The organism is Acinetobacter sp. Res13-Abat-PEC15-P4-01 (assembly GCF_015676285.1).
GTDB lineage: Bacteria > Pseudomonadota > Gammaproteobacteria > Pseudomonadales > Moraxellaceae > Acinetobacter > Acinetobacter nematophilus.
Window position 1 is genome coordinate 1 of the sequence record NZ_JADAIN010000046.1, and the last position, 57,671, is coordinate 57,671.

General features: G+C 38.6%; 47 protein-coding genes, 3 pseudogenes and 1 riboswitch (1 of these 51 running past the window's edge). Of the genes and pseudogenes, 32 read left to right on the top strand and 18 right to left on the bottom strand.

What is annotated here, in order from left to right; genetic code table 11:
• Window positions 1–22: 22 nt before the first annotated feature.
• From IMO47_RS19900 to sbmA, 6 genes and pseudogenes are all read left to right on the top strand, one after another.
• A pseudogene (locus IMO47_RS19900) lies at window positions 23–2,437 on the top strand (type I secretion C-terminal target domain-containing protein); the annotation flags it as partial.
• A gap of 195 nt (window positions 2,438–2,632) precedes the next feature.
• A complete protein-coding gene (locus IMO47_RS15970; protein ID WP_196077050.1) occupies window positions 2,633–4,147 on the top strand; it encodes a TolC family protein in 1,515 nt (504 codons plus the stop codon).
• The gene (locus IMO47_RS15975; RefSeq protein ID WP_196077051.1) at window positions 4,144–6,273 is read left to right on the top strand and encodes a type I secretion system permease/ATPase; all 2,130 of its coding nucleotides are present in this window, start codon (window positions 4,144–4,146) and stop codon (window positions 6,271–6,273) included. The genes IMO47_RS15970 and IMO47_RS15975 overlap by 4 nt, the downstream gene beginning before the upstream one ends.
• On the top strand, window positions 6,270–7,460 hold the full coding sequence (locus IMO47_RS15980) for an HlyD family type I secretion periplasmic adaptor subunit (RefSeq protein ID WP_196077052.1): 1,191 nt from the start codon (window positions 6,270–6,272) through the stop codon (window positions 7,458–7,460). The genes IMO47_RS15975 and IMO47_RS15980 overlap by 4 nt, the downstream gene beginning before the upstream one ends.
• Before the next feature lie 443 nt (window positions 7,461–7,903).
• A complete protein-coding gene (locus IMO47_RS15985; RefSeq protein ID WP_196077455.1) occupies window positions 7,904–8,713 on the top strand; it encodes a hypothetical protein in 810 nt (269 codons plus the stop codon).
• 76 nt (window positions 8,714–8,789) lie between these two features.
• Window positions 8,790–9,983: a peptide antibiotic transporter SbmA gene (sbmA, locus tag IMO47_RS15990; protein ID WP_196077456.1), complete on the top strand. Its 1,194-nt coding sequence runs from the start codon at window positions 8,790–8,792 to the stop codon at window positions 9,981–9,983.
• Between the two features lie 238 nt (window positions 9,984–10,221).
• On the opposite strand, the gene IMO47_RS15995 is transcribed toward sbmA, so the two are convergent.
• The 4 genes and pseudogenes from IMO47_RS15995 to IMO47_RS16010 form a co-directional block, all read right to left on the bottom strand.
• Window positions 10,222–10,920 carry a DUF1826 domain-containing protein gene (locus IMO47_RS15995; RefSeq protein ID WP_196077457.1) on the bottom strand — a complete coding sequence of 233 codons (699 nt, stop codon included), beginning with the start codon at window positions 10,918–10,920 and terminating at the stop codon, window positions 10,222–10,224.
• Window positions 10,921–11,191: 271 nt separating this feature from the next.
• Window positions 11,192–11,593 (bottom strand): annotated as a pseudogene (locus IMO47_RS16000) (twin-arginine translocase subunit TatC); the annotation flags it as partial.
• Between the two features lie 71 nt (window positions 11,594–11,664).
• The gene (locus tag IMO47_RS16005) at window positions 11,665–12,504 is read right to left on the bottom strand and encodes a phytanoyl-CoA dioxygenase family protein (RefSeq protein WP_196077458.1); all 840 of its coding nucleotides are present in this window, start codon (window positions 12,502–12,504) and stop codon (window positions 11,665–11,667) included.
• A 70-nt stretch (window positions 12,505–12,574) separates the two neighbouring features.
• The gene (locus tag IMO47_RS16010; protein WP_196077459.1) at window positions 12,575–13,162 is read right to left on the bottom strand and encodes a TetR/AcrR family transcriptional regulator; all 588 of its coding nucleotides are present in this window, start codon (window positions 13,160–13,162) and stop codon (window positions 12,575–12,577) included.
• A 368-nt stretch (window positions 13,163–13,530) separates the two neighbouring features.
• Between IMO47_RS16010 and IMO47_RS19755 the strand changes: the two genes are divergently transcribed.
• Genes IMO47_RS19755 through IMO47_RS19765 form a run of 3 tightly spaced genes read left to right on the top strand, consistent with a single transcriptional unit; the run spans window position 13,531 to window position 15,208 of the window.
• Complete coding sequence (locus IMO47_RS19755) at window positions 13,531–13,749, top strand: hypothetical protein (RefSeq protein ID WP_227552387.1); 219 nt, start codon at window positions 13,531–13,533, stop codon at window positions 13,747–13,749.
• 12 nt (window positions 13,750–13,761) lie between these two features.
• A complete protein-coding gene (locus IMO47_RS19760; RefSeq protein WP_227552386.1) occupies window positions 13,762–14,364 on the top strand; it encodes a hypothetical protein in 603 nt (200 codons plus the stop codon).
• A 1-nt stretch (window position 14,365) separates the two neighbouring features.
• Window positions 14,366–15,208, top strand: coding sequence for a M43 family zinc metalloprotease (locus tag IMO47_RS19765; RefSeq protein WP_227552385.1), 843 nt, complete (start codon window positions 14,366–14,368; stop codon window positions 15,206–15,208).
• Window positions 15,209–15,259: 51 nt separating this feature from the next.
• Here the strand turns inward: IMO47_RS19765 and IMO47_RS16020 are convergent, their stop codons facing one another.
• Window positions 15,260–16,618, bottom strand: a complete 1,359-nt coding sequence (locus IMO47_RS16020) for an amino acid permease (protein ID WP_196077460.1) — start codon at window positions 16,616–16,618, stop codon at window positions 15,260–15,262.
• A gap of 369 nt (window positions 16,619–16,987) precedes the next feature.
• Here IMO47_RS16020 and IMO47_RS16025 point away from each other — a divergent pair, with 369 nt between their 5' ends.
• Window positions 16,988–17,443, top strand: coding sequence for an acetyltransferase (locus IMO47_RS16025; RefSeq protein WP_196077461.1), 456 nt, complete (start codon window positions 16,988–16,990; stop codon window positions 17,441–17,443).
• Window positions 17,444–17,505: 62 nt separating this feature from the next.
• Here the strand turns inward: IMO47_RS16025 and IMO47_RS16030 are convergent, their stop codons facing one another.
• The 3 genes from IMO47_RS16030 to IMO47_RS16040 all read right to left on the bottom strand — a co-directional run bounded on the left by IMO47_RS16030 (window position 17,506) and on the right by IMO47_RS16040 (window position 20,282).
• Complete coding sequence (locus IMO47_RS16030; protein ID WP_196077462.1) at window positions 17,506–18,096, bottom strand: helix-turn-helix domain-containing protein; 591 nt, start codon at window positions 18,094–18,096, stop codon at window positions 17,506–17,508.
• Between the two features lie 164 nt (window positions 18,097–18,260).
• Window positions 18,261–19,055, bottom strand: a complete 795-nt coding sequence (locus IMO47_RS16035; RefSeq protein WP_196077463.1) for an APH(3') family aminoglycoside O-phosphotransferase — start codon at window positions 19,053–19,055, stop codon at window positions 18,261–18,263.
• Between the two features lie 312 nt (window positions 19,056–19,367).
• Window positions 19,368–20,282: an acetoacetate decarboxylase family protein gene (locus IMO47_RS16040; RefSeq protein ID WP_196077464.1), complete on the bottom strand. Its 915-nt coding sequence runs from the start codon at window positions 20,280–20,282 to the stop codon at window positions 19,368–19,370.
• Between the two features lie 429 nt (window positions 20,283–20,711).
• Between IMO47_RS16040 and IMO47_RS16045 the strand changes: the two genes are divergently transcribed.
• From IMO47_RS16045 to IMO47_RS16070, 6 genes are all read left to right on the top strand, one after another.
• Window positions 20,712–21,545, top strand: a complete 834-nt coding sequence (locus tag IMO47_RS16045; protein WP_196077465.1) for an alpha/beta hydrolase — start codon at window positions 20,712–20,714, stop codon at window positions 21,543–21,545.
• 618 nt (window positions 21,546–22,163) lie between these two features.
• The gene (locus IMO47_RS16050; RefSeq protein WP_009584595.1) at window positions 22,164–22,703 is read left to right on the top strand and encodes a fimbrial protein; all 540 of its coding nucleotides are present in this window, start codon (window positions 22,164–22,166) and stop codon (window positions 22,701–22,703) included.
• A gap of 78 nt (window positions 22,704–22,781) precedes the next feature.
• Window positions 22,782–23,513, top strand: coding sequence for a fimbria/pilus periplasmic chaperone (locus tag IMO47_RS16055; RefSeq protein WP_196077451.1), 732 nt, complete (start codon window positions 22,782–22,784; stop codon window positions 23,511–23,513).
• A gap of 138 nt (window positions 23,514–23,651) precedes the next feature.
• Window positions 23,652–26,225 (top strand): fimbria/pilus outer membrane usher protein, encoded by a 2,574-nt coding sequence (locus IMO47_RS16060; protein ID WP_196077452.1) that lies wholly within the window; start codon window positions 23,652–23,654, stop codon window positions 26,223–26,225.
• A complete protein-coding gene (locus IMO47_RS16065) occupies window positions 26,222–27,232 on the top strand; it encodes a fimbrial protein (protein WP_196077453.1) in 1,011 nt (336 codons plus the stop codon). The genes IMO47_RS16060 and IMO47_RS16065 overlap by 4 nt, the downstream gene beginning before the upstream one ends.
• A gap of 116 nt (window positions 27,233–27,348) precedes the next feature.
• The gene (locus IMO47_RS16070) at window positions 27,349–27,654 is read left to right on the top strand and encodes a hypothetical protein (RefSeq protein WP_196077454.1); all 306 of its coding nucleotides are present in this window, start codon (window positions 27,349–27,351) and stop codon (window positions 27,652–27,654) included.
• 131 nt (window positions 27,655–27,785) lie between these two features.
• Here the strand turns inward: IMO47_RS16070 and IMO47_RS16075 are convergent, their stop codons facing one another.
• Window positions 27,786–28,706: a LysR family transcriptional regulator gene (locus tag IMO47_RS16075; protein ID WP_196076236.1), complete on the bottom strand. Its 921-nt coding sequence runs from the start codon at window positions 28,704–28,706 to the stop codon at window positions 27,786–27,788.
• A 96-nt stretch (window positions 28,707–28,802) separates the two neighbouring features.
• On the opposite strand from IMO47_RS16075, the gene IMO47_RS16080 reads away from it, so the two are divergent.
• From IMO47_RS16080 to IMO47_RS16090, 3 genes are all read left to right on the top strand, one after another.
• The gene (locus IMO47_RS16080; protein WP_196076237.1) at window positions 28,803–30,185 is read left to right on the top strand and encodes an aspartate aminotransferase family protein; all 1,383 of its coding nucleotides are present in this window, start codon (window positions 28,803–28,805) and stop codon (window positions 30,183–30,185) included.
• A gap of 93 nt (window positions 30,186–30,278) precedes the next feature.
• On the top strand, window positions 30,279–31,802 hold the full coding sequence (locus IMO47_RS16085) for a CoA-acylating methylmalonate-semialdehyde dehydrogenase (protein ID WP_227552321.1): 1,524 nt from the start codon (window positions 30,279–30,281) through the stop codon (window positions 31,800–31,802).
• 161 nt (window positions 31,803–31,963) lie between these two features.
• Window positions 31,964–33,355, top strand: a complete 1,392-nt coding sequence (locus IMO47_RS16090) for an amino acid permease (protein ID WP_196076239.1) — start codon at window positions 31,964–31,966, stop codon at window positions 33,353–33,355.
• 169 nt (window positions 33,356–33,524) lie between these two features.
• Here IMO47_RS16090 and IMO47_RS16095 read toward each other — a convergent pair whose 3' ends face one another.
• Entirely contained in the window at window positions 33,525–33,863 is a 339-nt protein-coding gene (locus IMO47_RS16095; RefSeq protein ID WP_196076240.1) for a DUF6616 family protein, read from the bottom strand.
• Window positions 33,864–33,923: 60 nt separating this feature from the next.
• Entirely contained in the window at window positions 33,924–34,418 is a 495-nt protein-coding gene (locus IMO47_RS16100; protein WP_196076241.1) for a MarR family transcriptional regulator, read from the bottom strand.
• A 587-nt stretch (window positions 34,419–35,005) separates the two neighbouring features.
• Here IMO47_RS16100 and IMO47_RS16105 point away from each other — a divergent pair.
• The 4 genes and pseudogenes from IMO47_RS16105 to IMO47_RS16120 all read left to right on the top strand — a co-directional run bounded on the left by IMO47_RS16105 (window position 35,006) and on the right by IMO47_RS16120 (window position 40,537).
• The gene (locus IMO47_RS16105) at window positions 35,006–37,108 is read left to right on the top strand and encodes a TonB-dependent siderophore receptor (protein ID WP_196076242.1); all 2,103 of its coding nucleotides are present in this window, start codon (window positions 35,006–35,008) and stop codon (window positions 37,106–37,108) included.
• A 344-nt stretch (window positions 37,109–37,452) separates the two neighbouring features.
• A pseudogene (locus IMO47_RS16110) lies at window positions 37,453–37,656 on the top strand (molybdenum ABC transporter ATP-binding protein); the annotation flags it as partial.
• Between the two features lie 319 nt (window positions 37,657–37,975).
• On the top strand, window positions 37,976–38,974 hold the full coding sequence (locus IMO47_RS16115) for a carboxymuconolactone decarboxylase family protein (protein WP_196076243.1): 999 nt from the start codon (window positions 37,976–37,978) through the stop codon (window positions 38,972–38,974).
• A 174-nt stretch (window positions 38,975–39,148) separates the two neighbouring features.
• Window positions 39,149–40,537 carry a methylenetetrahydrofolate reductase C-terminal domain-containing protein gene (locus IMO47_RS16120; RefSeq protein ID WP_196076244.1) on the top strand — a complete coding sequence of 463 codons (1,389 nt, stop codon included), beginning with the start codon at window positions 39,149–39,151 and terminating at the stop codon, window positions 40,535–40,537.
• Between the two features lie 6 nt (window positions 40,538–40,543).
• On the opposite strand, the gene IMO47_RS16125 is transcribed toward IMO47_RS16120, so the two are convergent.
• Entirely contained in the window at window positions 40,544–41,206 is a 663-nt protein-coding gene (locus IMO47_RS16125) for an epoxyqueuosine reductase QueH (RefSeq protein ID WP_196076245.1), read from the bottom strand.
• Between the two features lie 331 nt (window positions 41,207–41,537).
• On the opposite strand from IMO47_RS16125, the gene IMO47_RS16130 reads away from it, so the two are divergent.
• The 4 genes from IMO47_RS16130 to uca all read left to right on the top strand — a co-directional run bounded on the left by IMO47_RS16130 (window position 41,538) and on the right by uca (window position 48,207).
• Window positions 41,538–42,452 carry a LysR family transcriptional regulator gene (locus IMO47_RS16130; RefSeq protein ID WP_004828965.1) on the top strand — a complete coding sequence of 305 codons (915 nt, stop codon included), beginning with the start codon at window positions 41,538–41,540 and terminating at the stop codon, window positions 42,450–42,452.
• Window positions 42,453–43,028: 576 nt separating this feature from the next.
• Window positions 43,029–43,131, top strand: a riboswitch (guanidine-I (ykkC/yxkD leader).
• Window positions 43,132–43,161: 30 nt separating this feature from the next.
• Entirely contained in the window at window positions 43,162–43,917 is a 756-nt protein-coding gene (locus IMO47_RS16135) for an urea amidolyase associated protein UAAP1 (protein WP_196076246.1), read from the top strand.
• A 13-nt stretch (window positions 43,918–43,930) separates the two neighbouring features.
• Window positions 43,931–44,599 carry an urea amidolyase associated protein UAAP2 gene (locus tag IMO47_RS16140; RefSeq protein WP_196076247.1) on the top strand — a complete coding sequence of 223 codons (669 nt, stop codon included), beginning with the start codon at window positions 43,931–43,933 and terminating at the stop codon, window positions 44,597–44,599.
• A gap of 2 nt (window positions 44,600–44,601) precedes the next feature.
• Complete coding sequence (gene uca, locus IMO47_RS16145) at window positions 44,602–48,207, top strand: urea carboxylase (protein ID WP_196076248.1); 3,606 nt, start codon at window positions 44,602–44,604, stop codon at window positions 48,205–48,207.
• A 62-nt stretch (window positions 48,208–48,269) separates the two neighbouring features.
• On the opposite strand, the gene IMO47_RS16150 is transcribed toward uca, so the two are convergent.
• Window positions 48,270–48,806, bottom strand: a complete 537-nt coding sequence (locus IMO47_RS16150) for an NAD(P)H-dependent oxidoreductase (RefSeq protein WP_196076249.1) — start codon at window positions 48,804–48,806, stop codon at window positions 48,270–48,272.
• A 95-nt stretch (window positions 48,807–48,901) separates the two neighbouring features.
• Here IMO47_RS16150 and IMO47_RS16155 point away from each other — a divergent pair, with 95 nt between their 5' ends.
• The 5 genes from IMO47_RS16155 to IMO47_RS16170 all read left to right on the top strand — a co-directional run bounded on the left by IMO47_RS16155 (window position 48,902) and on the right by IMO47_RS16170 (window position 52,930).
• A complete protein-coding gene (locus IMO47_RS16155; RefSeq protein ID WP_196076250.1) occupies window positions 48,902–49,255 on the top strand; it encodes a helix-turn-helix domain-containing protein in 354 nt (117 codons plus the stop codon).
• Between the two features lie 267 nt (window positions 49,256–49,522).
• Entirely contained in the window at window positions 49,523–49,648 is a 126-nt protein-coding gene (locus IMO47_RS19905; RefSeq protein WP_265092644.1) for a hypothetical protein, read from the top strand.
• A 4-nt stretch (window positions 49,649–49,652) separates the two neighbouring features.
• Window positions 49,653–50,087 carry a transcriptional regulator gene (locus IMO47_RS16160; RefSeq protein ID WP_196076251.1) on the top strand — a complete coding sequence of 145 codons (435 nt, stop codon included), beginning with the start codon at window positions 49,653–49,655 and terminating at the stop codon, window positions 50,085–50,087.
• Between the two features lie 9 nt (window positions 50,088–50,096).
• Entirely contained in the window at window positions 50,097–51,911 is a 1,815-nt protein-coding gene (atzF, locus tag IMO47_RS16165; protein ID WP_196076252.1) for an allophanate hydrolase, read from the top strand.
• The gene (locus IMO47_RS16170; RefSeq protein WP_196076253.1) at window positions 51,908–52,930 is read left to right on the top strand and encodes an ABC transporter substrate-binding protein; all 1,023 of its coding nucleotides are present in this window, start codon (window positions 51,908–51,910) and stop codon (window positions 52,928–52,930) included. The genes atzF and IMO47_RS16170 overlap by 4 nt, the downstream gene beginning before the upstream one ends.
• 776 nt (window positions 52,931–53,706) lie before the next feature.
• Here IMO47_RS16170 and IMO47_RS16175 read toward each other — a convergent pair.
• The 5 genes from IMO47_RS16175 to IMO47_RS16195 form a co-directional block, all read right to left on the bottom strand.
• Window positions 53,707–54,048 carry a multidrug efflux SMR transporter gene (locus IMO47_RS16175; protein ID WP_196076261.1) on the bottom strand — a complete coding sequence of 114 codons (342 nt, stop codon included), beginning with the start codon at window positions 54,046–54,048 and terminating at the stop codon, window positions 53,707–53,709.
• 7 nt (window positions 54,049–54,055) lie between these two features.
• Window positions 54,056–54,943, bottom strand: a complete 888-nt coding sequence (locus IMO47_RS16180; protein WP_196076254.1) for a hypothetical protein — start codon at window positions 54,941–54,943, stop codon at window positions 54,056–54,058.
• Window positions 54,940–55,944 (bottom strand): isopenicillin N synthase family oxygenase, encoded by a 1,005-nt coding sequence (locus tag IMO47_RS16185; protein WP_196076255.1) that lies wholly within the window; start codon window positions 55,942–55,944, stop codon window positions 54,940–54,942. Before IMO47_RS16185 ends, IMO47_RS16180 begins: the two co-directional genes overlap by 4 nt.
• Window positions 55,945–56,021: 77 nt before the next feature.
• A complete protein-coding gene (locus tag IMO47_RS16190) occupies window positions 56,022–56,903 on the bottom strand; it encodes an ABC transporter ATP-binding protein (RefSeq protein WP_196076256.1) in 882 nt (293 codons plus the stop codon).
• Window positions 56,903–57,671 carry the 3' portion of an ABC transporter permease gene (locus IMO47_RS16195; RefSeq protein ID WP_196076257.1) on the bottom strand. Its footprint extends 176 nt past the window's final position, so the window shows 769 of its 945 coding nt (coding positions 177–945); its start codon lies beyond the right edge, outside the window; it ends in the stop codon at window positions 56,903–56,905. Before IMO47_RS16195 ends, IMO47_RS16190 begins: the two co-directional genes overlap by 1 nt.

Here is a 57,671-nt window from a genome sequence, read left to right on the forward strand (position 1 = left end):
TCTGGTTAAGACAGATCATGACAATGATCCAAACACACCGGACCAAGGTGGTTTAGACCGTGTAGACGGATCAATTACCGTAGACGTGGATAACGCCGGCAATATCAGCGGTGGAACGACGGATGTTGCACCGGGCAGTGAAGTTACGTTAACCATTACCGGTCAGGACCAGTCAGGCAATCCGATCGAACGAGAAGTTACGGCAACGGTTCAGCCGGATGGTCGCTATACAGCAGAAGTACCGGCAGACTTTGCAGATGGTGAATTAACGGTTAAAGCAGAAACAGTAGACCGTAACGGAACACCGGTAGAAGCAGAAGACAGTCTGGTTAAGACAGATCATGACAATGATCCAAACACACCGGACCAAGGTGGTTTAGACCGTGTAGACGGATCAATTACCGTAGACGTGGATAACGCCGGTAATATCACAGGTGGAACCACGGATGTTGCACCGGGCAGTGAAGTTACGTTAACCATTACCGGTCAGGACCAGTCAGGCAATCCGATCGAACGAGAAGTTACGGCAACGGTTCAGCCGGATGGTCGCTATACAGCAGAAGTACCGGCAGACTTTGCGGATGGTGAATTAACGGTTAAAGCAGAAACAGTAGACCGTAACGGAACACCGGTAGAAGCAGAAGACAGTCTGGTTAAGACAGATCATGACAATGATCCAAACACTCCAGACCAAGGTGGTTTAGACCGCGAAGCAGGTTCAATAACAGTTGATATTAATGACGCAGATAGCACCAAAATTACTGGTTCAACAGAAGATGTAGCGCCAAACAGTAAAGTCACTTTAGAAATTACTAGTATTGATGAAAATGGTGAAACATTAACATTTACTGAAGAAGTATTTACGAATGCTGATGGTGAATATAGTTACACTTTAACTACTGCACAAGGAAATGCTACTGAGGTTACTGCAAAAGTTCAAGATCGTAATGGTACTGAGCTTCAAGATAATGATCAGTTAGAGGCTGTAATTAAAGCAGAGCCAACAGCAGATGTTAATAATGGTGATAATAATGTAGTTGGTTCCTCTGGTAATGATGTGCTTGCCGGGGATACTGGAGGTTTAAAGACCAACTTTGTTGCTGGGCAAGATTATAATGTTTCTGTTGTATTAGATTTGTCTGGCAGTATGCTGTGGGCAATGAATGGTACAAGTAATCCACCTGCTGGCGAATCACGACTTGCAATTGCTATCAAGGGGCTTAAAGCATTTATCCAACAGATGACCGATCATGATGGTGTAATTAATTTACAAATTGCATCATTCTCAGCAAATGGTAGTGTTGGAAATGGTTATAACCAAGTCTTCTTAAATGTAAGTAGTGACAATATAAATCAAATATTCACTTATCTTGATAACTTACAGGCGGGTGGTGGTACTTATCCAGAACAAGGATTTAATAAAGCCGTAGATTGGTTTGATGATATCTCTACTGCTGATTTTGAAAATCAGACCTATTATCTTACAGATGGAGAACCGAACAGTTCTCAATCAACTTTGGACAATGCATTTGCTCCATTAGCAGAGCACAGTAAAGTGTTTGCAGTAGGTGTGAGTAGTTCAATTAGCGATAGTACGGTTTCTCGTTATGACAATACTGATGTTAATGGAAATAAACTTTCAGGTGATTGGAGTGGCTCTAATCATGGTGAAGCAAAAGCGATTGCTGATGCTGATAAGTTAATTGCATATCTCATTGGTGGTTCTGAGAACTTTATACCAGCAGATGTTGGTAATGATACTGTCAAAGGTGGTGCTGGTGATGATGTCTTGTTTGGTGATGCGATAAATACGGATCACTTGACATGGACTGGATATGATCCTCTTCAGTATCCTAAATATTCGGGTTATTCAAAATTAATTGCCTATTTAAAAGCTGAAGTTACAAATGGATCTGAACCTACGCAACAGGAAATATATGATTTTGTTAAAGAAAATTTCCAAAAATTTGTAGATGCAGATGCCTCGGATAGTGCAACAAAAGGTGGTAATGACACGATTTATGGTGGTTCCGGTAATGACATCATCATTGCAGGGGCAGGAGATGATCGAATCTATGGTGGTTCAGGAGATGACATTATTTCTACTGGTCGTGGTGCTGATACTATTGTGTATGATGTGTTAAATGCTGCTGATGACATGGGGGGCAATGGAACTGATACATGGGTAGATTATGCAGTTAATGACAAAATTGAGTTTGGTGCAGATTTCTTCGAAGGTCTACTCGCGGATAAGTCGAATATTTCCGAATACATTAAAGTTGAAGATGTAAACGGCAAAGCAGTACTGAAAGTCGATCGTGATGGTGATGCTGGAAATGGTGGTACAACCCATGATTGGGCTGACTTATTAATTATTGAAGGTAAGACTGCATCGGAACTGCAGGATTTAATTAATAACCAAATCATTATCGGCTAATCCTTTATAAAGAGCGTTATGTCATACATAGCGCTCTTTTCATTGGTTTTAAATTTGAACTTATTTTTAGTTAATTTTAGACAAAGATAGATTTAAATTTGCAATGAAAATGGCTGTTATTACAGCACTCATTTAATGCGATGACACAGCATTTAAAAAACTCCCACGGTATGAATTCTCCAAGATACTTAAATCATGATTTTTATAAAAGCAAAGAGATGGCTTGCGCTGTTTCTTCCATTGTGTGCACTAGAAACGACTATTTATGCGGCAAAACCAAAAAATTATTTAGACTCAGCAAAAGAAAACATTGAACAATTCTTTTCTTCACGAACTACTGATTTGAATCAAGTGAGCCTTGAGGAACTAAGCAGATTCTTATGGAGAGAACAGGCAGCTCCAGATAGTTTAGCTGTTATCAAATCTAGTGGTGTTCAACCACAATTTAATGGGATGACAAAAAACAATATTAATCCTGAACCTGAGCTAACACTTTTTGATGCGATTCATCAAGCACTGCAGCGCCGACCTGAAATCAGGCAGAGTATTGCTAGTATTGCAGGTCAAGGTGCAAATATTGATGCTGCCAAGGCACAATATTTTCCTCAAATTTCAGGTGGTATGAGTACAGCGGATTTAACAACAGGTGAAAGGGGAAGACAACTTTACAGTTTATCAGCGACACAAGTGGTATATGATTTTGGAAAAATCAAAAGTGATATAAATATAGAAAAAGCGAAGTTACTACAAGAGCAAGCCAATACATTAGATAGCATTGATGATATTGCATATCAAACAGCAAATGCGATGATCAATATTAACCGTTATCAAGAAATCGTTCATATAGCTAATCAACAAATCAAAGGGATTGCCCGAATTGCAGAAATTGCTAATTTACGTGCTAATGCGGGTATTAGTAGTCAGGCAGATCCGATTCAGGCAAAGTCAAATTTAGAAGCTGCCCAATCCAATTTACTCATCCAAGAAACACAATTAAAACAATATCAGCAAAAGTTAAAAATGCTACTAGGTTATGACGTCTCTAACATGAAGATGCATATTCCAGAGACTATTATTCGTAATTCTGGTTTATACAAGGACCCAGACTTTACTCAAATTCCTAAGATGATTGCAGCTCAAGCATCAGTACAAGTGGCTAAACTACAAAAAGAGCAAACAAAACTGACTGCTTATCCAACAATTAATATTAAAGGTAGTTTAAATCAGGGTGTGAATGGGAAAAATCCTAATAATAATGAAGATGATGGTTTTTATAGCTCTGTAATGCTGGAAGCCAATAGTAACTTTTTTCAAGGGGGCGCAAATCGATCAAAAATCCGTTCTGCAAATTATGCAGAAGAAGCAGCAAAAGCTGCGGTAAATACAGTTTATTTGGATGTCTTGGATCAAATAGAACTCATCCGTGTACAGGTCGAAAATAAGCAAAAGCAAATGGATGTTCTGGCTTTAAGTAAAGAAACCACTGCACGTACAAAAGAGTTGTATCAAGAACAATATAAATTGGGTTCGCGCACAGTGGTTGATTTACTCAATTCGGAACAGGCCATTCATATTGCTGCACAGGAAATCGAAAATGCGAGGTACGATATCTATTCGGGTTTAATTCAGTATATCTATGTTACGGGTGGTTCTAGGGAGCTTTATCAACTAAATAACACATCTATACAGGGATTAGAAATTCAGCCATGAATAAAACTCTCAATTATCAGCCATGGCTTACCGCCATTTTAGCGATTGCAAAACATTATCGAATCGAATCATCTGAAGAACGTGTACGACTGCATTTAGATTGGAATCAGAATCAATCGATAGAAGATATTTTAAGTGTTATTTGTCGTCAAATAGGATTAAGCATAAAAAAAATTGACGTTACTGATGATGTTTTGAATTCTTGGCGTTTACCCTTACTTTTAGAAATGCAAGATGGACAAGTGGGGATACTCGATAAACTGGATATAAATGGCAATGCAAATATCCAGTTTAGTGGTGACCACGGTTTGGCACAATTACTTAATGTAGAACTCGTCAAAGAAAATGTGAGCAATGCTTTTATTTTAAGACCTGAAAAATCCATTCAAGATATCCGTGTTGATGAATATATTAAACCCTATGAACAGAACTGGTTTTGGGCGATTGTACTGAAGGATTGGAAGCGCTATTTAGATGTGATGTTTGCTTCATTAATGGCCAATATACTTGCATTGGCGACAATTTTATTTTCAATGAACGTTTATGATCGAGTCATTCCAGCACAGTCTGTTCCAACTTTATGGGTCTTAGCTGGTGGTGTACTACTTGCTGCAATATTTGAATTTTGTTTAAGAGTTGCCCGTATTTATTTATCCGACATCATTGGAAAACGTGCAGATCTAAAAATTTCAGATAAGGTGTTTGGTCATGCATTACGAATTAAAAATAAAGAGCGATCCAAATCGACAGGTACATTTATTTCCCAAATACGCGAGTTGGAGGGCGTACGTGAATTAGTAACTTCTACGACTATTTCAGCAATTGCTGATCTGCCTTTTTTCTTTTTATTTTTGGTAATTTTTTGGCTCATTGGTGGGCAGCTTTTTTGGGTAATGGTTTTAGTTGTGCCATTGATGCTTATTCCTGGCTTTTTGATACAGAAACCGTTGGCAAAATTAGCAGCAGAAGGAATGCGTGAAGGTGCTATTCGCAATGCAACGCTTGTGGAAGCTGTTCAAGGCATTGAGGATATTAAGCTACTGCGTGCAGAGTCACGCTTTCAGAATCAATGGAATCACATGAATGAAGCTGCTGCTGACATTTCTATGCAACAGCGTAAGTTGGTTGGGATTGTTGGCGCTTGGACACAGAAAGTCCAGGGTTTGACATTTGCAATAGTGGTACTGGTTGGGTGCTTTGCTGTAATGAAAGGGGAAATGACCACAGGTGCGCTTGTCGCGTGTTCAATTTTATCATCACGCATGCTAGGACCAATTGCACAGATTTCAGGAGTTCTAGGTCGTTTTCAGCAAGCTAAAGTTGCAAAGACGAGCTTAGATCAGCTTATGAAAAAACCTGTTGACCAAGCGCCGAATACACATTTAATTCACAGACCAGCTTTGAATGGACATTATGAACTTAATAATACGGTCTTTAAATATAGCGAAGATAATGCAAAACCTACACTGATTATCTCAGAACTGGAAATCAAGTCTGGTGAAAAAATTGCAATTCTAGGGCGTAATGGTGCAGGTAAATCTACGCTATTACAGCTGTTATCAGGAATGCAGGAGCCTGTTCAAGGGAAAATCAAATTAGATGGGGTCGACTTGAGGTTGATTGATCCTATGGATGTACGTCGAGACATGGGCTTACTCAATCAAAATGCACATTTATTTTTTGGCTCTGTACGTGAAAATTTAACATTAGGCTCACCTTTAGCGACTGACCAAGAGCTTTTAAATGTGCTGAAGCTCACAGGAGCATTAAGCTTTGTACTCGATAAGAAAGAAGGTTTAGATCACCAAATTCTAGAAGGCGGGATAGGTTTTTCTGGTGGTCAGCGTCAGGCTTTACTTTTGTCACGATTATTACTTCGCCAACCCAATATTTTATTACTTGATGAACCTACAGCTGCCATAGATGACGTTTCTGAAAAACAGCTGATTGAGAACCTTAAAGGCTGGTTAGTACATAAAACTTTGGTCATTGCCACACATCGCCGGGCAGTGTTGGAACTGGTGGACCGTATCATTGTGATCCATGATGGAAAAATTGTTATGGATGGTCCAAAGGAACAAGTATTAGCTAATACCGTCTCTAATGGAGTACGTAGCGCATCATGATGAGAAAATCTACAAAAATGCAAGAGACTGTAAAGGTGAAACAACTAGAACCAGCTTTACCAAGAGCTAGCTTATTTATTTTGATTATTTGTGTTGGTCTTCTGGCTTTATTGATCTGGGCATGGCTTTTTAAACTTGAAGAAGTCTCAACTGGAGTGGGTAAAGTGATTCCATCTTCTAAAGAGCAAGTTATTCAGTCACTTGAAGGGGGAATTTTAACGAAGCTTTATGTGCATGAAGGCGAAATTATCCAAAAAGATCAAATACTGGCCCAGCTTGATCCGACTCGTTTTGCATCCAATGTGGGTGAATCAGCATCTTTACTTCTTGCGTCTCAAGCAACAGCCGCGCGATTACGCGCCGAAGTAAATGGGACTGCTTTAGTCTTTCCAAGTGAATTATCAAAAGAACATCGTTTAGTTGAGGAAGAAACCGCTCTGTATTACTCGCGGCGATCTAATTTGGAAGAATCCTTGGCTGGATTAAAGCAGGCACTTACTTTAGTGGAACAAGAACTAAAAATGACAGAACCTTTAGTTGCAAAAGGTGCAGCAAGTGAAGTCGAAGTTTTAAGGCTTCAACGTCAGGCGACGGATTTGCGTAATCAGATGAGTGACGTGAGGAATCAATATTCAGTGAAAGCGCGTGAAGAACTGGCAAAAGCGAATACAGACATTGAAACTCAATCTCAGGTCGTAAAAGGGAAGTCGGATGCATTGAGTCGAACCCTATTTAAATCACCGGTGAGAGGGATCGTAAAAGAGATTGATGTCATGACTATTGGTGGAGTGATTTCTCAAAATGGCAAATTAATGACGATTGTTCCACTCGATGAAAAACTTTTGGTTGAAGCACGTATTTCACCAAGAGATATTGCCTTTATTCATCCTGGACAAGAAGCGCTCGTAAAAATTACTGCATATGACTATTCTATCTATGGGGGATTGAAAGGAAAAGTTTCCATTATTTCACCAGATACCTTGAAAGATGAGGTTAAGCAGGATCAATTTTATTATCGAGTTTATATACGGACTGATTCAGACAAATTGGTCAATAAAGAAGGGAAAAAATTTAGTATTACTCCAGGTATGGTTGCCACAGTGGATATAAAAACTGGTGAAAAAACAGTTATTGATTATTTGATTAAACCATTTAATAAAGCACGAGAGGCTTTAAGAGAAAGATAATATAAATTAAAAAAGTGTTAGTTCTATTTCTATCTAGCACTTTTTTATTAAAGTATAAAAATAATGATCATTAAAAATGTTTTGATTTTTTTAAAAATAGATAAATATTACTAATTTTAAAATGAGTATTAAAAATGAGAGATATATTGTTTTAATTTGAATATCATTAAGAAAAAAAGCTTTGGGCTAATGATTGGTTTTTTGATATATTTAAAGATTTAATAATATTGCTAATATTTTTTTAAATAATAAATTTAGACCGCATTCGTATATATTTATTTAATATAAGCATATAATATTTTTTCAATTAAGTTTTTCGCTATTGTTTATTTAATTTTTCTTATTAATTATTAATGTATTGTATTTTAAAAATTCTGCTAAAATAAAAAGGCTAGGCAACCTATCCAGCTATTATCTTTAGCTAGAATTATATGGAGTTTATTATGTTGCATTTTCATGGAAAGTTATGTTTGATATTAGTGAGCACTTTAATACTTTCAAGTTGTAAAGATGAAAATGGAAACTATAGTGTAGGTGTGAGTTTGGGCGGAACTGGAAATGGAGGAATTTCTGTTGGTTCAGGAAATCCTATACCTGGACCACAACCTGAAGTCAAACCTGATCGCATGGAAGATGATGTAGAATTAGCAGTAGCCTATCCTAATCCCATTACCCAAAATTGTCATGATATTGAAAGAAGAATAAGGTTTGTCAGTCATTATTCACCATATGTTCCATTGCAGAATGGAGATAGACAAGACTTATTTGGCATAAATAGTAAGTCACTCCCACCAATTAGGTTTAAGTTGGAAGTAACTATTAAAAATAATTCAGATTCAAAATATTATGAATATATCGATAGCTGTAAAGCTGCATTTCAATTAGTCGGTTCAAAAACAGAAAAAATAAATTCTACTGACTATTGTTTAAATGATGAAAGTGTTAATGAGTATCAACCCAATGAGTCACGAAAGTTTTATTATACATTTAACTTACCTAATATTTTACAGAATTGGACAGTAAGTTATAATGCTCAATATTCAAAGAAATTTTATGGCTCAGCTTTTGAGGAAGATAACTTAATTGAGCGTACTCAGTGTGATCCGTTAAGCATTCAATTAATATTAGATGAATATGTTTCTTCAAGAAGTGATGCACCTCAAGCACCCAATAAAAATAATGATACAAATAGTGATGATTCAGATTCTTCAAGTGTACCTCCTATTTTTGGTGGATTTGACTTGGGAGAGTAACTGATGGCATCGATAGATAGATTTTTCAATCACTTTGGGGTTTTATTTATATTTAATAAAAAGGTTTTTTATATTTATGTTTAAATCTTTTTTCCCTAATCCAAGATTATTTTTTGGCTCATTGATTTTTTGGATATGTATCAACTTTTTATTGTGGAATGCTGGAGGGGATTCTTTTGGGGAGTATATTGGATTACCAATTGGATATGCAACTGCTGAGTTGCCGATAAATGTCACACGATTTTGGTCTTTTCAGTTTCTATGGTTTTATTTATGGTTTGCTATTTCAACTATATTGTTTGCCTCTTTTTGGAAATGGAAAGCTAATCATATTTGGCAAAATTGGTCAATTTTAGGATCAGCATTTATACTTTTTAATGTATGGTTTAGTGTACAGGTTAGTGTTCTTATTAATGCTTGGTATGGTCCTTTTTGGGACTTAATTCAAACTATGCTGAGTAATGGAAAAGGAGATATATATGAACTGTATGAAAGAATCTTTATTCTATTATCTATTACAATGCTTGCGGTTACAGTTGCAGTTCTTAATTCCTTCTTTGTAAGTCATTATATTTTTCGATGGCGTACAGCGATTAATTTCTATTATATTTCGTACTGGGCAAAATTACGTCGAGTTGAGGGAGCCGCTCAACGTGTTCAAGAAGATATTATGCGTTTTACGATAGCATTAGAGACTTTGGGTGTTGGACTAATCAAAGCAATTATAATTTTATTAGCTTTTTTACCGATTTTAGTACAGCTTTCTGAAAAAGTAAGCGTTCTACCAATCGTTGGTGAAATCAAATACTCGTTGGTTTGGGCAGCCATAGGATGGGCGCTTTTTGGGACAATGTTATTAATCGTTGCAGGAGTTAAACTTCCAGGTTTAGAATTCAATAATCAAAAAGTTGAAGCAGCATACCGTAAAGAATTAGTATATGGTGAAGATTATTTGGAAAGAGCTAAACCTCAAGATTTGCATGTTTTTTTTAATGAAATACGAAAAAACTATTTTCGAATGTATTTAAATTATGTTTACTTTCATATGGCAATTCATTGGTATGCGCAGCTAGATATTTTGTTCTCTTTAGTTATTTTATTTCCATCAATTGTTGCAGGTGTGATTACTTTGGGTGTACTCAATCAGATTAGTCATGTTTTTGATAAGGTACGAGAATCATTTCAATACTTAATAAATTCATGGAAAATTGTTATTGAAATTATATCAATATATAAAAGGTTAAGTTTGTTTGAGTCTATTATTGATTGAAAATTAGGAGGTAAATCTGATATTTGAACGGACTCAAGGAATAAAATTTTTGCGGAAGTCACTTTCTAATCATCTAGTTTATTTATCTATCTTTGTATCTAATTCATTCTTAAACTAATGAAATTATGCTTATTAGGATAGCATCCAGGCAAAATGGGGAAGGTCTTTAATTTTGAGGCTTTGTTGTAAAGATTTAGCAGATAAAATATCAGTTTGAATTTGATCCAACACTTCACACCTAACAGATCAGCAACAAACGATACTCCCCATCACTTTCAACAGGTGCTCGATGTACACAAGGCAACACTTGCTGTGTTGGGTGATCCACTGCCAAACGCCAGAGATGACCTAAGCCTAAGTTGATTGGTACGGCATTGGCTTTAGGCTGATAGTGCAAATCAAAAAAACAGTCTTTTAAAAAGTTTTCAAATTCCGCTGCTGACCCATCATTAAGTTTTTTAAGTTTTTCTCGAATTTCTGGAACATGTATTTTCTGTTCAGCCTGAGCGTTCGGTAAAATATCACTAGACGCACCATGATAGGTACATAAAAAAGTATCCGTTTCAATCGGCGAGCGGTCAACATGGAAGGAATACACATCAGTCGAAATGAAATCTAATTCCTCATCACGTTCGTAATATTGAATAAGGTTGAGCGTAGGTGATGCGCCAAGCAGAGTTAATTGTTCTATGTCATTTAAGATGGTTTTTCTTGCAAGTTTACCTTGCTCAGTGAGTTCTAAAGCAAGAAGTTCTTCCTGTGAAATTTCAGTAATATTTTGTTTGGATATAAGCTTGGACACAATCTCTTTAAAATCACCAGCTAAATTTCTGTGCCAACAGATTGCATTAGTATCCCCTTGAAAATTTGTATTGATCAGCTCTTCAAAACTGGAAGTGAGCTGAATTTGGATGCTGTCTAAAAATGAATGGGTCATATGGATGGATCGTAACAGGCAACAAGATTGAAGGCTCACTACCTAGTTGAACAGAGGTTAAAGTAAAGTCTGAAAGATGTAAAAGCGATCAAAATGATTCAGTTATCGGTGATGAGCATTTTAAAGCCAGCTTTGGAAATACGGTTAAAAGCAAATGCTTCATCATATTCACTATCAAGTATCACTTTTCTGGCACAAATGCTGAATATCTTTACATGCCCATTTTAATCTATTTCAGTGCGATCATATAGTCTGCAGCATACATAATCATTTATTCCTTTTTGCGCTTTTCAAGAAATCGACCAGCCAGTAAGCCGATTTCAAATAAAAACCACATTGGTACCGCCAACATAATCATCGAAATTGCATCTGGCGGCGTGACAAACATCGCAATAAAAAAACAGCCCACAATGATAAAACGACGCTTCTCGATTAAATTTTGGGTATTGACCACACCGATAAGGATCAGCAATAAAGTGATAATAGGGATCTCAAAAGTCAAACCAAATACTAAAAATAGCTTTAAGCAGAATGTGAGATAGCTATTGATGTCGGTCATAGGGGCTACTGTTTCAGGAGAAACAATGATAAAGAAATGCAGAATTGACGGTAAAACCAAAAAGTATGCAAAGGCGATACCTAAATAAAATAGAACAATGCTACCCACCAACAGTTGAGTTTAAGCATATGTTTCATTCAACAAGTTACACATGCTTAAAATCATTGTCTCAGGTATTTTTGTCGTCATTGTTCAAGTGTTCGAAGTGGATGCATACCATTGACCATCCCCATAAAAGGTGGATAGATCGAATAACCAACCAAGGCTTGAAGCTCAGGTGAAAGCAACTTTACAGTTTCTTTAGACAGTTCCAACAGATAGTTTTCCTGTTGCCGAACATATGCTTCACAGTACTGATGTGTAACTGCAAAACGTGAGGCTTTGGAATGATTTTCACCACCACCGTGCCAGGTTGTTCCAAGAAAGAAGACTACGGAGCCTGCAGGCATGATGGCAGGGATCGCTTCTGTGCTTTGAGCAATGCGATCACTTCCCCAAAGATGGCTTTCAGGAATAATGACTGTGGCGCCATTGTCCTCTGTAAAATCATCAATTGCCCAAATACTTGCTGCACCAAGCGGCTGCCGTGGACGGGGTAGGCGATAGAATGCATCATCATAATGTAAATGTTGGGCGACTTCTTCGGGTAGGATATTGATCATTTGGCTCTGTGAAAGCAAAAAACCAGGTTCAAATAATCGATCCATAAGTCCAAGAATACGGGGATGCACTGCAAGTTGATCAGTCATTCTGGTCTTGGAAAGCACATTATAAACACGTTGGGTTTGATGTCCTTCAAATGAGTTCCGTCCAGTTTGATTCAGTAAGGCGAGACCTTCTTGTTTAATTTTGCTGCAAATTTCCTTGGGAATTAAATGATTGATAATGACGTAACCATCACGCATCAATGTTTCAAAATCTCGCTCAATTTCTGATGTGTTTCTCTCTGAGCCAGATTGCAATTGTCGATGTGTTTTTGCATGATCTTGTTGATTATATTTGTGGATATCTAACTTTTCAGACATATAACGCTCCCTATTAAAAGATCGGCTGGATAGACAATCAATATGCTAATCTTGTGATGTATTGATTCATCTAAGGTTGCTGGAGTTGCAGGGTGTTGCTAATCAATTGCCAAAGCTGATGTAGTAATTCAGTATTGGATGGTCTTTCTTTCGCGAGAATGGCTTGATCTATAGCCAGGTGAAGACCTCCCATCAGCATCGCTACAGTTGTTTTGGGGTCGAGGGCTGAACTGATTAATCCCAATTTTTGTCCTTGAGCGATATTGCGTGCACCTTGTTCTATTAAGGCGTCTATATGGGCACGCTCGATGTCAAGCACTTCAGGCTCACGCGCCAAACGACCTGCAATCAGTGGTGCCAAAGGGTGCTGATAGAAATAATCTATAATTGCTTTAGTACGTGCTTTTTCTCTTTCGCGCCATTCAAGATTTGCAGGGATTCCATCCCCTAGAGCAATTTCTCTTAATGGTTCATAGAATTGATCGACAACTGCTGCAATTAAACCTGTTTTTGAACCAAAGTGGTGATAGGTAAGTCCAGCTGAGGTATTTGCTCTTTTCGCAATCGCACTGATTTCCACATGTCCATTATTTGCAATCAACTCTTGTTCTGCGGCTGTAAGGAGTCTTTTGTAGGTTTGTATTTTTTTATCACTCATTTTTGATTACCTAGAAATTTGAATTGAATTGAATTGAATTCAATTTAATTTAATCTCAAGCAAGGATCAAGCATTTCTCTTTGTTTTTTGAATTACATTTTTGCAATAAACTTGATGATATTTGATCTAGAAAAATAATAAGCTGCTATGAAAGAATTGTTGTCAATTATGTGATGTATTTCTAATTGATCATAATTGGGTGTTGAATGGTGACCATTATTTGAAATGTTGAAATGAAAATTTTCTTTCTAAGTAATTGAAACTAAAAATATGTTGATTGTCTGTCAATCAAGAAAACTTAATTAAAAATCACAACAATAAGATTTTTAAATCTAAAAAACTTCTCATTAAAAATTAAGGATTAATTCATGAGTAAAATTGGAACCGGCCCACAAATAGGGACTTTAAGCGCGGATTGTATAAGAAAATTTACGGTTCACTTTAGACGTCCATATGAAATTGGTCGACCTTCAGACCGTTATCATGGAGAGTTCGGGTTTGATTGGGTGCGTGATGAATATATCTATCCTTTGCTTAATATTGAAGGGAAAAAAGATACGGTTATAACCATTCCAAACCACAGCTAGCTTTATCGAGTTATGTATAGTAATACGGAGGATACTTCTCATCTTAAAGATAATTTTTCGTATTTTCCATCTTGGCTTTATTTTTTTTCTTCAAACTATAAAGGAATATATGGCAGTGAGGAAATAAATAAAGATGGTGTATGTTTAGATATAGAAATTCATCAGCAATTTACTGACAAAAATGACCAGGGAATGATTGATGAAAAAGAACCTCTTACAGATAATGGAACCATTCTAAAGTTTCAGGCTTCGAGTCAGTTCATCACACTATCAACATTTAATAATAACCAAAATGCTCAGACAGTATTTGAAAATAAAAATAGTATTGAATATAAACCCTTATGTGAACCTTTAAGTAGCTTCATCAACACAAAACGAGAATTTAAACAGCTGGATGCTCGTGAAGACATAACAATAGTTAATGGTAAAACTGTTAAAAAAATTGTAGAAGTCAATAAATATACTTATAAAAAAAATAATGCAATTACAATTCGTTGTTCGGGTGAAGTATTAAAAAAAAACGAATACATTAAAGTTACCGCATCACGAAACGGATGTTCGGATAAAGAGATTGGGGTTATATATTGGTCAAAATTCTGCGATCAGCGTCATTAGTATGGTTGAAGTTGATGTTAAAGTTAAAGGAGAAATTTTAGAAAAACCCAAAAACTATGAGTGGGAACTTAAAAACAGATATTTTAATCAATCCCTGATGGTATTTAAGGTTGTGAAAAGAGAACTTTTTGATTTAGATTTATTGTCAAAAACAGATCCAGAAGTCCGAAGTTTTGTAAAAAAATGGTGGGAAGATGAGTTAAAGACCAAATATGAAATCCAATACTTAGAAAATGTAACTGGTGAAAATGAAATCAAGGAAAATAATTTAAAAAGGAAAAAAAAGTTTAATCTAACTGAGGCTATTTATTCAGAATTTATAAGAGAGTTAAAAGAACTCTATTGGCGTAAAATGTGGGCAGAATTACGATCGCCATATGGTGATTTAGAAAGAAGAACATTTATTTTTTTCACACCAATTCGTATAAGAGCTGTACCACCTGAAAATCGAAATGATAACTGGGGTGGAATATCAGGAAGTGCAAGTTTTAAAGCTTATCCAAGCCTAAACTCCTTTAAAGGTGAACTTTCTAGTCAATATGAGTTTGATAATGCTATTGTTTTCTTAAAAGATGGTGTTGAACAAGGCTTTTTGGAAACGTATGCGCATGAGCTTGGTCATGCATTAGGATTATCGCATATTTTTGAATATGGGGAATTATTTGAATCGTATCAGGGATATACGGATAATTTAATGGATTATGACTATACCACAAGTAATACTGTATCTAAGTTTAAAAATAGAGTGAATATATTATCTAAATATCAAATTGATAATATTCGTGTTAATCAACGTATTACAGGTATATTATGGATTTGGGTCGGAAAAGAGTCTAATTATTGAACTGTAAGAAAACACAAACAGGCTTATTTTTCCTCATAAGCCTGTTTTAAATTAGTTTGATTTATTCCAAGTCATTATTTTGAATAATCCAAACATCAAGCAAATCCAGATTGGAATTAAAATGACGGATTCTTTAAAGCCTTGTGTCCACATGATATATAAAATCATCACAATAAAAGACAAAACCAGATAATTACTGAAAGGGGAAAATAACGCAGGGAATTTAGCCTCAGTGCTTGTGATTTGAGCAGCTCTTTTAAATTTTAAATGAGTAAAGCTAATGATTGCCCAATTTAAAACCAATGCGGCAACAGCCATATACATCAGATGGCTCAAAGCTTGTTCTGGTATAAAATAGTTCAGTAACACACAACCGAAAATAAGAATAGAAGAAAATACCACCGCGGGCATTGGTACGCCTTGTTGCGTTACTTTGCTAAAGATCTTAGGTGCATTACCTTGAACAGCAAGTCCATGGAGCATACGGCTATTTGCATACATACCACTGTTATAAACAGAAAGTGCAGCAGTCAAAATAATAAAATTGAGAAGATGGGCTGCCCATTCAATACCAAGCTGACTAAAAATCATCACAAACGGACTTTTATCCAAACCGCCCAAATCAAGTTGATTCCATGGAATCAAAGACATAATGATCGCAAGCGAGGCAATATAAAAAACGAGAATGCGAAAGATCACTTGATTGATGGCTTTAGGGATACTTTTCTCTGGATTTTCTGCTTCCGCCGCAGTCATGCCAATCAACTCAATGCCACCGAAAGCAAACATCAAAAAAGCAAGCATGTAGAACAACCCAGAGAATCCGTGCGGGAAAAACCCGCCGTGTTGCCATAGATTGCTGAAACTTGCTGTTGAGTCCGAGCCTGCTGTAAGCAATAAGTATAATCCAAACACAATCATTGAAATGACGGCAGTCACTTTGATAATCGCTAGCCAAAATTCTGACTCGCCATAAATTTTTACATTACCAAGGTTTAGGCATGTCACCACGACAAAGAAAAATAAAGTTGAGACCCAAGCAGGGATATGAGGCCACCAATAGTGAACATATTTGGCAATTGCTGTCAGCTCAGTCATCGCCACTAAAATATAGACCACCCAATAATTCCAGCCTGATAAAAAGCCGGGAAAGTTTCCCCAATATTTTTGTGAAAAATAACTGAAAGAACCTGCAACAGGCTCTTCGACGATCATTTCACCCATTTGACGCATAATTAAAAATGCAATCAAACCCACAATGGCATAACCCAAAATAATTGAAGGACCAGCAGATTGGATGGCTTGTGCTGAACCTAGAAAAAGACCTGTGCCAACAGCACCACCCATCGCGATCAATTGGATATGCCGGTTTTTAAGTCCACGTTTTAATTGGGGAGAGGAATGGTTCAAAATAGGACGCGCTGATTCAAAAAGAGCTATTGTAATCGAATGGTTATCGATCGCCTAGTTTGAAATCATGATCAAGAGGTCGAAAATCTAAGCGCTAAAAAAATAAAGAGTAAATATTGTTATTCGATGATCCCTGTTATCAAGAAGCTGCTCAATTTGACAAGTTATAGGTAAATGAGTGAATCAAAATGATTTAAAGCTATATAGCACCAAAAATCTGTTTTCTGAAGCTAATGGTTCAGATGAAGTCGATCATGGTACTTGAGCATTTACTATTGTGATATTTTATTCACTATAGTAAATTAAAGACATGCCTTTATAGGTAAGAACATATTTCATTGCACTGTATTTGATGAGAAAGAAGTTAAAATGTTAAAAATTCGCATGTCACGTCCCGACGAAACCAGTCAAGTGATTGCAATCTGGCAAAGTTCAGTTGATGCAACACATCATTTCTTGTCTGTACAAGATCGTCATGATATTGAGAAAGAAGTGGTTGGTTTTTTTTCTGAAACACCAGTCTGGCTTGCTGTAGATTCAAATGACCATGCTTTAGGATTTATGTTTTTGCATGATGGTCATATGGAAGCATTGTTTATTGATGCCAAGGCACGTGGGCAAGGTGTTGGTAAGTTATTGTTATCACATGCTTTAAAGATGTTTCCACATTTAACCATTGATGTGAATGAACAAAATCAACAAGCTATTGGCTTCTATCAATATATGGGATGTCAGGTTATTGGACGATCTGAGCGAGATGGCCAAGGTCGAGAGTACCCGTTATTGCACTTAAACATAAGTTCAAAAGTCCTTGAGGGCTTTTGAGTTTTTTCGATGTAGCTTGCTGAAATAAAATAATGCAGGCTGAGATCAATACAAGTAAAAGTCTAAGTTTTTTTCTGGCTAAATGTTGCCACATAAATACATGGCATCTTTTCATCAGGATTCTGTAGATGACAGTCGACAGGTGTGGTTAATGCAATACAATCCCCTGTATCCAAGTGAAATGCTTGTGTATCAATTTGAAGATCAAGCTGACCACTTAAAATCCACAACGTTTGACCACTCAGATGTTCATAAGCTTGAGCAGGAATAGACAATTTTCCCTGTGGTGGAATTTCAATTTTAATTATCTCTGGATCTGCACCCGCAGGCGAAATTGACCAACGTGTAATACCAAGTTGATGATCTGTCCAAAACTGTTGTAAATGCTTTTTTGAAAGCAGCACATGATGATTTTGGCTCTGTTCAACTTCTGCAAAAAGTTTAGATAAGGTAATACCCAAAGCACCCACTAAGCGGCTGAGTATGTTGGCACTTGGACTGGACGTACCACGTTCAACTTTGCTGATCATAGCTTGACTAACGCCAGAATGCAGTGCAAGTTCAGCAACAGTCCAGCCTTTATTTTTACGTTGTTGAAGCAATAAGCGAGCAATCTCAGTATCCACGATCTGATTATTAGCTTTCTCAACCATCATATAACCTTTATAACTAAGCTTGCAGAATATGCATGAGCAACTTGATTTCTGCTTTCACTAAAACAATATGTAAATAGCTGACTCATCATAGATGATTGGCGTGTCATTCTGAAAGGATATGAGTGAAAAAAAATGATCACTCACGCATTGTCATATAGGATTTAGAATAACTCATCCAATAAGATGTAATAATGAATTTTGTCATAGTCAGGTGTTATCTCCAGTTCATCAAACAACATCTCAGGATCAAAACCGGGATAAGCAATACCCGAATAAACTCCAGAGAAATTGTGCTTTAAGCTTCGATAACAAAGTGCAATATCTTGATAGCGGTCAGCAATTCCACTTCGACCCAAATCAATAAAAGCACTGATGCGATTTTGATTGATAAAAATATTGGGTAGGCAAAAATCACCATGTGAAAAAACCAGATCTTCGTTTGGTCGGTGATCCTTTAACCATGATAAAAGTGCCTCTGGAGATTCAAATCCTGAATCTCCATAAGTACCTTGTTCTGCATCTTCCGTATTATATGTTTTATTGCGAACATTTTGTTCTGCAATCATTAGCTTATGGTTTAAGCAAAAGTTGTACGGGCAGTTTTGTATAGGCACGTTCCATAACAACTTTAACCCTTGAGCAAGTATTTTTACCAATTGATCAGGTCGATTTAACCAATAATCTGAGCAAGCGAATTCACCTTTTGCACGGCTCATCAGTAAATAGTTATATTCTGTTTCTTGAATAGATTGTAAAATTTGAGGGACAGGAAGTTTGTCAGCTAACCAGTCTAACATTGTATGTTCGTGATTAGATTCATCTCGATGCGCTTCAACTTTTAAGACCATGTCTTCATAGAGTAGAATATTGGCATTCGACAATCCCACTTCATCAATAACAGCTTGTTTTTGTTTTAAAATATCTTGAATGGCTTGAGGTAGTTTTTCATATTCCATCCGAATACTTTCTCCAATTTAAGTTTTTACTTTGAGTAAATTAAACCCTCACCCGCATTGGATTAAGCTGTAAATGTTTATCGGGTTATGGTTTACATGCGAACTTGGATTATTTTAACTGCTGAGTATTTTGACACAATACTTTGATTTTTTTGATGTTAGCTTCAATAATCCGTTGAGAGATAAGTTCTTCTCAATGATAAATGCACAATAACGCGAAAACATAAGAATGCAAAAGGATTTTGAATTCCTATGTCCGTATGGTGAAAAAGATCAATGTTCTTTTTAAATCATAAACATTTAAATCACTTTTTAATCCAGTCCTTTCACTTTTACAGGGGTGGGTAAATACAGTACCACCTGCGCATCTTCAACGACATCTAGGCGCAGGATAGTGGACGCGTTTAATTCATCCAATAACTGGCTCAATGGTCCACCATGTCGAATGAGTTTGACTCGTTTAGGAAAAAGTTTCTGAGCAAATCTAACCGGATTCGAGAGCACTAGAGTTTGATGCCATTGTTGGTCCACTCGGTGCAACATGGTGGTTTTAGTTATTTTAGATTCAGATTTTACTTGCCTTAATCGCGGTGTATTGGCGCTTAAGCTGAGATCGGTTTGACCTGTAATAGTTGTGAGATCTGCATTGACTGTAGCAGCATTGATGTTGACATTGATTTGAGTGAGCCATTTAGGCAGTTGATAGCCATATACTCCTCGGATACGTGCAATTTCTGTATCTACAGGAAGTGCAAGAACATGTGCGTAGAAATGTCGTTGTCGCATTGATCGGAATAACTCTATTACAGGTGAGCCTTCTGCTTTAGGCGGACGTACAACAATTGCGACTGAAACCTCGTTATAAGGATCATTATCACAGACATCATAATGAAAAAATGTCAGTGCCACCAAACCATAGCCAGGAAATGCCTGTAGTGGCTCTAGGGGGACGGGAAGTTTCTGTTTAAGCTGTTGGAATGGTGCTAACATCAGCACTTGTACATGCGCAGACCGATAATAAAAGTTTGGTGCCCAGACCAAGCCTACCCTAGATGCTATTTGTGTTTTAGGAATTTTACGAAAAAAATCAATATTTCCCACGGCAGGGTCTTTGGCGACTTGATTCAAATCGGGATTCATTCTAAAGCGATCATAATACCCGCCTAAAGGTACTTTAACCTTGTATTGTCCAAATTCAACTTCAGTCAACTGCTTATCGGTATTCATCTTCGTTCACCTTTATGGGGTAGCATGGCTAAGCAAAATCAGCAGAATCGCTTAGGGACTTGATGCAATAACTATAAGTTTGAAGTGGACTTTAAGGTCAAGCTGAGAAATTAAAAGAAATAAGCCCTTTTGAAAGCTGTTGTAGAAAAGCATGTTTAGGGTTTGTAACGTGGCAAAGAGGCCTGAAGCCAAATTTTTAAAATAAATTAAAGGAGATCAATGACCAAGCTGAAAACTGACATCTTATGATCATTTTTTTAATTTACATTTTTGCTATCAGGCAATAACTAAAAGTGTTGACCCTGAAGTTAACTTTAATCTTAGTATTAATCAAGCAATCCAAAGGATTGCCAAGAAATGTTAGCGGTAGTCATTGATTAGAACACAGACCAACATTTGAAATATAAATCTCAAACAGGAGAATTAAGCATGGCATACGTTACAACTGAAGAGGGTGTGGAAATTTTCTATAAAGACTGGGGGCCAAAAGATGCTCAAGTGCTATTTTTTCATCATGGTTGGCCACTGAGCTCTGATGACTGGGATACACAATTATTATTCTTTTTAAATGAAGGTTTTCGTGTCGTTGCGCATGATCGACGTGGTCATGGGCGATCAAGTCAGGTCTGGGATGGGCATGACATGGACCATTATGCTGATGATGTTGCAGCAGTGGTCGAGCATTTGGGAATCAAAAATGTCGTACATATTGGGCATTCAACCGGTGGTGGTGAAGTTGCACATTACATAGCACGACACGGGGAGAAAAATGTTGCGAAAGCTGTACTGGTGAGTGCTGTACCACCCTTGATGTTAAAAACAGAAAATAACCCAAATGGTTTGGCAAAAGAAGTTTTTGACGATTTACAAAATCAGTTATTCAAGAATCGGGCTCAATTCTATTACGATTTACCCGCAGGTCCGTTCTATGGATTTAATCGACCAGATGCAAAACCATCAGAAGCTGTGATTTTGAATTGGTGGCGACAGGGTATGATGGGAGGTGCTAAAGCGCATTATGATGGAATCGTAGCTTTTTCCCAAACCGACTTTACTGAAGATCTTAAAAAAATTTCAGTGCCAGTTTTGGTCATGCATGGTGATGATGATCAAATTGTACCCTATGAAAATTCAGGCGTACTTTCTGCCAAATTGGTTCAAAATGGAATATTAAAAACCTATAAAGGTTATTCTCACGGCATGTTGACGATTAACGCTGATGTGATCAATCCAGATCTTTTAGCCTTTATTCGTGCTCACTGAAACAACATGAAAATAAAATAGAGGCAGTGATGTCTCTATTTTTTGCCCAGATATAAAGTGAAAACAATAAATCATATCTAAAATTTACTTTAAGTAGTTGAAAATAAAATTTTTTATTTGTATTGCCGGCTGATTTTTCAGAAAATTATTTAATATATTAAATTGTAATAAGAGAATACCCCAATATCTGTTGCCACTGGTGCCTTCGAACTATAGTGAAATAGGCGTATTGATGTCGATTTTGTTTATTTATTGTTCTTTTGGAAAATTTATACATTTGTTCAAAACTCATATTTTTTTATTAAATTAATCAATAATTTATTAAAATTATTGATTTGAATACTAAAAATTCAACCAAAACTGGACATGTCTTGAATTATGTATATTTACAACTCAGTTACAAAAAAGCAATAAATTAATTAAAACTAAAATATCAATTTAAGATTTGTTTAAGATATTAAAAAATATAGAAAAAAATTTAATTCTCGAAATGATATTAAATTATATACAATCGTATCTCTTTCTTTAAAAAGTGTGACATTGTTTACATTTTTGTCTGGGTGTGCATAATACACATCGACCAACACTAATCATTTTTGTTTGTATAGGACACTTGGTATGAAAAAGATTTTTTTAGCGGCATCAGTTGCAGTTTTAGGGGTTTCTAGTGCTTTTGCAGCAGATGGTACAATTACAATTAACGGTTTAGTTACTGATAAAACTTGTGACATCGTTACTCCACAAGGTAAAGACTTTACAGTAAGCCTTCCAACTGTATCTAAGCAAACACTTGCTAAAACAGGTGATGTTGCTGGTCGTACTCCATTCACTATCAACCTGGCAAACTGTTCAGAAGGTAAAGTTGCGACTTACTTCGAACCAGGTTCAACTGTTGACTTTGGTACTGGTCGTTTAAACAACCAAAACGCAACTGCGAATGGTGCTAAAAACGTTCAAGTTCAACTTTTAGGTTCAAACAACCAGTTTATTCCAGTACTTGCTGCTGGTGCTTCTGGTGCGCAAACAAACTCTCAATGGGTAGACGTTGCGGATAAAGGTTCAGCTGATCTTAACTATTATGCTGAATACTATGCAACTGATGCTTCTGCTGCTGGTAAAGTTACAACTTCAGTTCAATATACTATTATCTATCAATAATTTTTATTGAATTGTGCAGAGCTAAAGTGGGTCAGCCCACTTAGCTCTTTTACTTTATTTTAGGTAGAGATAATCGTTATGTTCTTGAATCATTCCTTTTTTAAAAAAGGTTTACTTGCACTTTTAATTCCGTTTGGTGCAGCAAATGCTGAAATCATTATTCATGGTACACGTGTGATTTATCCATCTGATTCGCGTGAAATTACCTTACAAGTGAGTAATAACGGAAATAATCCTGCATTGGTTCAAGCATGGATTGATGAGGGGGACGCTAAATCTACACCTGATCAATCAAAAGCACCTTTTATGATTGCACCGCCAATTTCACGTGTGGAAGCAAAAAAAGGGCAGTCTTTACGTATTAGCAGTATGCCTAAAGCAAATGAGTTAAGTAAAACTCAAGAAACGCTGTTTTGGTTGAATATTTTGGATATTCCACCAAAGCCTTCCGCAAAAGATCAGAATGTTGTACCTGAGAATTTTTTACAACTTGCGATTCGTTCACGAATTAAGTTTTTCTATCGTCCAAGCGGAATCAAAGAAGATGCTGCCTTAGCCCCTGAAAAGTTGCAATGGAGCAGTAATGGTACACAGTTAACAATTAAAAACCCGACGCCATTTCACATTACTTTGACTTCGATCATGCAGGATCAGTCAGGTAAACGTGTTGACTTGCTTGCTGAAGGTTTAATGTTGAAACCATTTTCTGATGGAACTGTGAACTTAAAAGGTTCAAATGTCGCAAAAATGACTTTTACCACAATCAATGATTATGGTGGTCGTGTAGAGCGCAATATTAAATTGCCATAAGTTGGCAAGTCTTTAAATTTCACTTTGATGCGTCTTTTAAAGCACCTTTGAATAATGATGAAACACCTTTAATCATTCCATTTAACTGAGAGTAAGCGAATTAAAAACCTATTCATTTGTCAATAGGCAGACTTCTTTATGCAAAAAAATGAACAAAGCTATAAGTGGATCAAGCGACATATTCGTTATTATGTGGCTTGTGGCGTGATTACACTTAGCATTCCAGCTCTAGTTAATGCAACTGAAACTGACTTAGACGGGACAGAACAGTCTCCGACTGCTACTGAAGCAGAATTTGATTCGGCTTTTTTAATTGGTGACGCTAAAAAGATTGATGTGAATCGTTTTAAATACGGTAATCCTGTTTTACCTGGCGATTACAATGTCGATATTTATGTCAATGGAAATTGGTTTGGTAAGCACCGTATGGTGTTTAAAGCCACTGAAAATAATCAAAATGCCTATACCTGCTTTAACTCAAGCCAACTTTTAGAATATGGCGTTAAAGCAGAAGTATTAAAAAAAGGTCAAAGCACCTATCCAGCAGGATGTCAGAAAATTGAACAGTGGGTAGAAGATTCATTTTATGAGTTTGATACATCACGTTTACGTGTCGATATTTCTATTCCGCAAGTAGCGATGCAAAAAAATGCCCAAGGCTATGTTGATCCAAGTGTTTGGGATCGTGGTATTAATGCTGCATTTCTTTCTTATAATGCCAGCGCATACAAAACTTTTAATAAATTGCAGGGCGGTGAAGAAACCACCAATGCTTTTACTTCTGTAACAGCTGGGGCAAATTTAGCGGGTTGGCAATTTCGACACAATGGTCAATGGCAGTGGCAAGATCGAACAACCGTTGATCATACCTCTAAATCAAGCTACGATGCGATCAGTACCTACGTTCAACGGGCGTTCCCTCAATACCGGGGCGTATTGACCCTAGGTGAAAGCTTCACCGATGGTGAAATATTTGACTCATTCGGCTATCGCGGTGTCGATTTCTCCAGTGATGACCGTATGCTACCAAATAGCATGATCGGTTATGCACCACGTATTCGCGGCAATGCAAAAACCAATGCCAAAGTCGAAGTACGTCAACAAGGTCAACTTATTTATCAGACCACTGTTGCACCAGGTAGTTTCGAGATCAATGACTTGTATCCTACAGGTTTTGGTGGCGAGCTTGAGGTTTCCATTTTAGAAGCCAATGGTGAAATTCAGCGTTATTCGATTCCGTATGCCTCTGTGGTACAAATGCTACGTCCAGGTATGAGTCGTTATTCTGTTTCAATGGGTCAGTTCCGTGATAAAGATATCGACCTTGATCCATTTATTGTACAGGGTAAATATCAACGCGGGGTCAACAACTCAATTACAGCATATGGTGGGGTACAGTTCTCTGAAGACTATTCCGCTGTGACATTGGGGAGTGCGTTTGCTACACCGATTGGTGCAGTCGCACTTGATGTGACACATTCTCAAGCTGATTTTGAGCGCCGTAAAAGTGAAAGTGGGCAAAGTTTCCGAATCAGCTATAGTAAATTGATTACGCCTACGGATACCAATTTAACTTTGGCAGCATATCGTTACTCTACAGAAAACTTCTATAAATTACGTGATGCAATCTTAGTCCAGGATTTGGACAAAAAAGGCATAAGTTCTGCGCATGTCGGTAAACAGCGAAGCGAATTCCAGATTACACTGAACCAAGGGCTTCCAGAAGGTTGGGGGAACATGTACGTGACAGGTTCATGGGTAGATTATTGGAATCGTCAAGAAACTACACGTCAGTATCAGATCGGTTATAGCAATAGCTATCGTGGTTTGACCTATGGTTTGTCAGCAATTAATCGTAATATAGAAAATAAAGCGACCAAAGTGACCAATAATGATACAGAGTACATGCTGACTTTATCATTACCGTTAACATTTAAGAAAAGCTCGGCGAACTTAAACTCCATCATGACCCAAGATAACGCGACAGTGGGTGTGAGTGGTGTCGTAGGCGATCGTTTTAACTATGGTACATCTGTGTCGACACGTTACGGCGATAATCCAAGTGCAAATCTTAATGCACAGTATCGTACCAACTACGCGACGGTAGGTGGTTCGTATAGTGTTGCCGATGGTTATGAACAAGCGATGCTGACTGCTCGCGGTAATATTGTTGCACATCCTCAAGGCGTATTGTTTGGACCTGACCAGGGACAAACCATGGTCTTGGTCTATGCACCAGAAGCAGCTGGCGCAAAAGTCAACAATGCAACGGGTTTAAGCATCAATAAATCGGGTTATGCGGTTATTCCGTATGTTACGCCATATCGTTTAAATGATATTACGCTTGATCCTCAGGGTATGTCAGCAGATGTTGAGTTAGATGGTTCTAGTCAGCGAATTGCGCCATATGCCGGTTCTATCTCTCAAGTCAGTTTTGTGACCAAACTGGGTAAGGCAATTTATATCCACAGTATGAAAGAAAATGGTGACACTCTACCTTTTGCAGCAGAAGTGTTTGATACAAAAGGTGAAAATGTCGGTATGGTTGCGCAGGGCAGTATGGTTTACTTGAGAACCAATACAACAGCAGATACTGTAACAGTTAAATGGGGCGAAAATGCCAATGAGCAATGTCGCATTCAGTATGATGTTTCAGCGCAAGCAGCAGACAAAAAGCAAAACATGATCATGGCGGAAGGTGTGTGTCAATGAACTATAAAGTTTTAAATCCTATTCTTTTGCTTTTAGCAGGAGCGGTCAGTCCCGTGGCTTATGCTGCATGTATACCCGATCGAGGGTTTTCAACTGTAGATGTCAGCATGGCAGTAGGACGTGTGGTTGTTCGACCAAGTGATGCTGTTGGCAAAGTTTTGAAAAGAGCATCCTTTCCAATCAAACCCAATGGTTCAACATACAGTTGCGGCATTTCTGGTACGCTTGAGGCGATCCATACTCAAAATTATTCACTGAGTCCTATTGGTAATTCTGTTTTTAATACCAACATTGATGGTATCGGTATCCGTTTATATCGAGAAGCGCCTTCAGCACCGGGTTTTGCGGATTATTATCCTTATCGTCGCAGTGCATCGGGTAGACGTGTTTTGGCTGAAGGATTTTTTATTGTTGAAATTGTGAAAACTGGAACCACTACTGGCTCGGGCGCACTTGTTCCAGGTACATATAGTAGCTATCGTTCAGCGGATCGCCCAAATCCACCATGGCTAACCAGTACAGTTTATGGAAATGCGATTACCATAGCCTCTTCTTCATGTGAAATATTAGGCAATATCAATAAAACGGTAAACCTTCCAACTGTCAATAAAGCCGATTTTAAAGGTGTAGGCTCGGTACAAGGCGAACAAGCATTTGATCTCAATATCTTATGTAATGGCGGTAAGAATCCGACTGGCTATGAAGAGACCAATAAAATTAGCCTAAGCTTTGATTATGATGCTGTGAGCAGTAGCATGCAGAATGTACTCGCCAATACCAACTCAACTGGAACAAGTGCTTCAGGAGTGGGGGTACAATTGCAGTCACAATATAAAAATGCCAATCGTGTGATTGCTAAAAATGACAAACTCGAACTGGGTACTTTAAAGTCAAATGACAATATACAATACAATGTTCCAATGACTGCACGTTACTATCAAACGGCAACGAAAGTGACGCCTGGAAAAGTCCGAGCTATGGCAACCGTCACAATTGAATATGATTAATTGAAGTAAATCATATTTTGCTTCAATTATTTTTTTATTTATCCACTGGATAATCTTGTATTAATAATAAGGTTATGTAATTAATTAACTACACCATTTCTTTAAAGGGGATTGAGATGGAGTTAATTAAAAAATTAGCCTTTTTATTAATAACATTCAGTATATCGATTTTAAGTTTAAATGCATCAGCTGAGGAGATTATGTTTTACGGGGATATTGTAGAATTTACCTGTGAGAAAGATTCAAATAATTCAAATTGTAAAATGATTGATAACACTGTGGAAGCGATTAAAAATAAAGCAAACGTTGATAGTCTTAGCTTTAACAGCTTGATTGAAAAAAAAGGCAATAGCATGGTTCACCTCAATATAGAAGATTTAGAAAGTCATCTGCATAAAATATTGGTTGTAGATTATTACTAAATAGAAATAATGTTAATTGCATCACGTTTATTTTATATTTATATTGTTTTTTAGCTTTAAATACAGTTTGATTTTTAATCAGATTATATTTAAAGCTTTTTTGTTTTTTAATATTCGCGTTAAAATAAACATCATTGAATAGGTGGTACTGTTCTTTTTAAAATATCCATAAAAGTTTTTAAAATAATATTATAATTTTTTCCTTTGTGTGTAATCAGGCATATAGGTGTACTATAGTGCATAACATTTTGCATAATGGGTTTCATAAAGCCATCTACGACCCATTTTCTTGCATAATGATCAGGTAAAAATCCGATAAATTTACCAGTCAGAATAAGAAAGGCGATTCCTTCTCGGTCACTTGCTGTAGCTGAACAGTTTAATAATTGATGTAACTTCATTGCTTCAGGGCTGATGGCGTAGTTTGGAAGTACTGTATTCCATTGTTTGAGATCTTTTGGGTTGATTTTACCTTGGTGTTCGAATAAAGGGTGGTTTTCTCCGCAATATAAAAATGAATTTTCCTGATATAAATGAAAATAATCCAATCCTGAGAGTGGACTCACTAAAGGAATGGCACCTGCGTGTAAACGATTATCTAGAACACGACATTCGATATCAGACAATGTACTCATACTGATATTGATCACCACTTCAGAATTTTCTTCAGCAAGCTGCGCTAAAGATTTGGTGATATAAGCACTTTGCATGGTGACCAGATTGTTAATGATGCCAATGTTAAATTCACCTTTTAACTGATTGTGCATTTGATTGATTTTGGCGCGAAAGTCTTCAATCGAGGCAGTCAACATTTCAATATACTGTAAAACCTCACGCCCTTCATCGGTGAGTGCAAAGCCCGCTCGTCCTCGTTGGCAAAGCCGAATACCTAAACGATTTTCAAGATCACTCATATGTAAACTAATCGCAGATCGGCTAATGCCCAGAATACTTTCGGCAGCAGTAAAGCTGTGACAGTCACATACTGTTTTAAAAATTTTAAGCAACTTTATATCAAAATCAGTTACTTGGTTTAATTTCTTAGGTTTCATTTAGTTTTGCTTTTTTATATCTAAACTCAAGATAATTTGAATTTATCAAAACTATATCGCTTTGTACACTCAAGACATAACCCTAAAACAAGAAGAGTGATTATGTTTGATATAGATACTTTAACTGACCGTGACTATGCAGCGGAAGCAAGTCAATCCAATACACAGATGAATTTAAACTATCAAGCTTACTGGATGCCGTTTTCTGCAAATCGTAATTTTCATCAAGACCCCCGTTTGGTCGTTGGTGCACAAGGATCGTATTTAATTGACAGTCACGGGCGTGAAATTTATGACTCATTGTCAGGTTTATGGACCTGCGGTGCAGGGCATACCAGAACTGAAATTCAACAGGCAGTCAGTCAGCAGTTGGCAAAACTGGATTATTCACCCGCGTTCCAGTTTGGTCATCCTTTGGCTTTTCAGTTGGCTGAAAAAATTATCCAGCACATGCCGGAAAAACTGCAACATGTTTTCTTTACTGATTCAGGCTCAGAGTCGGCAGATACCGCAATCAAAATGGCACGTGCATATTGGCGAATTCAAGGTAAGCCAAGTAAAACCAAATTGATTGGTCGAGCACGTGGTTATCATGGCGTAAACGTAGCCGGTACCAGTTTAGGTGGAATTGGCGGCAACCGAAAAATGTTTGGGCAATTGATGGATGTTGACCATTTGCCCCACACTTTACAAACCCATTTAAGTTTTACCAAAGGCTGCGCAGAAACTGGGGGCGTTGAGCTGGCAGATGAAATGCTCAAGCTGATTGAATTACATGATGCTTCCAATATCGCAGCAGTCATTGTAGAACCTGTGTCTGGCTCGGCAGGTTGCATTGTGCCGCCGACAGGATATTTACAACGCCTAAGAGAGATCTGTGATCAACACGATATTTTACTGATTTTCGATGAAGTTATCACAGGTTTTGGACGTATGGGAAAATGGACTGCATCTGAATATTTTGGAGTAAGCCCAGATATATTGACTTTTGCTAAACAAGTCACCAATGGCGCAATTCCTTTAGGTGGTGTGGTGGCGAGCCGTGAAATCTACGATGCCTTTATGCAGCAGGATCTACCAGATCATGCAGTTGAATTTACTCACGGTTATACCTACTCCGCTCATCCAGTGGCATGTGCAGCAGCATTAGCAACATTGGATGTACTTGAAAATGAAAATTTAATTACTCAGTCTGCGCATTTAGCGCCAAGTTTTGAAAAACTTATTCATGAGTTAAAAGGCGCACCTCACATTGTTGATATTCGTAATTGTGGATTGATCGGTGCCTTGCAATTAGCCCCTCGGGATGGCGATGCGACAATTCGTGGTTTTGAAACAGGAATGCGATTGTGGAAAGCAGGTTTTTATGTGCGTTTTGGCGGCGATACCATCCAGTTTGGACCGATGTTTAACAGTACCGAAGCACAGCTATCTCGATTAATGAACGCCGTGGGAGACACCCTTTACCAGGTGCAATAAGTTTTGCAGGCTAGATAAAGCCAATGGGAAAATGATGATCGACAAGGAACAGTAATGAATAATTTAGAAGATTTTAGTCAGTCAATACCAGATATGGGCAGTATACAGAGTGCAGAAACAGTCGATGTTATAGGACACTTTATTCAGGGTGGCTTGATGACCAAGACGAATAAAAAGCAAGCTGTGTACCATCCAGCAACAGGCAAAGTGAATAAATACGTTGCGATTGCTGATGCTGCACTGGTTAATCATGTTGTTGAAATTGCGCAGCAAGCATTCCCTGCATGGCGTGATACACCCGTGATTAAGCGTGCCCGAGTAATGTTTAAGTTCAAACAATTACTTGAGGAAAATGCAGAAAAACTCTGTGAATTGATTGGGCAGGAACATGGCAAAATTTGTCATGATGCCAAAGGTGAATTACAGCGCGGTATTGAAAATGTTGAATACGCCTGTGGAGCACCAGAATTTTTAAAAGGTGAATTTTCAAAAAATGTCGGACCTGATATTGATTCATGGAGTGAATTTCAACCCTTAGGCGTGGTTGCAGGCGTTACCCCATTTAATTTCCCGGCAATGGTGCCATTGTGGATGTTTCCCATGGCTATTGTATGTGGCAACTGCTTCATTCTCAAACCTTCGGAAAAGACGCCATCAGCTGCATTATATTTGGCTGAATTGTTGAAAAAAGCGGGTTTACCTGATGGAGTATTCAACGTCGTCAACGGCGATAAAGAAGCCGTTGATGCTTTGCTTTATCACCCCAAAGTTCAAGCCATGAGTTTTGTGGGTTCTACCCCTATCGCAGAGTATATTTATCGTACTGCAACCTCAACAGGCAAACGTTGCCAGGCTTTAGGTGGTGCAAAGAATCACGCCATTATCATGCCGGATGCCGATATCGATAATGTTGTCAATTCCTTGTTGGGTGCTGCATTTGGTTCATCTGGTGAACGCTGCATGGCGTTGTCAGTCGCGGTTGCCATTGGAGATGAGGTTGCTGATCTGGTCATTGAAAAACTCAAGCATGAAATGCAGCAATTAAAGTTTGGTCACTATGCCGATGAGCAAAATGACTTTGGACCGCTCATTACACAAGCACATAAAGAGAAAGTAGAAGCTTTTATCCAAAGTGCTGAACAACAAGGTGCTAAAATTGTAGTGGATGGACGCAATGCTCAGCCTACAGGCTATGAACAAGGCTTTTATGTTGGTCCAACTTTAATTGATCAAGTCTCATCCGAGATGATCAGTTATCAACAAGAAATTTTTGGTCCTGTTTTACAGGTGATTCGCGTAGCAACCATGCAAGAGGCGATGCAATTGATTAATGACCATGAGTATGGAAACGGTACCTGTATCTATACGCGTGATGGTGAAGCTGCACGTTATTTTACCAGCCATGTTCAAGTCGGCATGGTGGGTGTAAATGTACCGTTGCCTGTACCGGTCGCCTATCATAGTTTTGGTGGTTGGAAGCGTTCACTGTTTGGTGACTTGTATGCTTATGGTCCAGACGGTGTCCGTTTTTATACGCGTCGCAAGACCATTACCCAACGATGGCCTTCCGCACAGATCCGTGAGGCCAAACAATTTGCCATGCCAACTTTAAATTAGCGTTGTGATCCAGAGAGAAAATCCTTGGTTTTCTCTCTTTATTTTTAATAGGAATTTAAAAATGTAATTCACACTTTGTTAAGCGCATGATCATTCAAGGCGTTGCGATAAAGCACAGTTTTGAAATGGTATCTGGTGCTGATTATTTTAAGGAATAAAATATGAATAGTGCAAAAACAACAAAATTAGGTGAAGGACTTTCCAACCGACATATCACGATGATTAGTATCGGTGGCGTGATTGGCGCAGGTTTATTTGTTGGTTCTTCTGCTGCAATTGCAAAGGCAGGTCCTGCTGCTGTACTTGCTTATATGATTACCAGCGTGATCGTATTTTTGGTGATGCGCATGCTCGGTGAAATGGCTGTAGCCCAACCTGATACAGGCTCATTTTCAACGTATGCACGTAAAGCCATTGGTCCTTGGGCAGGGTTTACCGTTGGCTGGTTGTATTGGTGGTTTTGGGTCTTAGTCATCCCAATTGAAGCAATTGCAGGGGCTGAAATTTTACATGCTTGGTTTCCACAAGTGTCCAGTGCCATCTATGCTTTTGCATTTATTATCTTACTGAGTTTTGCCAACTTCTTTAGCACTAAAAGTTTTGGAGAGTTTGAGTTCTGGTTTGCATTAATTAAAGTGATTGCAATCTTATTGTTTATTGTGATTGGTGCAGCAGCAGTATTCGGACTTTGGCCTTTGGCACGTGATGTCAGTGGTATAGGCAATTTATTTTCCAATGGTGGATTTATGCCCCATGGCATGGGTGGTGTGCTGTCTGCTATTTTAATCTCAGCATTTTCATTTTTTGGGATTGAAATTCTTTCAATTGCAGCAGCCGAGTCAAAAAATCCACAGGAAAAAATCAAACGCGCGACCAACTTAGTCCTCTATCGTATTATTCTATTCTTTGTTGTTTCGATATTTCTTGCTGTCGCTTTAGTCGATTGGCGTTCACCAGATTTACAAAAGCTGGGAACATTCCAGTATGTGTTGGTCAGTCTAAATGTTCCTCAAACCAAGCTGATTATGGATATTGTAGTATTTATTGCGGTTGCAAGTTGTATGAATGCCGCGGTCTATACATCTTCACGCATGCTGTTTGCTTTGGGGGCACGCAAAGAAGCCCCCACATTGGTCACCAGAATTAATGGTTCAGGTGTTCCTACGATTGCAGTCTTTGCTTCGACCTTTATCGGCTTGATCTGTTGTGCAGTCAATTACATGTTCCCTGGACAAGTTTTTGGATTCTTGCTTTCCACTACGGGTTCTATTGCCTTGGTAGTTTACTTGGTGATTGCAGTTTCGCAATTGCGATCACGATACCAATTGGAGAAAAAGGGTACCCAAATTAGTTTTAAAATGTGGATGTTCCCTTGGCTGACTTGGTTTGTGATTGCCGTTATCATGAGTGTGCTGTCTTATATGTTTTTATCACCACAGTACAGTTATGAAACAACCTTGTCCTTGGGTGTGACATCTGTGGTGGTCATTTGCGGTCTACTGGTGACCCGTAAGAACAAAACAACCAAAAGAGTAGCCGTACATGTAGATTAAAGGCTTGTCTACAGTAGGTTAAAAATCAATTATTGATAGAGTCATTTTTTCAAATCGTTATAATTTATCCACTTTGAAGTTTAGATTCTAAGGCAGATGAAGTGGATAAATTTTATCTAAACATATTGTATTCTGCTCAAGCGCTCATGCAAATATGGTTCGACTTCACTCAACCATTGACCAAAGCTTGGAGATGTTGAGGAAAATTTCCTTCAGCGCCAGCAGCATTCAAGTGATCAAAATATTGATACCAACCACTGGCACGAATCCCATCAAGGAGCGCTTCACGCGCCTTGGGATCGGAAAAGCGCCAAATTCCCAAATATTGATGTGGCGTACTTTGATCGATCGGAGAAACGGTTTCTGTCAGGGTCAAAACTTCAATGCCCATACTTGACAAGTTTCCTAGAGCGTCGCCAACTTTGCTTAGATATTCCATTCGTTGTTCATTTGGTAGTGCCTGCCAAGTAACATTGGGGGTATATAATTCAACAAGATAGTGATACATATTGTCTTCCTTTCCAGGTGGTTTTTAATTTTTAGCTATGTTTTATACGCTTGAAATGCTTTAAGTTTGTTGGTGAATCAGATTTTGAGTTACTTTTTCCAAAAGTGCTGAGAGTTGTATACGTTCCTCGGTGCTTAAGTTGCCAAAAATCTGGGCAATCCAACGACTATGCTGTTCAAACACAATTTTCGCTGTTTGTTTGCCTTTAGCCGTCAGATGAATTTGCAAAGCACGACGATCATCATGGTCAGCATGACGTGTGATGAGTTCATCCCGTTCTAGTCCATCCAACAAGCCAGTCACTGTTGCTCGGGTAATTCCTGCTTTCTCTGCAATATCTTTGGGAGCTAAACCTTGAGGTGATGAGTCTAGTAAGAACAGAACAACAAAACGCGCTTCGGTTAAACCATGTGGAGCAAGTTGTATTGCACAGTCATGATCAATTAACGAAGCAAGTGAAAGGGTTTGGAAACACAGTCGTATATTTTCAATGTTCGCAAAGTTTTGTTTACTCGCTTGATCCAAAAGGGCACGGTATTTTTGTTCCAGCTGCATTTTATTAGTCACCATATAGTATGGTGACTAACTATATGTTCATCCATAGTTGCTGTCAATTCAATTGAACTGAAAATTGAGTCAAAAAAAGTGAATGAAATAGTTAAATTTTTTATATTAAAAATAAATTTAAAAAGTGTTTTTGATTGTTTGTAAAGCTATATTTTACAATCTATTTTGAGTGATTGAAGAAATTCAAACGGTTGGATTGTTTTCCAATCATCATTCTTTGAGGGTGTAAAGATCAGGCAAAATAGAGATCAAACAAAATGCATTGAGCGAAATGAAGGCTAAATTTATTTAAAAAACATTGACAGAATTTTTACTTCCAGAACAGATTAACCATGGAGTAAATGCCTTGATACCTTGTTACGACTGCATTTTTAATCTACTGATTACATCTTGGATCGTATGCGACATATTCTAGGCGTTTAAAAAGATTAAAAATAAATCAACAAGGTGATATCTATAAACTTTATTGAAAAAAGAAAAAATAAGATATTCAACGTAATTTTTTAGCGCGAAATTATTAGAAATTTAAATGAAAATGATTATAATTACCGTTAAATTTTTCTGGCTGTTGTTTAATGCAATTTAATAAATCCTCCCTGACATTTTCCGTGCTTGCCACCATGGCAAGTAGTTCTTATGCACACACCGAAATTGGTTTTGAGCAGCAAGCAGATACTCAAAAACTACCCACCATCACGGTTCAAGCTGCAAATGATCAGCAAGCTTATGCAGCTAAAACCGCAAGTGCTGTTTTGAGATCGAATACGCCTTTATTTGAAACAGCTCAGTCGATTAGTGCAATTGGTCAGCAACAGATTGAACAAAAGCAGGCAAAAACTGTGGCTGAGGCTTTAGAGAGTGTGGCAGGAGTGACGTCAGGGCAATATGGTCGTCGAGGATGGGATGATTTCATTATTCGTGGACAGATTTCAAGTTCTCAAACCTTTATTGATGGTCTGCGGATCCAAGCATCGGATAATGTTTTACGTGCTGAAGATATTTCGGGTTTAGAATCAATCGAAGTGGTTAAAGGACCAACTTCGGTTAGCTTTGGTCTTGCTTTGCCAGGCGGACTGGTAAATTTAACCACCAAGCGTCCACAAGCCGAAACTGCTTATAAAGGGACACTGAGTTATGGAAGTTATGGTTTAAAAGAAGGAACGTTTGATCTTAACTATGCACCCAATAACAGTGCAAAAGGTGCTTTTCGAGTGGTTGGACGAGTATCTGATCAGGATGATCCTACAGATCATGTCTATTTTAAAAATCAATATATTGCGCCATCTTACAATTTTGACTTAGGGGATAAAAACGACCTTTCCGTCATTGCGAGCTACCAACATCGTGAATATATCCGTCAACAGGGCATTCCTTATAGCAAGGGCAATTTTAAAAACTATCCATCAAGTTTATTTTTTGGTGAACCTGATCATGGCTATGATGTGGATGTTTATCGTATTGGTGCAAATTATGCACACTATTTTGACAATGATTGGGTGTTTAAACAGAACTTTGCAATCACGAAAACCGATACGCAGGGTAATCCAATATTGGCATCAGGAACCAATACATTACCGACGATAAAACGTGCAATTAATAATCAGGATAAACAGGATTTGAACTATACCCTAGACAATAATTTGCAACGTAATTTTGAGCTTGGGAAGGTCAACTATGATGTCATGGTCGGTGTCGATATGATGCGAGAACGCAGTGATTATGCCCGTCGCACTGATATCATTAATCCTTTTAATGCGGATCGCCCAGTGTATGGGATTACCAGTACGAAATTAGGTACGCCTACTCAAGAGTTGACATATAGTCAATATGCTGGAATCTACCTGCGCAATACCATCAAGGTGGATGATCACTGGATTATTGGACTATCAGGTCGTCATGATTGGACTCAAATTGAAATTGATAACGTTTTAAAAAATACCAGTATTCAGAATTCAGATCGTGCATTTACAGGTAGCGGTTCAGTGATGTACCGCATCAATGACATGTTTGCACCCTATGTCAGCTATTCTACTTCTTTTATGCCTGTGACCGATGCAGGAGAAAATGGGCAGTTATTGAATCCGGAAAAGGGCAAACAAGCGGAAGTTGGAGTCAAATTACAGGCACTTGATCAACGTTTGCAAGGTTATGTTGCCTATTATGATTTAACCCGTAGAAATGTTACTGAGAAGGATAGTTCAGGAAACTTTTCAATTCAGACAGGTGAACAAGTCACTCAAGGTTTTGAAGCTGAAGTGGCTGCGGCAATTACCAGTCAATGGAATGTTTCAGCGAACTATAGCTATATACCAACAGCAAAAGTAACCGAAAGTGTGATCGGCACTGATATTGGCAAGCGTAGTAACCATGTACCTAAAAATGCCAGTTCATTGTCGACGCAGTATTATTTCAGTCCAGATAAACTGGGTTGGAATATTGGTGCAGGCATTCGTTATCAAGGGGCTCGTACTGCACAGCGTAATTCCGACTTCGTTTATCTGCCCAGTTATGCATTGTTTGATGTGAATGCTGGATATGAAGCTAAAAATTGGGGTGCAGGGCTGAGTATTAAAAACTTATTTGATCGAGAATATCTAGCAGGAACGACGCCGAATGCCCAATTGGTCAACTGGGGTGATCCAATGATGGTACGCTTGAATGTAAAATTTAAATATTGAACTGATTCTTCTGACACTAAGCACATCTTATTAAAGTCTGGTGCTAACTGGATGTTGTGAGTTCGGGGACTGAGACCTGAAAGTAATAGAATTCAGTCTCTTTCACTATATTTAATGCTGCTTTAAAAATTAAAGCATTTTTAAAGTTATTGGATACTGATTCGTTGCGATGATTCAACTGTTTAAGATAGATTTACCGATACATTGAACTGCAATCGCTTTCATTTGTGACGGGGGCTGATTTTATAATTTTTTACGGGCATATATTTTAAAAAATCCATTCAAAATCGTGGGCTTTAAGGGGTTTTTTTAACCAAAAGAACGAATCAGGTTTTGAATTTTTTAACCCTTCTTCAGATTTATTATTACTGGATGAACCTTTAACAGGTTTGGATCAACGCTTAAAACAGCAAATTTTACCTTTTCTTGATCGGGTAAAAACCCAGACTCAATTGCCGATGATTTATGTGACACATCACGTCGATGAGTTGGCTTATTTAAATGCGCAAGTGCTTTATATGGATCAAGGAAAAATAATCAATACTTAAAACTATTCAGCTTTGTCAAAAGACGTGCTGCTGTCTTTGTTTGACTGTTGATTTATTGCTTTGAGACCTTCGGAGGGGTATAAAATGTTACAATAATAATAATTTCTACAAACACCTTTTAAATAAAATGCATATTTCTGTGTTAATTTTATACAATGATAAGACTTCTTGAAGCAAACATATAAAAATAGCCTTCTAAAAATAATCAGTATTGAAAATCCGCCATTTCCATTTAGTTTCATACCCTCTGGCTTTATTGATTTGAGAATTATCTAGCTGATTGACATCATAAATTTATAAACAGAGAAAAGAGAAAAAGATGTGCTTTAAACATACAGTGGTTTTGACCGCTTACTTGATTGGAATTGCATGGGCTGTGCCTGTACAAGCCATGCATGAAAGCAATTTAAATAGGGATGGTTATGCATATATTCACGATCCATTAGATTATCAAACGAAAGGAGAGAAGATGGTGACTAAGAATACATTGCCAGATTTTAGCCCCACTATTAAAAATGAAATGCAATTAAGTCGATATGAAAGAGGTTGGGAAAAACTCAAAGAAATTGATGGCGAAGTAGGTGAAAAAGTCATTCAAAGTTTAAAAGATATTTCGCCTGATTTGGGTAGATACATTATTGAATACGCATTTGGTGATGTTTATTCGAGAACGGAACTTGACCTAAAGTCCAGAGAAATCGCAGTGGTTGCTGCCTTGACGGCAATGGGGAATGCGCAACCACAATTAAAAGTACACATCAATGGGGCATTAAATACGGGAAGTACTGTTAATGAGCTTAAGGAAGTCATTTTACAAATGTCTGTATATTCAGGTTTTCCAAACAGCATCAATGCAATGAATATGCTCAAAGACGTTTTAGCAGAAAGAAAAAAGCAGGGAATTTATGATGAAATAGGCAGAACAGCAAGCAAAAGTAGTCATATTGATCGATTGAAATTAGGAGAGCATGAATTATCACAGTTGGATAATCAGCAAGTTGATCGGCTAAAAACAGCTTATGCTGAATTCTCTCCCGAATTGCTCAAGTTTACTCTTGAATATGGATATGCTGATATTTTCTCAAGGGATAATTTAAGCAAGCGGTACAGACAAATTGCGACGATTGCGGCATTAACGGCTTTAGGAACAGCACAACCCCAACTCAACTTTCATATCCATGCAGGTTTGAATGTTGGATTAACTGAAACGGAGATCAAGGAAATTATGCTTTTGATGTCTGTTTACTCAGGCTTTCCCTCTGCAATCAACGGAACAAACGTGCTTAAACACGTTTTAGCAGAACGTATAAAAAACTAAAATTTTGCAAAGGGTCTGATTCAAAATTTTTAGTATGCGAGAGATCAATTTATAGCAAGCCCTTTGAAAGACTGAGTGCAAGATAAAAGTGTGTCAGGGCGCAGTAATTTGATGCAAAACAATCTATAATTGTGACTTAATTTTTTTGTTGTTTGTCCTTTTACATTTGCAATTATGTCTAAGCTTTCCCAATATTTTGCGCAAAATCAATTTTGTTGCTTGGTCGAGTATCTGCCTACAAAAAACCAAGTATTGTCTGTAAGGGAAACTTTGGCTGGTTTTCCAGCATGCATGACCTTATCCGATCGTGTCCGTTGTGATGAAGATATTGAACCCTTGATCGCTGCACAAGCCTATCCGGATCATATTGAAAAAGTTTTGCATTATGCGGGTAAGGGAAGAGATATTAATGATTTTAATCTATTTTTAAAACAGGCGGATGCAGTCGGATTACGAGATCTTTTATTGTTGACAGGTGACAAGCTAAAGAAACACCATGATGGGCAGGGGCAACATCCCAGAACCCGTTATTTAGAGTCGGTCAATGCGGTTATGGCGGCTCAACAATACGGTGGTTTCCATATTGGGGTGGCTTTCAATCCATTTAAATATACCCAAGCAGAACAACAGGCACAGTATCTAAAACTACATAAAAAATTAAATGCAGGTGCAGACTACATTATTACTCAATTGGGCTTTGACCTCTCTGCTTTACAACAGGCACAAAATTTTTTAGCTCAAGAAAAATATACTCAAAAAATTCTTGCTTGTGTGATGCCGCTGACTTTAGCGCGCGCACAATTTATGGTGAAGCATAAAGTTGCAGGTATCGTCATCACTCCACATATGCTTGAGGTTTTAGCTCAGGATCAGGTCGATCAGTGCCCAGAAAATGCGTATAAACGCTGTGCTTTGCAAATTCTAATTTGCCAGCATTTGGGTTTTGCCGGTGTACATCTTTCGGCATGCCATAAAGCAGATGAGCAAATGTATCTAGAACAGTATATTGAACAATATCGTGATCTGAATTTGTCCCAATGCGAGACGCTATGGAATCAATTATGGCAGTTGACTGATGGGGAGCAACTTAGACCAAGCGTTGTGGTTAAACGCATGAAATCATCATTGGATAAAAAGGTGAAATATCAGTTTTTAGACTTGATTCATCGTGCCATGTTTCAGTCTAGCTTTGTAAAAGGGGTGGGGCGTTATATTTTTAATGCAAGTTTTTGGAACAGAAAAGTGGCTAACAAAGTACTCTTGCAGACTGAATATTTAAGTAAACATTATTTGGTGGGCTGTGAAAGCTGTGGACAATGCCGTTTGGCTGAAACTTTGTATATTTGTCCGGAAACCTGTCCCAAAGGGCTCGCCAACGGACCTTGCGGCGGTACTGATTTAGATCGCTGTGAGTTTGGCGACAGGGAGTGCATTCATTCGGTCAAATCACGTCTAGCGTATGATGTAGATCAAATTCAACTGTTAAAAAAACAACTGATTCCAACGGTACCGATAGACGTGCGAGGAACCAGTTCTTGGAAAAATTGGTATAAGGCAGAGTAGCTAAATTTAGTGCTCTTCATCCATAGCATTACTATAAAACTTTTCACCTAATTTAATTCGATCACGACCATTTTTCATTCGCCAGCGATTGGTATCACGTAGTGAATATACACAGCCACAGTATTCCTGCTGATAAAATTCTTCTCGTTTGCTGATTTCAATCATGCGATGCGCGCCACCATTTTTGCGCCAGTTATAATCCCAATATTCAATTTCAGGATAATGTGCTGCGGCTCGAATTCCGCAGCCATTGATCTGCTGCATGTCTTTCCAACGGGATATCCCCAAGGAACTGCTGATTAAGCGAAAACCATGTTCATAGGCATACAGGGCCGTACGCTCGAAACGCATATCAAAACACATGGTACAGCGTATGCCTTTTTCAGGTTCATTTTCCATGCCTTTGGCGCGGGCAAACCAATTGTCTGTATCATAATCGCAGTCGATAAATTCAATATTGTGTTTCTCGGCAAAACGAATGTTTTCTTCTTTCCGTATCAGATATTCTTTTACTGGATGAATATTCGGATTATAAAAAAAGATCGAAAAATCAATGTCTGATTCAATTAAGCTTTCCATCACTTCACCTGAACACGGCGCACAGCATGAATGAAGCAACAATTTATCGTGCCCTTGAGGTAATTCGAGTTTTTTTCGTTCCAGTGTCATGTTGAACAATATAAAAAGTGATGGATTGAATATTGTAAAAGTTTTTATGTGATGTGGGATTGCGATTAGGTGAAATGTTTTCAGGTTAAGCTGAACGATTTTCTATTGAATATTTCAGGTCGCAGATTTTAACTCTGATATCAGTGGTTTAATTTAATGTTAATGCACTTTGAAATTAAAATATATTTTTGTACTCAACCATTTCGTCTGATTTAAAGTGAAAAAAAATAATTATATTGATCATTAGGTGAAAATAATTAAACATAAAGGCAGTGAATCAGTTATGCTATAGCGAATGGTCCGCGTCACAAACTCATCTGGTAATCATTGAATGTTAGAACTTCGACATCTAAAAACACTGACTGCTCTGCGTGAGCATGGTTCATTGGTAGCAGCCGCAGGAGATCTGTGTCTAACTCCATCGGCATTGTCGCATCAACTCCGAGAGCTTGATCAATGGTTTGGTGTTGAAGTGGTCAATCGCCGTTCAAGACCGGTCAGTTTTTCCAATGTAGGACAGCGATTGTTGAAATTGGCAGATGATATTTTGCCTCAAGTACAAATTACTCAATCTGATATTACCCGTATCGTCCATGGGCAAACTGGGCGAATTGTTTTTTCTTCAGAATGTCACAGCTGTTTTGATTGGCTCATGCCGCTGTTAAATCAATATCGGCAACAATATCCCGATGTAGACTTAGACTTTGCTTCTGGCTTTGAAGCAAACCCTCATGAATTATTGCAAACCGGTGAGTTTGACCTGTTGATTACGGCCGATCCAATCGCACTGAAAGGCATTGAATATTTCCCAATTTTTGAATATGAATCACGTTTGGTTTTGTCCCAGACCCATCCTCTGGTGCGTATGAAGGAAATAACGGTTCAGGAACTCGCAGAAGAAACTTTGGTGACCTATCCTGTAGATAAGCATCGTCTTGATATCATGTCCAGACTGTTTATTCCCGCCAATATTCAGCCCAAACATATTCGTACTACAGATCTGACACAAATGTTGATCCAGTTGGTTGCCAGTGGTCATGGTATTGCTGCTTTGCCAGATTGGGTGGTAAATGAATATGAGCAAAAAGGCTGGGTGGTGTCTCGACGTCTAGATTGTGTTGCACCTGAAGGTTTACGCCGTACCTTATATGCAGGCTATCGCATTGAAGAAAAAGAAAAAGATTATTTTGATGGCTTTCTCAAGCAACTGGATAAATTTTCAAAGAAAAGAGCAAGCTATTACTGATTGATTTAAATTATGGTCGTTTCAGATTATTAGAGACTTAGATATGGTTAAACCTGATTGCTCGTAAAATGGATCAGGTTGCTACAATGAATATGACTATTTCTCTATAAACTTGGTTATGGCTTTCTATATAAACTATGCAGCAGTGCATGAGTTTGCAAAGCTGAAAAAATAATTTGTACAGCCATGAGGAAACATTCTTTCAGAGATGATGTCTAAGTAATGTTTTCGGATTGAACAAGATTATTCAACTTGTCAAAGCAGAACCCATCTTTGATCAGACTTAAAAACATTCTGACCATTCAATTATAAATATTGATAATGAATATAAATCTGCAAAGAAATTATAATTTATCGTTTGCATTTGATTTCTTTAATCAGCAGAGCCATGACCGGATGCTTTTTTAGAATGGATTTACCTATGGCATCTATCCGTATAAACAAACTGTTTTTGACCATTAATGGCGCTTCATTTTTTTAATAAGCATAAAACGCACTCATATTGTTCAAAAAAGTATGACAGAAGCTGAAAATCGTAATACTGGATTGGCATAGCCTTTGCATTCCTAAGCTCTATAAAAAGTGATCTAGGGTTCCGATATTTGTGCAAGGCAAATATGACTGGACCGAGAGTTCGCGGTTCGCAAGAACTACACGGAGGGATAAAAGCCCGGGAGGAAGTCAATCAACTATCCGAACAGGAGTGGCTATGAATACGACAAATTATCATGATCAGAATGAGATCTGGTCTGAAAAATTACCGGGTGGGCATCACTGGTCAGGTCGCATTCCAAAAGGAACCGTACTGCAACTTAAAGCTCTAGCTAAAAATGCCAATGTATCTTTGTTCTGTGTCAATGCCAATGACAGACTTGAACGCTTCAATATGCCTGACAGTTTAAAAGGGCAACATACTGCATACTTAACACAAGGTCATGTTTTATATTCTGATTTGGGACGCGTTATGGCATCAATTGTTCAGGATGATCATGGCTGGAATGATGTGTTATGTGGTCCAAGTCGACCTGAACAAATTCAGCGCACTTTTGGAACCAAAGGTTTTCAAGATGCCCGAAACCAGATGTATCAAAATGGTTTAGATGGTTTGCTGATTGAAATGAGCAAGTATTCACTGGGGCAGGTTGATTTAAGTGCTACCCTCAATCTATTTTCAAAAGTCAGTCCAGATCAAACAGGTGCATTGAGTTACGTTGCTTCGGACAATCAGGATCAAAGCATTCAGCTACGTTTCGAAATGGATAGCTGGGTATTTTTATCTGCGGCACCACATGCTTTAGATCATTCTACAGATTATGCTCCAGCGGATATTGCTTTGAGTCTTTTTACTGCCTTGCCTTTGTCTGAGCATGATATCTGCCGGGATTCTTGTTCACAAAATCAACGCGCATTCAACAACAATGACCGTTATTTTGCACGCCATTCATTACATAACATCAATGTATAAAGGGGCAACAATCATGACCGTATTCAGTTCAATCGAGCATCGAGTGTTAGACCAAGTACTTGTGGATGAAGTGTGTCTTGCAGGTGAGGCGTGGATGGGGGAAATTAAAAAAGGACAGTACTTTCGGATTGTTGATTTGGAAGGCAATCAAGCCGTAGATACTTTGTTCATATCCGCAGAAAACCCCGCTGAACGGTATAGTGCAACTGATACTTTGGCAATCAACCAACATATATATTTAGAAAAAGGTAGCACTTTATATAGCAATCTCGGTCGTGTGATTGCCGTGATTCATGATGACAACTGCGGTCGGCATGATACCTTGGGCGGTGCATGTTCATGTGAAAGTAATACGGTACGTTATGCACATGAAACTTATCCCATGCACAGTTGCCGCAATAATTTTATGTATGCATTGGCGAAACATCCGATTGCTCAAAAACACCAACTCAATGTTCGGCATATTGGCCCAAATATCAACTTCTTTATGAATGTGCCTGTGAGCTCGGAAGGTCATCTGACTTTTGCTGATGGTATTTCCGCACCAGGAAAATATGTTGAAGTTAAAGCGGAAATGGATCTGATTGTACTGATTTCAAATTGCCCTCAATTAAATAATCCATGCAATGGCTATAATCCAACGAAAATTCAACTGATTGTCCATACTGGTACGGAGGCTTAATCATGTTTAAAAAAGTTCTCATTGCCAATCGTGGTGCAATTGCTTGCCGTGTCATACGCACACTGAAAAAATTAGGCATCGCTTCCGTTGCTGTTTACTCTGAAGCCGATCAAGATTCTTTACATGTGACCTTGGCAGATGAAGCATTTTGTATTGGTGCAGCACCTGCACAGCAGAGCTATTTGAATATTGAAAAAATTCTGGAGATTGCAAAGCAGACTGGTGCTGAGGCAATTCATCCGGGATATGGATTTTTATCTGAAAATGCGGAGTTTTGTGATCTTTGTGAAAATCAGGGAATTGCTTTTATTGGTCCAACATCCAGTCAAATGCTGGATTTTGGTTTAAAGCATACGGCACGTGAACTTGCCATACAAAGTCAAGTTCCTTTATTGCCGGGAAGTGCTTTGCTGGCTGATGAAAATGAAGCCATTACCGAGGCTACCCGCATCGGTTATCCAGTCATGCTGAAAAGCACCGCAGGTGGGGGTGGTATTGGCATGCGTTTGGTTTGGAATGAAGCTGAACTCAAAGAAGCCTTTCAAACAGTTTCATATCTCGCTCAAGCCAACTTTAAAGACGCAGGTTTGTATTTGGAAAAGTTTGTGCAGCATGCGCGACATATCGAAGTACAGATTTTTGGTGATGGTGAGGGACAAGTATTGGCTTTGGGAGAACGTGATTGTTCTGTACAGCGCCGCAACCAGAAAGTCATTGAGGAAACGCCAGCCCCCCATTTAAATGCTGAACAGCGTGAATATATTCAAAGTATTGCAATTCAACTCATGCAGTCAGTGAATTATCGTTCGGCAGGTACTGTTGAATTTGTCATGGACACTGAAACAGCGCAATTCTATTTCTTGGAAGTGAATACACGTTTACAAGTCGAGCATGGGGTAACTGAACAAGTCTATGGTGTTGATCTGGTTGAATGGATGGTGACTTTAGCCAGTGGCGATTGGTCTGCTCCTCAAGAAAGATTAGTCTCGAAAGGGCATTCGATTCAAGTACGTTTATATGCTGAAGACCCGATTAAGCACTTCCAGCCAAGTGCAGGACTGTTGACGCATGTACAATTTGATTCAGAGGCACGTGTGGAAACATGGGTGGAAACAGGTTCTTATGTTTCCTCATTTTATGATCCGATGCTTGCTAAAATTATCGTTACGGCAGCAGATCGATACTCGGCAATACGTGCAATGCAGGACAGTCTTGCAGTCACTCAAATTGCGGGTATCGAAACCAATTTGGAATATCTGCAGAATATTGTTGCGGGTGAAGTGTTTCAATCAGGAACGCAAACCACTCGCTTTTTGAATACTTTCGCATGGAAAACTCAAAAAATCGAAGTTTTACAATCAGGTATTCAAACTTCGATTCAAGATATCACAGGGCGTTTAGGATACTGGGATGTGGGTGTACCACCGTCAGGTGCAATTGATCCTTTAAGCCTAAATGTTGCCAACCAACTTTTAGAAAATCCATACAATACGGCAGGCCTAGAATGCACTCTACAAGGCCCCAGCCTAAAGTTTCATTGTGATAGTCAAATTGTCATCACGGGTGGAGATATGGCGGCCACACTTGATGGCATCGCTGTACCGATGTGGCAAACAATCAATGTTAAAAAATCTCAAGTCTTGAAGTGTGGCACGATTAGCACCGGATGCCGTAGCTATATTGGAATTAAAGGGGGACTTGACGTTCCAGAGTATCTAGGCTCAAAAGCAACCTTTAGCTTAGGTCAATTTGGTGGACATGCAGGTCGTAATTTATTGATTGGGGATATGCTTCCAATCACAGAGCATTGTTCTGAAGACAGTAAGTGTTTAGCCCCAGATCAAATTCCATGCTTTAGCCGAACTTGGGAAATCGCCGTGATGTACGGTCCGCATGGTGCTCCTGATTTCTTTACTGAACAGGATATTGATCAGTTTTTTGCCAATACCTTTGAAATTCATTATAACTCCAGTCGCACCGGGGTACGTCTGATTGGACCAAAGCCTGATTGGGCACGCGAAGATGGCGGTGAGGCTGGCTTACATCCTTCCAATATTCATGACAACGCCTATGCAATCGGTGCAATAGACTTCACTGGGGATATGCCCATTATCTTGGGACCGGATGGTCCAAGTTTAGGCGGATTTGTATGTCCCGCAGTCGTGATTCATTCTGAACTTTGGAAAATTGGTCAATTAAAAGCAGGGGATAAAGTAAAATTCATACCTGTAAGTTATGCACAGGCAAAAATTCTCGACCAAAAATATCATCAAAGTTTAATCGATACAGACACAGCGACTGTTAATTTTAATCCTCTGATCCAGCCTGAGCATGATACTTTAAGCAATGCTGTACTTGCGAAAATAGCAGGGCGAGACAAGTCACCGAGTGTCTGCTATAGACCCGCAGGAAACAGTTATTTACTGGTTGAATATGGTGAACTGGTTTTAGACTTAAATTTACGTTTCCGTATTCATGCTTTGATGCAATGGGTAAAAGCACAAAATATTCAAGGAATTATTGATCTTACACCGGGTATTCGTTCTTTACAGATCCATTTTGATTCAATTCAAATTGATCAACTTGAATTGTTAAAAAAATTGCAAAGTGCCGAAGCTGAACTCACCGATATTGATCAGATGCAAGTTCCGTCAAGAACAGTTTATTTACCTTTGGCTTGGGAGGATTCACAGACGCAGTTGGCGACTGAACGCTATACCCAAATTGTGCGTCCAGACGCACCTTGGTGTCCTGATAACGTCGAGTTTATCCGTCGTATCAATGGTCTGCCGTCCAAGCAGGCAGTGAAGGATGTGGTCTACAGTGCGCACTATTTGGTGATGGGCTTAGGGGATGTATATCTGGGTGCGCCCGTAGCAACTCCACTTGATCCACGTCAGCGTCTGGTCACGACCAAATACAATCCTGCTCGAACTTGGACACCTGAAAATGCAGTAGGGATCGGCGGTGCATACATGTGTGTCTATGGTATGGAAGGTCCGGGTGGGTATCAGTTCGTTGGACGTACTACACAAATGTGGAGCCGTTACCGTCAAAATGCTAATTTTGAAGCGGGCAAGCCATGGCTATTGCGTTTCTTCGATCAGGTGAAATTTTACGAAGTTTCGGAGCCTGAACTGCTGAAAATGCGAGAGGACTTTAAAGCAGGACGTTTACAGCTTAGAATTGAAGAAGGCGTGCTGAATCTTAAACAATACAATGATTTCTTAACCGAAAATCAAGACAGTATCCAGGCATTTAAACACACACAACAGACCAATTTTGAAGCCGAACGTCGTCGCTGGCATGCTGCCGGTTTGCAAGAATATGTTTCTGAAAGTCTGGATGCTGTTGAAGATGCAGAAGCGGTCATTATTCCCCGAGGTGGTTGCACAGTTGAATCACATATGCCTGGTTCAATCTGGAAAATTGAATGTGCTACGGGTGAAATTGTGGAGCAAGGCGCGACACTTGCAGTGATTGAAGCCATGAAAATTGAAATTCCAATCATTGCACCCGAGCGAATGAAAGTTGAAACAATTACCATCGAAAAAGGACAGACAGTCAAAACAGGACAGGTTTTGTTTACCTTAGCACCAGTAGCCTGAAAAAGTATCTCTAAAATAAAACAGCGTTAAAACAAAGGGCATCCATGAGATGCCCTTTTTAATCAAGTATTGAGCAGATGTTTTAAGATTTTATCACCGTGTTCGACAGCATCACCTTCGATTTTTGACACTGAATGACCAGATAATGGAGAAACATCAAAAAGTAAAAAAGTACCACTTAAACTCATTTGACTATATTGAATGGAATGCTGAACAGCTTTTAAAAAACTTTCGATTAAATTTTCATGTTCATTGATTAAATTTTTTTCTGCCTGTCCTACGGTCATACTCAGTAAGACTTTTTTGTTCTTCAATTTATCCCCTTGTGAACCATACGCAAATTGATGGGTAAAAACTTCATCGAACCATAATTTTAAAATGGCGGGCATATTAAACCAAAACATTGGATATTGCAGAATGACCGTATCATGGCGCAATAATGCCTGTTGTTCCGCAACGACATCAATCTGATAATCAGGATAGCGTTGGAAAATATCTCGAACTTCTAACGCTGGATATTTTTCTGTGAGCGCATTGACAATGGTTTTGTTTGCAATGGAGCTTGAGTAATAGGGATGAGCCAAAATCAGCAACGCCATAATATGTGCCTAGTTAACTATAAAAATAATAGTCACTATATTTTTTATATGGATGACGTACAATAACTATCAAAGTTGATAGCACAGAGATATTGATGGAACCTATTGAAAATAAATGTGAAATAAAAATGAATGGAAAAATCTATCCTTGCCATATCAGTATGGCGATGGATTTGGTCGGTGGGAAATGGAAAAGTGTAATCCTTTACTATCTCAAAGATGGTGCAAAACGCTTCAATGAAATCAAGCAGCTGATGCCAACGATTACCGAAATGACACTCAGCCTGCAACTTAAGCAGTTAGAACAAAGCGGATTGATTTCTAGGACCGTGTATGGAGAAAAAGCACCAATCAAAGTGGTCTATGAAATGACCGCTTTGGGTCATTCTTTTAAACCAGTTTTAGAATCATTATCCCTTTGGGCACATGCGATGCTGAATGACGATTGAGATTCAAAAATACTTAGCAACCAACTGCTTCAGACGAATTGTTTTAATACTTTCGCCCCATCACTGCGCATGGGGCATTTTTTTTCCCAAAAAACATTCATAAATATCGCTGAATCGCAGTAAATGCATGCTCAGAAATTGGCACATTTTCTGCATCTCCATAGGCGTAATACAAAAACTTAATTTGGTAATACTGGAGTCTGTTGACTGTGCAGCTATGTTTGAAAATAGCGAACGGTCATCAGACCATCAAATAGGAGTGGCGCGATGAATCATGTAAAAACAGCAGACAAAAAAGCACATCCGCTAAAAACATTTCTTGTCGAATTATTCAGTGTTCGTGCTGGTCTGTATATCAAACAAACCAACTCAGTTCATAAACCAAAAGGATAGCACTGTGCCTAAACAAAAGTTGGCTAGGATCAGTATTACTGTACCTGAAGCGACACTCAATGCGCTTGATCAGAAAATTGTTGATCAACACTATGAAAGTCGATCACAGGCAATCGTGGATATGATCAATAAACATTTGATTGCAGAGCAGGTTCAAGCCAATGAAGTGATGGTGGGTACCTTAACCATTCTTTATGATGCAGGGCAGATGCCACTGCGAAATCAACTGATTGATTTGCAACAACAGTTTTTAACACAAGTGATCAGCTCACTACATATTCAACTTGATCAGCAAAAAATCTTACAGGTGATGCTGATGCAAGGTGCAAGCTCTGAGCTCAAGCAGATTAGTCAGCAATTTATTGCACTCAAGGGCGTGATCAAAGGACATTTAGAACTCATGGATGCAGTGATGCCTCCGATTCTACAAAATGATTAATTCAGGAGTATGGTCATGCAAGACTTATGGACAATCCAAGACTGGAAAAATGCCTATTCAAATCAGCAAATCACGATTGATGGTTTAATCAAGTATGTTGAAACAATACAAAATGATGATCATGCTTGGATTGAAATCGCATCTTCAGCACAAATCCAGGCACAAATTGACTTTTTAAAAACACAAAATAGCGATGATCTCCCCCTCTTTGGTGTGCCTTTCGCAGTCAAAGACAATATTGATGTCGCCGGTTTTCATACTACTGCTGCGTGTAAAGATGCCGCATACTTGGCAAATAATGATGCTGTTGTTATTGCTAAGCTTAAAAAAGCAGGTGCAGTGGTTGTTGGAAAAACCAATTTAGATCAATTTGCAACAGGGTTGGTGGGGGTGCGTTCACCCTTTGGTGCGGTCAAAAATAGTTTTAACCCAGCATATATCAGTGGAGGGTCAAGTTCAGGCTCATCAGTAACTGTAGCGAATGGAATTGTACCTTTTAGTCTTGGGACTGATACGGCTGGCTCAGGTCGAGTTCCTGCAGGTCACAATAATATTGTTGGACTGAAACCTACAAAGGGATGGTTTTCAACCACAGGCTTGATGCCTGCATGTAGAACACTGGATGTGATTTCAATTTTTGCACTGACCAGTGATGACGCTTGGTTGGTTGCAACATTGATGCAGGGTGATGATAAAACCGATGCTTATTCGCGTTGTCATCCTGCCAATGTTGCAACGCAATTTTCTAAAGGAAAAATTGCGATACCTGCCCAACTCGTGTTTTATGGGGATGTTGAAACTGAGAAAGCATTTAAAATTGCAGTAGAACGTGTTCAGACACTTGGCTATGAGGTTGAATCTATTGATTTTACGGATTTCAATCTCTTGGCGAAAGCGCTTTATAACGACGCTTGGGTTGCAGAGCGAACGGTTGCTGTCGAAGCGCGAGTCTCGCGGGAACAAGCACATCCTGTAATTGCTGAAATCATCGCACAGGCAGATCAGTTTAAAGCTAAAGATGCATTTCAAGCTGAATACCAACGGGCTGAACTCGCACAAAAAATCAATCTTCGTCTACAAGCCTATGATGCCTTGATGGTACCGACTTCACCGACGATTTATCAGATCAGTGAAGTTGAAGCAGATCCTCTCAATAAAAATTCACATATGGGGGCGTATACCAACTTTGTAAATTTTGCTGATCTGTCTGCGATTGCCTTACCCAATACCATTCGTTCAGATGGACTGCCAAGTGGCGTAACCTTCATTGCACCTGCTTGGCATGATCAAGCTTTGGCAAAGTTTGCTCAACAATGGCAAAAAATTACAGCGCTTCCTCTAGGCACGTCATCGCACCATTATCAGAAATGCAATGAAATTGAATCACAAAATTCAGTAAAGCTCGCTGTTGTTGGTGCGCATCTTTCAGGGATGCCTTTGAATTTTCAATTGACCACCCGTCACGCGACATTGCTCGTAAAAACCCGAACTGCAAAAAGCTATAAATTATTTGCTTTAAAAAACACTACACCACCTAAACCGGGGTTGCAATTTGATGTTCATGGATCGGTGATTGAGGTTGAAGTTTGGGATGTTCCCTTAGCGAATTTTGGGGCAATCGTTGCAGAAGTTCCTGCTCCACTGGGTATTGGCAATCTGCAACTTGAAGATGGGACTTGGGTTAAAGGTTTTATCTGTGAAGCATATGCGACTGAGGATGCTGTTGATATCAGTCATTTTGGCGGGTGGCGTGCCTATATGCAGTCACTCAGTCAGTCCAATACCAAATTTAAATGTGAGAACGTTGGGGGAGTATCGGTATGATTCGTAAATCTTTTTTGTCCATATCAGTGTTAACTGCGGTTTTAATGTCGGGTTGTGACAACACTGCTAAAGTACCTGATGCCAAAGAAAATAAACAAACGACAGCAACCATGCAGCCGATTACCATTGGCTATAGTGATTGGCCTGGATTTGTTGCATGGCAAGTCGCGATTGAAAAGGGTTGGTTAAAAGAAGCAGGATTAAATGTTGATTTTAAATGGTTTGATTACTCAGCCTCACTTTCAGCCTTTTCAGCAAATCAATTGGATGCAGTATTTGTCACCAATGGTGATAATTTGGTGACTGCTTCAGGCGGCACGCAAGGCATGATGATTATGGCAACAGATTATTCTGCTGGAAATGATGTCATTATTGCCAAAGAGGGGATTAAGCATATACAGGATTTAAAAGGCAAATCAGTCGGTGTTGAAAAGGGGCTGGTTGATCATTTACTGCTCGCAACAGCGATGTCAGATCAGAAAATTCCCATTAATGAAATCAAATTGGTGAATTCTGCGACCAATCAATTACCTCAAGTGTTTTCAAGTCCTGATATTTCCGCAATTGCAGTTTGGCAGCCTGTTGCCAGTCAAGCACTGAAAGCCGTTGCAGGCTCAAAAATCATTTATACATCGCAAGATAAACCGGGTTTAATCTATGACACATTAACTGTCAATATGAGTCATTTAACTGCACATAAAGAGGAATGGAAAAAAGTTCTGCAAGTGTGGGATAAAACGGTGAAATATATTAACGATCCAGCCACACACGCAGATGCTGTCAAAATCATGGCAAACCGTTCAGGTGTCGATCCGAAACAATATGAATCCATGGTAAATGGCACACATTTACTGGATCTAGCTGCCAATAAAAAAGTCTTTAGCAAAGGCAATGGATTCGATTCGATTTATGGTTCGTCCTATCATGTGAATAAATTCAATGTGCAGAATGGCATCTATAAAACTGAGCAGAATGTAGATGGTTTGATTTATCCAACCTTATTACAAGAGTTACCATAAGGGGATTTGCGCTAATTGGATTGGTCTGGAAAAACCTCTCTAGGACCAATCGCAAATTATCTAACTCAACCAATAGCCTAAGCAGTATCATTCTGGAAACTTAAATAATTAGATAAGAAGCTTCGCTGCTTCTTATTTTGTGAAAAGCTTTGATCAATTAGTGCAGACCATGCCTTAGTTTTTAGAGATAAAAAGATATCATCTCGAATATCGAGCTAACTCATTCAAAATAAGTCGAACGCATGCTATTTAAACGTGAGTTCGATGCAACTACATCTTCAACTCATTGAAAAAGAATAAGTCTTGGCGGAGTCTTGCTGAGTTTTACCCAATTTTAGGATCAGCCTGCGGATAGCCCTGCTTTTCTTTTGGGACGAGGAGTAAAGCTCCCCAAGGGCAACCATCCTGCGCAACGACATCGCTGCCCACCGCAAAACTCGTCAACCACCAGCAACATATTTAATCAGTCGCTGAAACAATATCTTATCCAAGTAGTCCTGCCTCAAACGGTTGCCGATGACGTTTCCGAGCATCATATTTCATCAAGATTTTTATATCGAACTCAGATTATTTTCTTCATCTAATGATATTGATTGGTATCATCGCCTGACTCAATTGGCTTTTAATTGTTTAGATCAAATCAAACATCATGATATTTAAACCTGTACATTCAATATTATGTTTTAAAATACGAATCCAAATTGACTAAAAAGGAATTAAAAAAGAAAATTAAGGCAAATGATCAAGCCTCAAAATTGCATCAGCATAAACTTTCCTTAAGTGAGTTCTGTGCTGTTTGAGAAAAGATGAATAATTAAAATTCCGATAATCATCAGTGAAAGCCCAAGAATAGCTGCTAAATCCAAATGCTGTTTGTAATAAAAAAAACCAACCAGTGAAACTAAAATAATGCCAGCACCTGACCATAAGGCATAGGTAATACCGACTGGGATGGTTTTCATTGTCAGTGATAGGAAATAAATCGCCACGGCATAGCCACAGATCGTGATGATTGATGGCAAGAGTTGGCTAAATCCTTCTGAAGCTTTCATGGCAGAGGTCGCAATGACTTCTGCCACAATCGCAATGAGTAAATAGAGAAAAGACTTGGTTAAAATATGCTTCCTAGACACTTATTTCTGCATGATGGAAAAGATGGTTGTGTTCCTGTTCAAACCAAGCAAGGCTGGCGTTTGATGTTGCTGTCTGTGTGGAAAAACAAAAATCTTGATCAAAAACATCGATTGTGAAATATAAATGGCAACGTTGTCCTTGAATAAAGCGTTGTTGTATCAATGTGTTGTGGTCTAATTGACTAAAGTGATCAAGTTCGATGGATTTACCCACCTGCGCTGTCACGGTACTGAGATCAATCATTTGTTGCCCAAAACTAACCGATACTTCATAATCCTGAATGTCTTGAACACTTATATGTTTTTGAGCAAAGGCTTCAGATAAAGATTTATCCATTTCTAAACGTTGTTGGATATCTGGATGGCGTGATCGTGCAAAGGCAATAAAATGATCACAAATAATCAAACCACCATCAGCAGGGTAGCTTATATTCAAATCCATATTTTCAATTTTAAATAAGCGCAAACCCAGAAAAAGACCATGTTTGGCTTGCTGACGCCAGTCTTCAACATAAGCACGGCTTGGGGAAAACTCTAAAATGGCATTGCCAATTGCATAGAGTTTTGCAGGTTCAGGCCATTGAACATGATTTTGATAATTACTGGTGATTTGCCAAGAAAGTAGTTGCTGCTGTTCATCCCACAGCGTGTTGCCGACCCAGCCTTGTCGCTCCAAAACAGGGGTAGAGTATTGGCTTTTTAAACGTAAATCGATGGTAAATGATTTTGACTGAAACCAATAGACCAGTGTAGTTTCATCAGTAAGTCCATTGGCAAAACTGATACTTTTACGGCGGAAAGCACCCAATAAATATTCAGGGAGTCGACCTTTTGAAGCAGCAGGTAGCTTGAGTTGAGTACAGAGTGTCATGAGATTCATAGTGATTCCTCATTTTGGTTTAAACCAAATGAATAGAGTGGTCTGGCATTCTCAAGTTGAATTTCACCACGAGTGACTTTGTCTTTGAGATATTGAAAAGTTTGTGCCGTTTGATTAAATAGATGCTCTCCGCCTTTTAATGGTGCATATTGAGCAGATTCAGAATTCACCAAGGGTTGAATGATGTAGTCATAATCACATGAGAAAAAGAAGGGAAAAGAATAACGCTCCTCGGCAACTTTTTTAACACGGTGCTTGGTGGCCAAATAACGCCCATTGGACAAAATCTCCATCATATCGCCAATGTTCATAATCAAGGTGTTTTCAAGCAATGGCACATCCATCCATTGCCCGGCTTTGTTAAGCACTTGTAAGCCGGGCGCAGTAGGGAGAAGTAAAGTAAAACATTCATAATCCGTGTGCGCACCGATACCTTCTTTATCCTGAATATCTGCAATATATGGATAATGTATCAAGCGAAGCTGACTGGGGGCTTTTGAAATATGCGCATTAAAATAGTCCTCATCCAAGTCCAATGCCAAGGCAAAACTTTGAAAAATTTGCTGCCCGATTTTTTTGATGTGCTGATAATAATTGGAAACATGTACTTTAAAGCTAGGATCATCAGGCCACTGTGTTGGACCTACAAGCGGGCGTCTATCCTCCAAGCCGAGGTAATCATAATTCACATCATACGCTTCTTTAAGATCATAGCTGTTTTCGACAAAACGTTCTTCTCCAATCGGGACATAGCCACTGTGATTTTCCGATAGACCAATATAATTCTGCATTTTTAGGGCTGTATCTTGGGCAAAATACTGTTGCGCTGTTTGGTGGAGCTTTTCAAATAATTCAGGCTTAAACTGTTCACCTTTTAAATAAAGAAAGCCAACATCTTTACATGCTTGATCTAAAGCATGTGCGACCTGCAAGCGATCACTACGATCAGGGCTGCACAGTAAAGAAATATCCAAAAGTGGTAAAACATAGCTATTCGTCATGAATATCACCAAAGTTGGTCGTCCAACATAGAACTAAGCGATTTGGGTCGTCCCAAATGCGATAAGAAAGTGTTTATCTACTTGTTTGTACTGACTTGTGTCATACGTGGAATCTTGGGTAAGTCTTGCAGTGATGGATCAAGTTCATCTTCATGAGCATGTACCAATTGATCAACTCGAGCCCTGAGCTGCTTAAATGCAGGGCTTGTGATTAAATCTGTTGAACGTGGGCGAGGCAAATTGACTTCAATGATTTCCTTGATTTCACCGGGATTGGCTTTGAGTGCCACAATACGATCAGCCAGCAAAATCGCTTCATCCATATCATGGGTCACAAAAATAATCGTGATGTCTATGTTTTGCCATAAATCCATCAAATGTTTTTGCATCTTTTGGCGAGTATGAGGATCTAATGCACCGAAAGGTTCATCCATCAATAAAATTTTCGGTTCATTGACCAAAGCACGCGCAATTGCGACCCGTTGTTTCATACCGCCAGATAACTGGTGAGGATATTGATTTTCATATTTTTCTAAACCAATGATATTGATCCATTCACGTGCATGGGATTCAGCCGCGATTTGGCTGATACCTTTCATTCGTGGACCAAACATGACATTTTCTTTGACTGTTTTCCATGGAAACAGCGTATAGCCTTGAAAAACCATCCCACGTTCAGGACTAGGACCTGTAATTCTCTCTCCATCGACCAAGACCTCGCCACTGTGATAGGGATCTAAACCCGCAATCACACGACTTAAGGTTGATTTCCCGCAACCAGAAGGACCAATCACACAAATAAATTCTCGTTTATGGATTTTTAGATCAAGCTGTTTTAAGACCACACGTTCAGTCTTGCCATGTTTAAAGATTTGGCTCAGTTGTTTGGTTTCTAAAATGACAGGGCGTGCATAGATTTTTTGAAAATACTCATATGGATTAAAAGTTGAATCATTCATTATTTTGCTCCTGTTTTCCATGCAAACATACGTTCACCCATCTTCATCAAGACCCAATCACAGACTAAGCCAATCACTCCAATAATTAAGATTGCGGCATACACATTGTCAAAGTTTTGATAGCGGGCTTGTTGGGTGATAAACCAAGTGATGCCTGAGGTTGTCCCGATTAATTCAGAGACAATTAAATAAGTCCAAGCCCATCCCAAAAGCACCCTTAAATCGCGGTAAATATCAGGAAATGCCGCAGGAATAACCACATGGAACAAACTTCTTAATTTATTGGTTCCAAGGGTATAACCCGCTTCAATCAATCCTTGATCAACCATGCGTGTGGTATTGGCGATAATCAGGATTTGTTGAAAAAGCGTACCAATGACAATAATTGCAATTTTCGGCGCATCATTGATGCCTAAAATCGCAACAGCCAATGCGCCAAATGCAGGTGCAGGCAAGTAACGAAAAAATTCAACAAAAGGCTCAGTCAGCAGAGATATTTTTTGCGAGAAGCCACAGAGAATTCCCAGTGGAATACCAAAAATTGAGGAAATCAGAAAAGCTGAAAAAACAATTTTAATACTGTGCCACAAACTTTGATGAAACCAAGGCGTATCAGGTTGTTCAGGTGGTGTGGTAAAGGCAGTCACCAAGGCTTTGGCAACTTCATGTGGTGCAGGTAAGTAGATTGGATTAACCAAAATACCTTGTGGTGGTGCAGAATGGTGATCTACAGCATTTTGTGCCTTACTATAGAACACATTTTTATCC

Coding starts and splice junctions, on each gene's coding strand:
- IMO47_RS15970 (WP_196077050.1), top strand. CDS start 2,633: ATGATTTTTATAAAAGCAAAGAGATGGCTTGCGCTGTTTCTTCCATTG.
- IMO47_RS15975 (WP_196077051.1), top strand. CDS start 4,144: ATGAATAAAACTCTCAATTATCAGCCATGGCTTACCGCCATTTTAGCG.
- IMO47_RS15980 (WP_196077052.1), top strand. CDS start 6,270: ATGATGAGAAAATCTACAAAAATGCAAGAGACTGTAAAGGTGAAACAA.
- IMO47_RS15985 (WP_196077455.1), top strand. CDS start 7,904: ATGTTGCATTTTCATGGAAAGTTATGTTTGATATTAGTGAGCACTTTA.
- sbmA (WP_196077456.1), top strand. CDS start 8,790: ATGTTTAAATCTTTTTTCCCTAATCCAAGATTATTTTTTGGCTCATTG.
- IMO47_RS15995 (WP_196077457.1), bottom strand. CDS start 10,920: ATGACCCATTCATTTTTAGACAGCATCCAAATTCAGCTCACTTCCAGT.
- IMO47_RS16005 (WP_196077458.1), bottom strand. CDS start 12,504: ATGTCTGAAAAGTTAGATATCCACAAATATAATCAACAAGATCATGCA.
- IMO47_RS16010 (WP_196077459.1), bottom strand. CDS start 13,162: ATGAGTGATAAAAAAATACAAACCTACAAAAGACTCCTTACAGCCGCA.
- IMO47_RS19755 (WP_227552387.1), top strand. CDS start 13,531: ATGAGTAAAATTGGAACCGGCCCACAAATAGGGACTTTAAGCGCGGAT.
- IMO47_RS19760 (WP_227552386.1), top strand. CDS start 13,762: ATGTATAGTAATACGGAGGATACTTCTCATCTTAAAGATAATTTTTCG.
- IMO47_RS19765 (WP_227552385.1), top strand. CDS start 14,366: ATGGTTGAAGTTGATGTTAAAGTTAAAGGAGAAATTTTAGAAAAACCC.
- IMO47_RS16025 (WP_196077461.1), top strand. CDS start 16,988: ATGTTAAAAATTCGCATGTCACGTCCCGACGAAACCAGTCAAGTGATT.
- IMO47_RS16030 (WP_196077462.1), bottom strand. CDS start 18,096: ATGGTTGAGAAAGCTAATAATCAGATCGTGGATACTGAGATTGCTCGC.
- IMO47_RS16035 (WP_196077463.1), bottom strand. CDS start 19,055: ATGGAATATGAAAAACTACCTCAAGCCATTCAAGATATTTTAAAACAA.
- IMO47_RS16040 (WP_196077464.1), bottom strand. CDS start 20,282: ATGAATACCGATAAGCAGTTGACTGAAGTTGAATTTGGACAATACAAG.
- IMO47_RS16045 (WP_196077465.1), top strand. CDS start 20,712: ATGGCATACGTTACAACTGAAGAGGGTGTGGAAATTTTCTATAAAGAC.
- IMO47_RS16050 (WP_009584595.1), top strand. CDS start 22,164: ATGAAAAAGATTTTTTTAGCGGCATCAGTTGCAGTTTTAGGGGTTTCT.
- IMO47_RS16055 (WP_196077451.1), top strand. CDS start 22,782: ATGTTCTTGAATCATTCCTTTTTTAAAAAAGGTTTACTTGCACTTTTA.
- IMO47_RS16060 (WP_196077452.1), top strand. CDS start 23,652: ATGCAAAAAAATGAACAAAGCTATAAGTGGATCAAGCGACATATTCGT.
- IMO47_RS16065 (WP_196077453.1), top strand. CDS start 26,222: ATGAACTATAAAGTTTTAAATCCTATTCTTTTGCTTTTAGCAGGAGCG.
- IMO47_RS16070 (WP_196077454.1), top strand. CDS start 27,349: ATGGAGTTAATTAAAAAATTAGCCTTTTTATTAATAACATTCAGTATA.
- IMO47_RS16075 (WP_196076236.1), bottom strand. CDS start 28,706: ATGAAACCTAAGAAATTAAACCAAGTAACTGATTTTGATATAAAGTTG.
- IMO47_RS16085 (WP_227552321.1), top strand. CDS start 30,279: ATGGGCAGTATACAGAGTGCAGAAACAGTCGATGTTATAGGACACTTT.
- IMO47_RS16090 (WP_196076239.1), top strand. CDS start 31,964: ATGAATAGTGCAAAAACAACAAAATTAGGTGAAGGACTTTCCAACCGA.
- IMO47_RS16095 (WP_196076240.1), bottom strand. CDS start 33,863: ATGTATCACTATCTTGTTGAATTATATACCCCCAATGTTACTTGGCAG.
- IMO47_RS16100 (WP_196076241.1), bottom strand. CDS start 34,418: ATGCAGCTGGAACAAAAATACCGTGCCCTTTTGGATCAAGCGAGTAAA.
- IMO47_RS16105 (WP_196076242.1), top strand. CDS start 35,006: ATGCAATTTAATAAATCCTCCCTGACATTTTCCGTGCTTGCCACCATG.
- IMO47_RS16115 (WP_196076243.1), top strand. CDS start 37,976: ATGTGCTTTAAACATACAGTGGTTTTGACCGCTTACTTGATTGGAATT.
- IMO47_RS16120 (WP_196076244.1), top strand. CDS start 39,149: ATGTCTAAGCTTTCCCAATATTTTGCGCAAAATCAATTTTGTTGCTTG.
- IMO47_RS16125 (WP_196076245.1), bottom strand. CDS start 41,206: ATGACACTGGAACGAAAAAAACTCGAATTACCTCAAGGGCACGATAAA.
- IMO47_RS16130 (WP_004828965.1), top strand. CDS start 41,538: ATGTTAGAACTTCGACATCTAAAAACACTGACTGCTCTGCGTGAGCAT.
- IMO47_RS16135 (WP_196076246.1), top strand. CDS start 43,162: ATGAATACGACAAATTATCATGATCAGAATGAGATCTGGTCTGAAAAA.
- IMO47_RS16140 (WP_196076247.1), top strand. CDS start 43,931: ATGACCGTATTCAGTTCAATCGAGCATCGAGTGTTAGACCAAGTACTT.
- uca (WP_196076248.1), top strand. CDS start 44,602: ATGTTTAAAAAAGTTCTCATTGCCAATCGTGGTGCAATTGCTTGCCGT.
- IMO47_RS16150 (WP_196076249.1), bottom strand. CDS start 48,806: ATGGCGTTGCTGATTTTGGCTCATCCCTATTACTCAAGCTCCATTGCA.
- IMO47_RS16155 (WP_196076250.1), top strand. CDS start 48,902: ATGGAACCTATTGAAAATAAATGTGAAATAAAAATGAATGGAAAAATC.
- IMO47_RS19905 (WP_265092644.1), top strand. CDS start 49,523: ATGAATCATGTAAAAACAGCAGACAAAAAAGCACATCCGCTAAAAACA.
- atzF (WP_196076252.1), top strand. CDS start 50,097: ATGGTCATGCAAGACTTATGGACAATCCAAGACTGGAAAAATGCCTAT.
- IMO47_RS16170 (WP_196076253.1), top strand. CDS start 51,908: ATGATTCGTAAATCTTTTTTGTCCATATCAGTGTTAACTGCGGTTTTA.
- IMO47_RS16180 (WP_196076254.1), bottom strand. CDS start 54,943: ATGAATCTCATGACACTCTGTACTCAACTCAAGCTACCTGCTGCTTCA.
- IMO47_RS16185 (WP_196076255.1), bottom strand. CDS start 55,944: ATGACGAATAGCTATGTTTTACCACTTTTGGATATTTCTTTACTGTGC.
- IMO47_RS16190 (WP_196076256.1), bottom strand. CDS start 56,903: ATGAATGATTCAACTTTTAATCCATATGAGTATTTTCAAAAAATCTAT.